51 protein-coding genes and 1 pseudogene (2 of these 52 cut by a window edge) are annotated in these 56,678 nt (G+C 72.8%); 15 read left to right on the forward strand and 37 right to left on the reverse strand.

The features are described from left to right. The 4 genes from ACZ68P_RS16550 to ACZ68P_RS16565 all read right to left on the reverse strand — a co-directional run. Positions 1-314 carry the 5' portion of a protein kinase domain-containing protein gene (locus tag ACZ68P_RS16550; protein ID WP_471006638.1) on the reverse strand. Its footprint begins 1,984 nt before the window's first position, so the window shows 314 of its 2,298 coding nt (coding positions 1-314); its start codon is at positions 312-314; its stop codon lies off the left edge, out of view. Positions 315-317: 3 nt separating this feature from the next. Next, positions 318-2,477 (reverse strand): bifunctional serine/threonine-protein kinase/ABC transporter substrate-binding protein, encoded by a 2,160-nt coding sequence (locus ACZ68P_RS16555; protein WP_471007146.1) that lies wholly within the window; start codon positions 2,475-2,477, stop codon positions 318-320. Between the two features lie 368 nt (positions 2,478-2,845). Beyond that, the gene (locus tag ACZ68P_RS16560; RefSeq protein ID WP_471006640.1) at positions 2,846-3,676 is read right to left on the reverse strand and encodes a hypothetical protein; all 831 of its coding nucleotides are present in this window, start codon (positions 3,674-3,676) and stop codon (positions 2,846-2,848) included. A gap of 84 nt (positions 3,677-3,760) precedes the next feature. Further along, positions 3,761-4,120 (reverse strand): winged helix-turn-helix transcriptional regulator, encoded by a 360-nt coding sequence (locus ACZ68P_RS16565; protein WP_471007147.1) that lies wholly within the window; start codon positions 4,118-4,120, stop codon positions 3,761-3,763. A gap of 208 nt (positions 4,121-4,328) precedes the next feature. Here ACZ68P_RS16565 and ACZ68P_RS16570 point away from each other — a divergent pair, with 208 nt between their 5' ends. From ACZ68P_RS16570 to ACZ68P_RS16580, 3 genes are all read left to right on the forward strand, one after another. Then, positions 4,329-5,189: an SDR family oxidoreductase gene (locus ACZ68P_RS16570; RefSeq protein ID WP_471006641.1), complete on the forward strand. Its 861-nt coding sequence runs from the start codon at positions 4,329-4,331 to the stop codon at positions 5,187-5,189. Positions 5,190-5,345: 156 nt separating this feature from the next. Then, a complete protein-coding gene (gene rarD, locus ACZ68P_RS16575; RefSeq protein ID WP_471007149.1) occupies positions 5,346-6,356 on the forward strand; it encodes an EamA family transporter RarD in 1,011 nt (336 codons plus the stop codon). Between the two features lie 219 nt (positions 6,357-6,575). Then, on the forward strand, positions 6,576-7,553 hold the full coding sequence (locus ACZ68P_RS16580) for a helix-turn-helix transcriptional regulator (RefSeq protein ID WP_471006644.1): 978 nt from the start codon (positions 6,576-6,578) through the stop codon (positions 7,551-7,553). A 94-nt stretch (positions 7,554-7,647) separates the two neighbouring features. On the opposite strand, the gene ACZ68P_RS16585 is transcribed toward ACZ68P_RS16580, so the two are convergent. The 16 genes and pseudogenes from ACZ68P_RS16585 to ACZ68P_RS16660 form a co-directional block, all read right to left on the reverse strand. Beyond that, positions 7,648-8,283, reverse strand: a complete 636-nt coding sequence (locus ACZ68P_RS16585; RefSeq protein WP_471006647.1) for a GOLPH3/VPS74 family protein — start codon at positions 8,281-8,283, stop codon at positions 7,648-7,650. Between the two features lie 14 nt (positions 8,284-8,297). Continuing rightward, a complete protein-coding gene (locus ACZ68P_RS16590) occupies positions 8,298-9,173 on the reverse strand; it encodes a lantibiotic dehydratase C-terminal domain-containing protein (protein WP_471006649.1) in 876 nt (291 codons plus the stop codon). After that, positions 9,170-11,632 (reverse strand): hypothetical protein, encoded by a 2,463-nt coding sequence (locus ACZ68P_RS16595; protein WP_471006651.1) that lies wholly within the window; start codon positions 11,630-11,632, stop codon positions 9,170-9,172. The genes ACZ68P_RS16590 and ACZ68P_RS16595 overlap by 4 nt, the downstream gene beginning before the upstream one ends. Then, positions 11,629-12,681 carry a PqqD family peptide modification chaperone gene (locus ACZ68P_RS16600; RefSeq protein WP_471006653.1) on the reverse strand — a complete coding sequence of 351 codons (1,053 nt, stop codon included), beginning with the start codon at positions 12,679-12,681 and terminating at the stop codon, positions 11,629-11,631. Before ACZ68P_RS16600 ends, ACZ68P_RS16595 begins: the two co-directional genes overlap by 4 nt. A 228-nt stretch (positions 12,682-12,909) precedes the next feature. Then, positions 12,910-13,089 (reverse strand): thiocillin family RiPP, encoded by a 180-nt coding sequence (locus tag ACZ68P_RS16605; protein WP_055642953.1) that lies wholly within the window; start codon positions 13,087-13,089, stop codon positions 12,910-12,912. A gap of 66 nt (positions 13,090-13,155) precedes the next feature. Then, on the reverse strand, positions 13,156-13,341 hold the full coding sequence (locus ACZ68P_RS16610; RefSeq protein ID WP_260615470.1) for a thiocillin family RiPP: 186 nt from the start codon (positions 13,339-13,341) through the stop codon (positions 13,156-13,158). Between the two features lie 48 nt (positions 13,342-13,389). After that, positions 13,390-13,557, reverse strand: a complete 168-nt coding sequence (locus tag ACZ68P_RS16615) for a thiocillin family RiPP (protein WP_141302866.1) — start codon at positions 13,555-13,557, stop codon at positions 13,390-13,392. 62 nt (positions 13,558-13,619) lie between these two features. Then, positions 13,620-13,784: a thiocillin family RiPP gene (locus ACZ68P_RS16620; RefSeq protein WP_107105427.1), complete on the reverse strand. Its 165-nt coding sequence runs from the start codon at positions 13,782-13,784 to the stop codon at positions 13,620-13,622. 67 nt (positions 13,785-13,851) lie between these two features. Continuing rightward, positions 13,852-14,649 (reverse strand): nitroreductase family protein, encoded by a 798-nt coding sequence (locus tag ACZ68P_RS16625; protein ID WP_471006658.1) that lies wholly within the window; start codon positions 14,647-14,649, stop codon positions 13,852-13,854. Continuing rightward, entirely contained in the window at positions 14,646-16,286 is a 1,641-nt protein-coding gene (locus ACZ68P_RS16630) for a nitroreductase family protein (protein ID WP_471006660.1), read from the reverse strand. Before ACZ68P_RS16630 ends, ACZ68P_RS16625 begins: the two co-directional genes overlap by 4 nt. A gap of 250 nt (positions 16,287-16,536) precedes the next feature. Beyond that, a complete protein-coding gene (locus ACZ68P_RS16635; RefSeq protein WP_471006663.1) occupies positions 16,537-17,187 on the reverse strand; it encodes a TOMM precursor leader peptide-binding protein in 651 nt (216 codons plus the stop codon). Between the two features lie 47 nt (positions 17,188-17,234). Beyond that, a complete protein-coding gene (locus ACZ68P_RS16640; RefSeq protein ID WP_471006666.1) occupies positions 17,235-18,776 on the reverse strand; it encodes a YcaO-like family protein in 1,542 nt (513 codons plus the stop codon). Next, on the reverse strand, positions 18,773-19,828 hold the full coding sequence (locus ACZ68P_RS16645; protein ID WP_471006668.1) for an ABC transporter permease: 1,056 nt from the start codon (positions 19,826-19,828) through the stop codon (positions 18,773-18,775). The genes ACZ68P_RS16640 and ACZ68P_RS16645 overlap by 4 nt, the downstream gene beginning before the upstream one ends. Next, complete coding sequence (locus ACZ68P_RS16650; RefSeq protein WP_471006671.1) at positions 19,825-20,751, reverse strand: ABC transporter ATP-binding protein; 927 nt, start codon at positions 20,749-20,751, stop codon at positions 19,825-19,827. The genes ACZ68P_RS16645 and ACZ68P_RS16650 overlap by 4 nt, the downstream gene beginning before the upstream one ends. 112 nt (positions 20,752-20,863) lie before the next feature. Then, the gene (locus ACZ68P_RS16655) at positions 20,864-21,178 is read right to left on the reverse strand and encodes a hypothetical protein (protein ID WP_471006672.1); all 315 of its coding nucleotides are present in this window, start codon (positions 21,176-21,178) and stop codon (positions 20,864-20,866) included. A gap of 409 nt (positions 21,179-21,587) precedes the next feature. After that, positions 21,588-22,129: pseudogene (locus tag ACZ68P_RS16660) on the reverse strand (MFS transporter); the annotation flags it as partial. A gap of 106 nt (positions 22,130-22,235) precedes the next feature. Between ACZ68P_RS16660 and ACZ68P_RS16665 the strand changes: the two are divergent. Then, complete coding sequence (locus ACZ68P_RS16665; RefSeq protein ID WP_471006674.1) at positions 22,236-22,688, forward strand: VOC family protein; 453 nt, start codon at positions 22,236-22,238, stop codon at positions 22,686-22,688. Between the two features lie 12 nt (positions 22,689-22,700). Here ACZ68P_RS16665 and ACZ68P_RS16670 read toward each other — a convergent pair whose 3' ends face one another. Next, on the reverse strand, positions 22,701-23,279 hold the full coding sequence (locus ACZ68P_RS16670; protein WP_471006676.1) for a DUF1203 domain-containing protein: 579 nt from the start codon (positions 23,277-23,279) through the stop codon (positions 22,701-22,703). A 339-nt stretch (positions 23,280-23,618) separates the two neighbouring features. On the opposite strand from ACZ68P_RS16670, the gene ACZ68P_RS16675 reads away from it, so the two are divergent. After that, positions 23,619-24,923 carry a M28 family metallopeptidase gene (locus tag ACZ68P_RS16675; RefSeq protein ID WP_471006678.1) on the forward strand — a complete coding sequence of 435 codons (1,305 nt, stop codon included), beginning with the start codon at positions 23,619-23,621 and terminating at the stop codon, positions 24,921-24,923. Between the two features lie 72 nt (positions 24,924-24,995). Here the strand turns inward: ACZ68P_RS16675 and ACZ68P_RS16680 are convergent, their stop codons facing one another. Continuing rightward, a complete protein-coding gene (locus ACZ68P_RS16680) occupies positions 24,996-26,174 on the reverse strand; it encodes a LolA family protein (RefSeq protein WP_471006679.1) in 1,179 nt (392 codons plus the stop codon). Between the two features lie 168 nt (positions 26,175-26,342). After that, positions 26,343-27,353 (reverse strand): polyprenyl synthetase family protein, encoded by a 1,011-nt coding sequence (locus tag ACZ68P_RS16685; RefSeq protein WP_365715494.1) that lies wholly within the window; start codon positions 27,351-27,353, stop codon positions 26,343-26,345. Positions 27,354-27,528: 175 nt separating this feature from the next. Here ACZ68P_RS16685 and ACZ68P_RS16690 point away from each other — a divergent pair, with 175 nt between their 5' ends. Both ACZ68P_RS16690 and ACZ68P_RS16695 read left to right on the forward strand, forming a co-directional pair. After that, positions 27,529-27,897 carry a hypothetical protein gene (locus ACZ68P_RS16690; protein WP_471006680.1) on the forward strand — a complete coding sequence of 123 codons (369 nt, stop codon included), beginning with the start codon at positions 27,529-27,531 and terminating at the stop codon, positions 27,895-27,897. Between the two features lie 9 nt (positions 27,898-27,906). Further along, on the forward strand, positions 27,907-29,904 hold the full coding sequence (locus tag ACZ68P_RS16695; protein WP_471006683.1) for a CocE/NonD family hydrolase: 1,998 nt from the start codon (positions 27,907-27,909) through the stop codon (positions 29,902-29,904). Positions 29,905-29,973: 69 nt separating this feature from the next. Here ACZ68P_RS16695 and ACZ68P_RS16700 read toward each other — a convergent pair whose 3' ends face one another. After that, complete coding sequence (locus ACZ68P_RS16700) at positions 29,974-31,326, reverse strand: LPXTG cell wall anchor domain-containing protein (protein ID WP_471006685.1); 1,353 nt, start codon at positions 31,324-31,326, stop codon at positions 29,974-29,976. 212 nt (positions 31,327-31,538) lie between these two features. On the opposite strand from ACZ68P_RS16700, the gene fahA reads away from it, so the two are divergent. Further along, positions 31,539-32,765 (forward strand): fumarylacetoacetase, encoded by a 1,227-nt coding sequence (fahA, locus tag ACZ68P_RS16705; RefSeq protein WP_471006688.1) that lies wholly within the window; start codon positions 31,539-31,541, stop codon positions 32,763-32,765. 182 nt (positions 32,766-32,947) lie between these two features. On the opposite strand, the gene ACZ68P_RS16710 is transcribed toward fahA, so the two are convergent. Both ACZ68P_RS16710 and ACZ68P_RS16715 read right to left on the reverse strand, forming a co-directional pair. Further along, positions 32,948-33,832 (reverse strand): dioxygenase family protein, encoded by an 885-nt coding sequence (locus ACZ68P_RS16710; protein WP_471006691.1) that lies wholly within the window; start codon positions 33,830-33,832, stop codon positions 32,948-32,950. A 39-nt stretch (positions 33,833-33,871) separates the two neighbouring features. Further along, positions 33,872-34,843: a helix-turn-helix transcriptional regulator gene (locus ACZ68P_RS16715; RefSeq protein ID WP_471006693.1), complete on the reverse strand. Its 972-nt coding sequence runs from the start codon at positions 34,841-34,843 to the stop codon at positions 33,872-33,874. 292 nt (positions 34,844-35,135) lie between these two features. Between ACZ68P_RS16715 and ACZ68P_RS16720 the strand changes: the two genes are divergently transcribed. The 7 genes from ACZ68P_RS16720 to ACZ68P_RS16750 all read left to right on the forward strand — a co-directional run bounded on the left by ACZ68P_RS16720 (position 35,136) and on the right by ACZ68P_RS16750 (position 42,749). Further along, positions 35,136-35,906, forward strand: coding sequence for a GntR family transcriptional regulator (locus ACZ68P_RS16720; RefSeq protein WP_471006696.1), 771 nt, complete (start codon positions 35,136-35,138; stop codon positions 35,904-35,906). 60 nt (positions 35,907-35,966) lie between these two features. Further along, entirely contained in the window at positions 35,967-36,194 is a 228-nt protein-coding gene (locus ACZ68P_RS16725; RefSeq protein WP_365715503.1) for a 4Fe-4S dicluster domain-containing protein, read from the forward strand. A gap of 15 nt (positions 36,195-36,209) precedes the next feature. Beyond that, a complete protein-coding gene (locus tag ACZ68P_RS16730; RefSeq protein WP_471006698.1) occupies positions 36,210-37,556 on the forward strand; it encodes an ABC transporter substrate-binding protein in 1,347 nt (448 codons plus the stop codon). Continuing rightward, positions 37,553-38,524, forward strand: coding sequence for an ABC transporter permease (locus ACZ68P_RS16735; protein ID WP_471006701.1), 972 nt, complete (start codon positions 37,553-37,555; stop codon positions 38,522-38,524). The genes ACZ68P_RS16730 and ACZ68P_RS16735 overlap by 4 nt, the downstream gene beginning before the upstream one ends. Further along, positions 38,521-39,207, forward strand: coding sequence for an ABC transporter ATP-binding protein (locus ACZ68P_RS16740; RefSeq protein ID WP_471006703.1), 687 nt, complete (start codon positions 38,521-38,523; stop codon positions 39,205-39,207). Before ACZ68P_RS16735 ends, ACZ68P_RS16740 begins: the two co-directional genes overlap by 4 nt. Positions 39,208-39,218: 11 nt before the next feature. After that, entirely contained in the window at positions 39,219-41,930 is a 2,712-nt protein-coding gene (locus ACZ68P_RS16745; protein WP_471006706.1) for a fumarate reductase/succinate dehydrogenase flavoprotein subunit, read from the forward strand. A 135-nt stretch (positions 41,931-42,065) separates the two neighbouring features. Beyond that, positions 42,066-42,749, forward strand: coding sequence for a hypothetical protein (locus ACZ68P_RS16750; RefSeq protein ID WP_471006708.1), 684 nt, complete (start codon positions 42,066-42,068; stop codon positions 42,747-42,749). A 74-nt stretch (positions 42,750-42,823) separates the two neighbouring features. Here the strand turns inward: ACZ68P_RS16750 and nuoN are convergent, their stop codons facing one another. From nuoN to ACZ68P_RS16805, 11 genes are all read right to left on the reverse strand, one after another. Further along, positions 42,824-44,485: an NADH-quinone oxidoreductase subunit NuoN gene (nuoN, locus tag ACZ68P_RS16755; RefSeq protein WP_471006711.1), complete on the reverse strand. Its 1,662-nt coding sequence runs from the start codon at positions 44,483-44,485 to the stop codon at positions 42,824-42,826. Further along, the gene (locus tag ACZ68P_RS16760; protein ID WP_471006713.1) at positions 44,482-46,071 is read right to left on the reverse strand and encodes an NADH-quinone oxidoreductase subunit M; all 1,590 of its coding nucleotides are present in this window, start codon (positions 46,069-46,071) and stop codon (positions 44,482-44,484) included. The genes nuoN and ACZ68P_RS16760 overlap by 4 nt, the downstream gene beginning before the upstream one ends. Positions 46,072-46,074: 3 nt before the next feature. Continuing rightward, the gene (gene nuoL / locus ACZ68P_RS16765; RefSeq protein WP_471006716.1) at positions 46,075-48,015 is read right to left on the reverse strand and encodes an NADH-quinone oxidoreductase subunit L; all 1,941 of its coding nucleotides are present in this window, start codon (positions 48,013-48,015) and stop codon (positions 46,075-46,077) included. Between the two features lie 11 nt (positions 48,016-48,026). Next, complete coding sequence (gene nuoK / locus ACZ68P_RS16770) at positions 48,027-48,326, reverse strand: NADH-quinone oxidoreductase subunit NuoK (RefSeq protein WP_069927518.1); 300 nt, start codon at positions 48,324-48,326, stop codon at positions 48,027-48,029. Beyond that, positions 48,323-49,165 (reverse strand): NADH-quinone oxidoreductase subunit J, encoded by an 843-nt coding sequence (locus tag ACZ68P_RS16775; protein WP_471006719.1) that lies wholly within the window; start codon positions 49,163-49,165, stop codon positions 48,323-48,325. Before ACZ68P_RS16775 ends, nuoK begins: the two co-directional genes overlap by 4 nt. Then, positions 49,162-49,758 carry an NADH-quinone oxidoreductase subunit NuoI gene (gene nuoI, locus ACZ68P_RS16780; RefSeq protein ID WP_471006721.1) on the reverse strand — a complete coding sequence of 199 codons (597 nt, stop codon included), beginning with the start codon at positions 49,756-49,758 and terminating at the stop codon, positions 49,162-49,164. The genes ACZ68P_RS16775 and nuoI overlap by 4 nt, the downstream gene beginning before the upstream one ends. Next, complete coding sequence (gene nuoH, locus ACZ68P_RS16785) at positions 49,733-51,124, reverse strand: NADH-quinone oxidoreductase subunit NuoH (protein ID WP_471006723.1); 1,392 nt, start codon at positions 51,122-51,124, stop codon at positions 49,733-49,735. The genes nuoI and nuoH overlap by 26 nt, the downstream gene beginning before the upstream one ends. Before the next feature lie 130 nt (positions 51,125-51,254). Beyond that, complete coding sequence (locus ACZ68P_RS16790; protein ID WP_471006726.1) at positions 51,255-53,753, reverse strand: NADH-quinone oxidoreductase subunit G; 2,499 nt, start codon at positions 53,751-53,753, stop codon at positions 51,255-51,257. Beyond that, positions 53,750-55,099: an NADH-quinone oxidoreductase subunit NuoF gene (gene nuoF / locus ACZ68P_RS16795; protein WP_365715516.1), complete on the reverse strand. Its 1,350-nt coding sequence runs from the start codon at positions 55,097-55,099 to the stop codon at positions 53,750-53,752. Before nuoF ends, ACZ68P_RS16790 begins: the two co-directional genes overlap by 4 nt. Beyond that, on the reverse strand, positions 55,099-55,842 hold the full coding sequence (gene nuoE, locus ACZ68P_RS16800; protein ID WP_471006728.1) for an NADH-quinone oxidoreductase subunit NuoE: 744 nt from the start codon (positions 55,840-55,842) through the stop codon (positions 55,099-55,101). Before nuoE ends, nuoF begins: the two co-directional genes overlap by 1 nt. Continuing rightward, positions 55,839-56,678, reverse strand: partial view of an NADH-quinone oxidoreductase subunit D gene (locus ACZ68P_RS16805; RefSeq protein WP_471006731.1) — the 3' portion only. 543 nt of this gene lie beyond the right edge of the window; only the last 840 of its 1,383 coding nucleotides appear in the window; its start codon lies beyond the right edge, outside the window; its stop codon occupies positions 55,839-55,841. Before ACZ68P_RS16805 ends, nuoE begins: the two co-directional genes overlap by 4 nt.

Below are 56,678 nucleotides of genomic sequence, written 5' to 3' on the forward strand. Positions count from 1 at the left end.
ACGGCGACGGCCTCCGCGAGCGAGGGGCCGGGCACGAACTCGGTGGCCAGCCACGGCTCCCGGGCCTCCGGGTCGGAGCCGAGGACCTTGACCACCCAGCGGCCGGCGAGCGACTCGGCGACCCTCGCCTCACGGCGGAACCGCTCACGGAAACCGGGGTCGGCGGCGTGTTCGGCCCGGATGAGCTTGAGCGCGGCGAGCGCGCCGCCGGCCGAGCGGGCGAGGTAGACCACTCCCATCCCGCCCGCGCCGAGGCGGCCCAGGAGCCGGAATCCGGCGATCGTCGACGGATCGGCCGGGCGCAAGGGCTGCACGGGTCACGTCCGGCGGGTCTTGGGCGGCCCGGAGGGGGCGAAGTCCAGCGGTTTGTAACGGCCGTTCTCGACGGCGTACAGGAACGTCCCCACCACGCCCGGCAGCAGGTCGCCGGTCTTCGTGTCGAAGACGTAACCCCCCATGATCCCTTCGTACTTGACCCTGCGCAGGCGCGGCGCGAGTGTGGTGCGGTCCGGCGGTCCGCCCGCCTTCACGACCTTCTCCACCTCCGCGACGAGCAGGGAGGCGAGGTCGTACGCCTCCCCCGAGTAGAAGGCCGGGACGGTGCCGTACCGCTTGCGGTGCGCGGCGACGAAGGCCGCGGCCTGCTTCCTGGTGGTGGGGTCGACGACGGGGGCGCCGACGATCCAGCCCTCCGCGGCGGATCCGGCCTCCTTCGGGAACCGGGGGCCGAAGACGTGCTGGCCGGTGATCCTCATCCCGGTGAAGCCGAGTTCGTCGAGCGCCTTCGCGGCGAGGACGGCGCTCTCGGTGACGCCGCAGTGGACGTAGGCGTCCATGCCCTCCGCGATCATCTCGGCGAGGACCCGCTTGTAGTCCGTGGTGGCCGCGGGGACGACGCGGGGGTGCGGGATGACGTCGGCGTAGCGGAAGCCGAAGTCGACACCCCGGACGTACTGCCAGGAGTAGGAGTCGTCGGTGCGCTCCTGGAGGATGCCCGGCCGGGTGCTGGGCGTGGCGTTCAGGACGTGGTAGGCCAGGGACGTTCCGGCCACGGGGTGCTGCGGGCAGGCCCGCAGCAGGGTTGCGCCCTTGCCCTCGGCCTGGCCGACGGTCAGCAGGTTGAGCCCCGGGGAGACCATGATCAGGGGCATGCGCGCCTCGTCGTAGGCGGGCAGCGCGTTCTGGGCGGTGTAGTCGGAGGTGGGGCCGATGACACCGAGGACCCGGGGGTCGGTGGTGAGCCGCCGGGCCGCCTCCAGGGCCCGGTACTTGTCCCCGCCGTCGTCGGAGACCTTCACTTCGAGGGTGAAGGGCTTGTCCGCGCGGGCGTTGAACCGCTCGACGGCGAGGCGGGCGCCGCGCTCCTGGGCGATGCCGATGTCCTTGGCCGGGCCGGTGAGGTCGGCGTGGACGCCGATGATCCAGGGCCGTGCGCCCCCGCCGCCGCTTCCGCCCCTGTCCCGCAGTCCGGCCCAGGCGGCGGCTCCGCCGCCTCCGGCGACGACGGCCGCACCGGCGGCGAGGAGCAGGAACTTCCGCCTGCTGCCGCTGGGTCGCGGACTTCCGCCGTCCTCGCCGAGCCGGGTGGCGTCGATGTCGGGGAGGGCCAGCATCCGTGCCGAGCGTTCGGCGATGGTACGGACGACGGGAGCGGGGAGCCAGTCGCCGCCGGGGCCCGGGGCGTCCTCGGCGAGGAGGACGACGAGCTCCCGTGCCGTCGGCCGCTCGGCCGGGTCCTTGGCCAGGCAGGCCCGCAGGGTCCCCAGGAGCCCGTCCGGTACGCCGGCGAGGTCCGGCTCGTCGTGGACCGTGCGGTACAGCAGCGCGTCGACGGATCCCGTGCCGAAGGGCGGGCGGCCGGTGGAGGCGTACGCCAGGAGGCAGCCGAGCGCGAAGACGTCGCTGGCCGGGCCGATGTCGGCGCCGCGCGCCTCGGCCTGTTCCGGGGCGAGGAAGCCGGGCGTACCGACGACCATGTCGGTGGAGGTGAGCGCGGTCTCCTCGGCCGCCCGGGCGATGCCGAAGTCGATCAGGCGGGGGCCGTCGACGGCGAGGAGGACGTTCCCCGGCTTCACGTCCCGGTGCACGAGCCCGGCGGCGTGGACGGCGTCGAGCGCGCGGGCCAGCGCACCGCCGAGGATCCTTACGCTCCGCTCGGGCAGGGGCCCGTGAGCGCGGACGGCTTCGCCGAGGGAGGGGCCGGGGACGAAGGCCGTGGCCATCCACGGCTCCGGGGCCTCCGGGTCGGCGCCGGTGACGGGGACGGCCCAGGGGCTGGAGACACGGCGGGCGGCCTCGACCTCGCGGCGGAAGCGGGCCCGGAAGTCGGGCTGGTCGGCGTGGTCGGCGTGGGTGACCTTGACGGCGGCGAGTTCGCCGTTGCCGGTACGGCCGAGGTAGACGACGCCCATGCCTCCGGCGCCGAGCCGGCCGAGGAGGCGGTATCCGGCGAGCGAGGACGGGTCGGAGGGTGCCAGCCGCTGGACGGCGCCGGGCTCGCGGGCGGGCGGAGCGCCGGCGCTCGCGCCACTGCTTGCGCTTGCGCCACTGCTTGCACCGACGGCGGCGGCGTCGGCACCGACGGCGGCACCGGTGGGGCTCACGGGGCCTTCGGGTCTTCCGGAGCCGTCGGGGTGCAGGGGGTTCTCGGGTCCCTCCGGTCTCGCGGAGCTCTCGGATCCGGCGGGGGCGACGGGGTGTCCGGGGCCTTCGAGGGCGTGGCGGCTCTCGGATCCGCCGACCGTCCCGCGGCTCTCGGGGGCCTCGTGGTTCTCGGGTCCGCGCGGGGTCTCGGAGGACTCCCGGTTCTCGGGAGTCTCTCGGTCCTGGGGGTTCTCGGAGGGGTTCACGACTGGGCCTCCAGCAGCTTCTCGGCGCGGCCGATCATGGCGACGAGGGCCTGGACCTGGGCACTGTCGATCTCCTTGTCGGTGTAGCCGGGCGCGCCCTTGACGACGGCCGCGACGGTGACCTGGCCGACCCGTGACTGGTACCAGGCGTACTTCTGGCCGTTCGGCCCGTCCTTGACGGCGTCGTTGTGGTAGCGGCCCATCTCGCCGAGCGAGTCGGAGGCGGTGAAGTTGCCGCCGACACCGAAGGGGTTGCCGATGGAGATGAGTTTGGTGATGCGCTCGCCGTCACGCAGCCCCTGCTCGGGGCAGCGCAGCGCCTCCTCCAGGGTCTCGGCCATCTCCCAGTCGGCGGCCGTCTCGGTGCGGTGGACGGTGACGGTGGAGGAGACCCGCAGCTGTCCCCTGCCGGACCCGGCGGGGATCTCGCTGGAGGCGGTGACGCTGTAGAGCACGGTCGACGGGCGGACGCCCGCCTCCCAGACGCACCCCCGGCCGAGGACCGGCCAGTGGTCGTCGGCGCTGAGGTACGGGGTGCGTTCGACGAAGTCGGGGCCCCAGGAGTCGGGGCCCGCGACGACGGCGAGGGCGAGTTTCCTGGCGTCGGCCGTGGTCTTGGGTGCCCGTGCCGGGTCGGCGGTGAAGCCGAGCCGGGTGGGTGTGGGGCTGGGCGCCGGTTCACCGGCCGGCGTCGCCGCCGTGCTCGGACCCGGTGTGCCGTCGGACCGGTCGCCTCCGCCGCCGTCGGTCGAGCAGCCGGTCAGGATCAGTCCGCCCGCCAGTAAGGCGCAGCAGGAGCGCAGCACTCTTCGGTACCTGAACGTCACGAATCCCCCACGCACGCTCACACATTCCCCAGATGGTGATCGGATCGTACGCCGAGGGACTGTCAACGCGCCCAGGATGCAACGTCATTGGGACGGTTTGGTGGCACCCTCGCGACGTTCCTCGTCGTAGCGCGCGCGGGCCTGGAGCACCGCCGCGACCCGGCGTTCCGTCCACCGGCCCAGCTCCGCGACCTGACGTGCGGCCTCGACGCCCAGGTCGGTGAGGCTGTAGTCGACACGGGGCGGGATCACGGGTTTGGCGTCGCGGTGCACGAAGCCGTCCCGCTCCAGGGTCTGGAGCGTTTGCGTCAGCATCTTCTCGCTGACCCCGCCGACCTCACGGCGCAGCTCGCCGAAGCGGTACGAGCGTTCGAGCAGGGCGATGAGGATCAGCACGCCCCAGCGGCTGGTCACGTGCTCCAGGACGAGCCGCGACGGGCACATCGGGTCCTTGACGTCCGGCCGCCGGGAACCGTCCGGCCCGCTCGCGCGCACCCCCGGGCCGACGCCCTGGCCCTCGCCTCCGGCTCCGTCCACACTTACTCGCATACCAGTACCTTACTTCAAAGTGGGTACTTTCGAATAGTTGGCGCCCGTCCTACGGTGAGTGCATCGCCCAGAGCCCGCACGAACCCCTCCAGGAGTGAACGCCATGAGCATCGTCGTCACCGGAGCCACCGGACAGCTCGGCCGTCTCGTCATCGACGAGCTGCTGACCCGGGTCCCCGCCGAGTCCGTCGTCGCCGTCGTCCGCGACAAGGCGAAGGCGGCCGATCTGGCGGAGCGCGGCGTGGAGCTGCGCATCGCCGACTACGGCAGTCCGGAGACGCTGGCGGGCGCCTTCGAGGCCGGTGACCGCGTGCTGCTGATCTCCAGCAGCGAGGTGGGCCGGCGCGTGCCGCAGCACACCGCGGTGATCGACGCCGCCAAGGCGGCGGGGGTGGCCCAGCTGGCCTACACGGGCGTCCTCGGCGGCCCCGAGGCCGACTTCACCCTCGCGGACGACCACAAGGCGACCGAGGCGCTGATTCTCGACTCGGGCCTGCCGTACACCTTCCTCCGCAACGGCTGGTACTCCGAGAACTACACGGCGAACCTCGGCCCGGTCCTGGCGCACGGCGCCGTCGTGGCCAACGCCGGCGAGGGGCGGATCGCGTCCGCCGCCCGCGCGGACTTCGCCGCCGCCGCGGCGGTCGTCCTGACCGGCGAGGGTCACCTCGGCCGGGCGTACGAGCTGAGCGGCGACACCGCCTGGTCGCTGGCCGAGTACGCCGCCGAGGTCGGGCGCCAGACCGGCCGGGAGATCGCGTACAGCGACGTGCCGGCCGAGACGCACCTGTCGGTCCTCACCGGCGGGGGGGTGCCGCTGCCCTTCGCCGAGATCCTGGTGGACGTCGACCGGGCCATCGGGCGCGGGAGCCTCGCCCGGCGCAACGGCGACCTGTCCCGGCTGATCGGACGGCCGACCACCCCCGTCGCGGAGACGATCAGGCAGGCCCTCGCGGCCCGCTGACGCGAAAGTCATGACCGTATCGCGGTACGGACATGACAGCCCGCCCTGTGCGGCGCTACCGTCGACAGGACGGCGCGGGCGCAGGGCGGGAGCTTTTTCGTGGACAAGCACAGCGAGGGACGAGCAGGGCTCTTCTACGGGATCGTCGCCTACGGGATGTGGGGGCTCGTCCCGCTCTTCTGGCCGCTCCTGAAGCCGGCCGGGGCGATCGAGATCCTCGCCCACCGGATGGTGTGGTCGCTGCTCGTGGTCGGCGTGGCGCTGCTCGCGCTGCGGCGCTGGGGCTGGTTGCGCGAGCTGCTGCGCGACCGTCGCAAGCTGGGTCTGATCACCGTCGCCGCGGCCGTGATCAGCGTCAACTGGGGCGGTTACATCTGGGCCGTGAACTCCGGCCAGGTCGTCGAGGCCTCCCTCGGGTACTTCATCAATCCGCTCGTCACCATCGCCATGGGCGTGCTGCTCCTCAAGGAGCGGCTGCGGCCCGTGCAGTGGGCGGCGGTCGGCATCGGCGGCGCGGCGGTGCTCGTCCTGGCGATCGGCTACGGGCAGCCGCCCTGGCTCTCGCTGATGCTGGCGTTCTCCTTCGCCGTCTACGGCCTGGTGAAGAAGAAGGTGAACATCGGCGGCCTGGAGTCGCTGGCGGCCGAGACCGCGGTCCAGTTCCTGCCCGCCCTCGGCTATCTGCTCTGGCTCGGCGCGAACGGCGACATCTCCTTCGGCACCCGGGGCGCGGGCCACGCGGCCCTACTCGCCGCGACCGGCCTCGTGACGGCCGTGCCACTGGTCTGCTTCGGGGCGGCGGCGATCCGGGTCCCGCTGTCGACCCTGGGGCTCCTGCAGTACCTGGCGCCCGTCTTCCAGTTCGGTCTGGGCGTCGTCTACTTCCACGAGGCGATGCCTCCGGAGCGCTGGGCCGGCTTCTCGCTGGTGTGGCTGGCGCTGACGCTGCTGACGTGGGACGCGCTGCGCACGGCCCGCAGGAGCCGCGCCGAGATCGCGGCGGCGGCCCGGGCGGCGATGGCCCAGGCCACACCGCTCGAGAAGCCTGAGGAAGAGGCGCCGCCGACCGGCGAGAAGGTGACCGGCGAGAAGGTGACCGGGGCGACGGCGACCGAGGCGCCCCGGGCCGGCTCGGCGTCGCCGACGCGGGCGCGGACCCCTCGCTGAGACGCGCCCGCCGACGGTGACCCAGCGGCGTCCGGGCGGTCACTATGGGCGGCGTGATCCGCGTCACATCACGATCCGGCCACCGTGCGGCCTATTTGCCAGGGCATTACGATCCATCCCACCATCCGGGCGTGTGGCGACGACCGCCTGACCAGCGGAACGCGACGCGGCGCCGGTGTGTACACAGAGCGCGGGGGGCTCGAGATGGTGGCAACAGGCATGCGCGTATTGGGGCTCTCCGAACTGGAGGAGAGCATCTACCGCCACTTCCTGCGGAATCCCGACACCACGGACGGGGACATCCACCTCCTGCTACGGGCCGACCGCGAGGCCGTGGCCGTCGCCCAGGCCCGGCTGCGCGAGCTCGGGCTGCTGTATCCGACCGACCGGCAGACCGTCTGCCCGACCGACCCGGCGATCGTGGTGGACCGGCTCACCGACCTGCGACTGCGCGAGCTGCACCTGGAACTGCAGGAGGTCACCCGCTCCCGGCACCTGGTCGCCGAGCTGCGCGACGAGCAGTGCCCGGCGCTGGCCTCGCCGCAGTCCGTCGAGCGCATGGAGAACGTGGCGCAGATCCGGAGCCGGATCGACGACCTCGCCTTCTTCGCCCGCGAGGAGATCCTCTCCGTCGAGCCGTACACCGCACTCACGCCCGAGAACATCGAGCACTCCCGCCCGCTGGACATGCGCTGTCTCAGCCGGGGCGTCCAGATCCGCAACGTGGTCCTCCGGGAAGCCCTCGACGATCCGCTGACCGTGGGCTACCTGCGGGAACTCACCGCCAAGGGAGCGCAGATACGGGCGGCGGACGACCTCTCCGAGCGCATCCTCGTCTACGACCGGCGCACCGCCCTCGTCCCGATCGACCCCGAGGACACCTCGCGCGGCGCCCTGGTGGCCCGCGAGACCGGCCTCGTCTCCGGCATCCTCGCCCTCTTCGAGAAGATCTGGTGCCAGGCCGCGGACCTGTCGGCGATCATCGCGGACACCGAGGAGTGCCCGGGCGGGCTGGCCGAGACCGAGCGGGAGGTCCTGAAGTCCATGTGCCACGTCGGCAAGGACGAGATCGGCGCACGGGACCTGGGCATGTCGGTGCGGACCTACCGGCGCCACGTGGCCGACCTCCTGCGCGTCCTGGGCGCGTCCAGCCGCCCGCACGCCGCCCTGCTGGCACGCGAACGCGGCTGGATCTGAAGGCACGTCGGCCAGAGGGGCGGCCGTCGGCCCCCGGGCAGTGCGCGCAGGACGTCACGACCCAGGCGAGCCAGACGGGACTTCGACACACGCCCTAGGAGACGGCCGCGCCCTGGAGGTCCTGGACCGCCCGGCGTACCGCCGCCGACACCGGGGCGGCGCCCTCGGACAGGGCCGTCAGCCGGTCCTTGAGCAGGCGGCGCCGGTCGGCGGGCAGGGCGGTGGACAGCTGCCCGCCCGCGTGGGCGAGCCCGGCAAGCAGGGCGGCCCGGCCACCGGCCGCGGCGCCGTCCGCGCCGGCGGCCCGGTCCTCGGCCGCGGCGGCCACCGCGGCCCGCACCTCACCGGCGGCGGTGAGACCGTCCGGGGTGAGAGAGGCCCGGTTCAGCGGGAAGACCCCGAAGACCCGGCTGGTGCTCTGCTCCAGCAGGCCGTCCTTCTCCAGGCCCCGCAGCACCTCGTGGATCGACTCACGGCCGTCCTTGCGGACCCAGTGCAGCCACTTCCGGCCGGGTTCCGCGGAGATCCGCTGCCACACCTGCCGGAGCGCGGCGTCCCGCGGAGCCTCGCCGACGGCCGTGGCCGTGCCCGACTCGTCCACCAGGGCACCGCCGTCGAGGAGTTCGGCGAGCAGCGCACCGCGCACCGCCGGGGCGAGGGACTGCCGGACGGGAAGCCCGCCCCCGTCCGTGTCGAAGGCGAGCAGGATCATGTCGCCTGCCAGAGTCATCTCAGGTGTTCCTCTCATACGGGCACCGGGCCGGCAACGGACGCCGGTTTCCTGGCAGTCTGCCCTGCCAGCATCCCGAGTGCCGCTTCCTCACCCGGCGGGAAACCCAGCCGGTTCATCACCATGTGCAGGTGGTGGAGCAGCTGGTGGTCCCGGGAGCCGGGTGCCCGCAGGACGAGGTCGGCCAGCGCGTCGGCGTGCGCGTCGACCCGCTCGCGCACGCCGGGCGCGGGCACGCCCTGGGCCCGTACGCCGGCCGCGACGCCGCCGAGCAGGGGCCGGAGCTGCTCGCCACCGGCGGCCATGCGCAGCTGCCAGCCCCACCGGGTGCGGTGGCGGACCCAGAAGACGTCCCGCTCCTCCTCGGTCAGCACCCGGGCGACGAGCGCGCGGGCGAAGTAGACCGCGTGGGCGGCCCGTTCGTACCGCCGGGGCAGCGCGGCGAGGTCGAGTCCGGCGCAGAACGCGCTGTCCAGGTGGAAGACGCGCTCGGCCAGGGCCACGCCGTCCTGTCCGCCGTACTTGCCGAGCTCGGGTGCGTAGAGCGCGGGGGTGACACCGCGGGCCGGCGAGCCGGGCGGCAGCGCGCCGGGCAGCAGGCCGACCGCGTCCCCGGGTCGCTCCTCCAGCGTGTCGAGGAGGCCGGTGAGCTCCTCGCGGGCGGCGCCGTCCAGCGCGTCCACCGCGTCGGCCCCGGCCCGGAGCCGCAGCCGGAGGTGGTGGCCGGTGGCGTCCCAGTACCTGAGGAAGAACCATTCCTCGCTGTCCAGCCGCCCGGCCCGCTCGGCGAGCCACGGCACGAGGGTGCGGACCGCCGCGTCCATGAGCCTGGGGCCGCCCGGATACACCCGTACGTACCACCAGTCCCGCTCGGGAACCGTCACGCTCATACCTCCTCCTCCGGCCGCCGCCAGCGCAGCAGCGAGATGTGCTCGGCGGCCCGCGTGCCGCCCGCCGCGTCCCGCAGCGGATGCGCGGACCTGCCCGGCAGCGCTTCGACCAGCCGCAGATGGCCGGTGGCCGGGCCCGCCCACTGGGCCAGCACGGCCAGCGAGAGCGGGGAGGCCAGCGAGACCCACAGGGGCTTGCGGTCCGTGTCGTGCTCGCCCGGCCCGAAGCCGGTCAGCCGGTGGCAGAAGACCTCCTCCGGTATCCCGTGCGCCCGTCGGAACTCCTCGGCGCGCAGCGCGGTCTCCGCGTCGCTCTCACCGGGCCTGGGCACCGGCAGCTCGGCGGCCGGGACGACCCACGAGGCGCGGGACGCGGTGACCCGGCCGAAGGTGGTGCGCGCCGTCGGCACGACCTCGTCGCGGCGCTGCTCCTGGAGCCCGAACGGCAGGACGTAGTCCGAGTGCGGTGATCCGTTGACCCACGGGTCCGCGAGCACGGCGAGCAGCCGGGCGAACGGCGGGAAGAGGTGCGGGGGGACCAGCCCGAGGTAGGCGAGGCCGACCGGGGCGCCCGTGCGGTCCCGCAGGGCGAGGGTGCCCTGGCCGGGGTCGTGCGTGAGGACGGTGTCGGCCAGGGCCAGTCCGTCGGCCGCCGGGGTCTCACCGGGCAGCAGCAGGGGCGGCAGCAGGCCGGCGGACCGCGACTGGGCGGTGTTGATCTCCGTCCACAGGACGAGTTCCCGGCAGGTCCGGTCGGGCCAGCAGGCGCGGACGTGGTCGCGCAGCCGGTCGCGGAAGCCTTCGCCGAGGAGCGGCCCGAAGCGGGTCACGAGCCCACCCGTGCCCGGATTGAACTGGTTGACGACCAGCCGGTAGTCGCCGTCGCGCACGGCCCGCTCCCCGGTGGCGGCGAGCTGGAACAACACGGCCGCGGCGGGCGGCGCGCTGCTCGGTCCGACCGGCAGCCAGGCCCGCTCCCCCGCGGTCTCCCGCTCGGCGCGGTCGGCGACGGACGCCTGGTCGAGGTCGGGCTGGGAGTCGCCGTCGACGGCGACGCGCATCAGGAACCCCAGCACGTCGGAGCAGGTCCCGCCCGGACCGTACTCGGCGGTGAAGCGGTCCACGAGCACGTCGTAGAGGTGCGAGCGGAAGAGGAACGGGCGCATGCGGCGGCCCAGTTCGGCCAGATCGGCACGGACCTCCGGCACGTCGAGGACATCGGGCAGGACGAGGTCGCTGGCGACGTCCTCGTACAGCACCTCCCCGGAGTCGAAGCGGTCGAGGCCGGCCCGCCGGGCCCAGCGCCGGGCGGTGTGGCGGGCCCGGGTGAGCGTCTCGGTGCGCGCGCCCTCGTCGGCGGTGGCGAGGGCGGCGGCGGAGTCCCGCAGCTCCCGCACCTCGGCGGCGATCCCGTCGCCTGGATGGTCCGCGAGCAGCTCCGCCACGGCGGCCACCGGATCGCCGTCACGCCGCCAGGGCGGTACGGGCGTGATCAGCCCGGTGTCGAGGAGGCGCCGGAAGCGGCGGAAGGGGTCGGGGCCGCCGAGCCCGGACAGCAGGGCGTCCAGAGCGTGTTCGGCGTCGGGTGCGAAGCCGGTGAGCCAGGGCGCCGCGTGATCGGCCTCCACCACCCGGTCGAGCCGCCAGGCCAGGCCGCCGTCGGCGACGGGTTCGGGGAGCAGGACGAGGCCGCCCGGGGCGTCGGGGCCGCCGGGCCGGACGGGCGCGAGCCGGTAGCGCAGCAGACCGGCGGTGCCGGCCTCACGGGCCAGGCAGCGCAGGGCGAGCTGGGCGAGGGCGGTGGCGGCGTAGCTGTGGGCGGCGGGGGCGGCGGCCGTCCCGATGGCACCGTGCGAGCCGGCCGTGCCGACGGTGGTCAGCGTGGAGAACGGGCTGGTCTTCACGGCGGCCCGGGTCACGTAGGAGTAGAGGGTGCGCAGGTTGCGGGTCTCGGCGGGGCGGCGGCGCGGGCGGCCGTGGCGCAGCCAGTCCGGGGCGGCCAGCGCCGCGGCCCGGGCGAACCCCGGGTCGTCGAGGTGGCCGGCGAGCGCGGCCGGGGCCGCCGCGCGGTCCTCGGCCAGCAGGGCGTCGAGCCGTCGGACGGTCTCGTCGCGCAGCCGGACGGCCGCCTGCCAGCCGGTGAAGGCCGCGGCCCCCGCGGGGCCCGCCAGTTCGGCGACGCGGGGCGGCAGTTCGTCGCCCCAGGGCAGGGCCCGCAGCCGGTGCACGGCCCTTTTGGCGGCCAGCACCTGGCGGCGCAGCGGCACCTCGTCGTCCAGGAGGGGCACCAGCGGGAAGCAGACGTCCTCCAGGGCGGCCCGTCGGCGCTCCAGTGCGGCGTGGGCGTCCGCGGCCTCGGTGATCGCCCGCCGGGTGGCGGGACCGGTGAGGTCCAGGGCCTCGGTGGGCAGGCCTCCCACCCGGGTGAGCAGCGGTCCGGAGATCTCGGGGGCGGTCACGGCATCGACCGTCCGACCAGGGCGAACGACCAGATCAGCGACTGGACGACGAAGTAGCCGAGCGCCACGGTGTAGACGCTGCACACGATGCCGTACGTGACGTGCAGCCGGCGGCTGCGCGCCGGCATCCGCTCCAGGAAGCTCGGCAGCGGGCGGCCCAGCAGACGGTGCTTCAGCAGGGCGAAGGCGCGGCCCCGCGCGTCGACGAGCCCGAAGCCGGCTTCCAGAGCCGCGTAACCGTCGCTCGGCAGCATCGGGTTGATGTTGGTGACCAGGTTGAGCATCTGGAAGAGGAGCAGCGCCCCGGCCACCTGGGCGACCGGCCCGTCCGTGGTGAGCACGAGCAGGGCGGCGGCGCCGGTGAACCAGCCGTCGCTGAGCGGTCCGGCGACGGCGAGCAGGACGCGGCCGCCGCGGGAGCGGACGCGATAGGCGTCGGTGCGGTCGACGTAGGCGAGGGGCATGAAGTAGAAGAGCAGCGCCACTCCGAGGCCGCGTACGGGCACCTTGAGCACCTGGCACACCATGGCGTGGGCGCTCTCGTGCACGAGGATCTGGAAGAGCATCAGGCCGATCGCGACGAGGGTTCCGGCGCCGAGCAGTTCCTCGGCCGGCGGGGCGGAGGTCAGGACCGTGTAGAGGCCGAGCAGGATGCCGAGGAGGCCGCCGCCGGCGAAGACGCCGACCGACAGCCAGGCGGGCACCAGGCGCAGCAGCCGGGCCGCGGGCTCCAGGACCGTGGGCAGCGAGCGGGTGACGACGAAGCGGGGCATGAGCATGGTGGTGCCGAAACGGCCGCCGGCGCGCTTCTTGGGCGCCTGCTCCGGTTCGGTGCCGACGAGCAGGCCGCTGCGGGTCAGTTCCCCGACGAAGGTGTCCAGTTCGCCGCGCACGCCGGCGGCGGGGACCCCCCGGCGCTCGGCCATCAGGGCCGACAGCTCGTCCAGCGAGTGCGTTCCGTCGAACTGGCGGAGCAGGGCCGCCGCCGACTTGGTCAGCCGGTGATAGGTCCCGCCCTGCGGGTCGAACACCAGGGGGTGATCGTCCATCCCCCTAATGATCTCCAGATCCTCCCGGAGTTTGGGTGCAGTGCACACATCCACGGCGCGGTTCCTCCCTCCGCTGCGGCGGCCGGGCCCGCTACCGTGCCGGGCCGCCTGGCTCTAATCTGGTGTGGTGCGGTCCGGTTCGGGCAAAGCGAACCGGACTGGTGACCGAGGGGCCCTGGGCCCCGGGGTACTAGGACCACCCCGGAGCCCAGGATCCGACTCGGTTGATCAGCCGCCCTGGCTGGAGACGCTGCTCATGGAGCCGACGCAGCCGACGGGGCAGCTGGCGGAGCCGGCGCAGGCGCCGCAGAAGGCGGTGGTGAAGCCGGGGCTCACCGCGTCCTGGAGGACCTCCAGGTCGAGGGACTCCGACCACAGCTCGAGCTCGTTGTCGAGGTTCTCGTTCATGCGGTTCACTTCCTTTCGAGTGCCTGGCGTGCAGGCGGTTGGGGTGAAGGTGGTGGAGCGGGCGCTCTAGCCGAAGCTGGAGGCGCTCGCGGACGAGGAGGCGGTGCTCGTCGGGCACGAGGCCGTCGAGGCGGTGCCGGCGGTCGCCCAGGTGCCGAGGGCGACGCCCTCCTTCAGGGGCTCCAGACCGAGCGCGTCCGAGGCCAGCTCGTCGGCGGACAGGTCCAGTTCGAGGTCGTCGAAGTCCTGCATGCGAGGGATTCCTTCCTGTGGGGTGGGGTTCTCCGCGGTGACCGGGGGTCAGCCGATGGTCGACGCGGACGACGCGGTGGCCGCGGACGTGCCGGGGCAGGACGCGGTCGAAGCGGATCCGGCGCAGAAGAAGCAGCCGAGGGCGTTGCCCTCCGGAAGCTCCTCGATCGCCAGCTCGTCACCGTCGATGACGTAGAGCTCGAGGTTGTTCTCCATGGTGTTCACCTCCTTCCGGGGTGTGGTGCGGGCGGCCGGGCGGGCCGGCCGGGGCGGGCGGATCACCCGTAGGTGGAAGCGCTGCTGACGGACGACGCGGACGTCGCCGGGCAGGACGCGGTCGAGGCGGATCCGGCGGACGCCCAGCTCGCGAGGGCGTTGCCCTCGGGCAGCTCCTCGATCGCCAGTTCCTCGGCGTCGACGGCGTACAGCTCGATGTCCTCCATGCGAGGCACCTCCTCAGGTGTCGTGGGGTGGTTCACGGGCTCCCGCTCCCGGTGGGGGCGGGAAGTCTCAGGGGGCCGGCGGCAGGCCCAGGGCCAGCGCGAAGATCTGCTGGCGGGTCGTTCCGTCGCTGAGCAGCGGTCCGCGGACGGCGGCCGGGATGAAGCCGGCGAAGACGCTGCCGACGAGGCCGTGGGCGACGCCGTCCAGCCACATCGCGTACGCGGCGGCTCCGGCACGGGTGAGCAGCAGCCGGTAGCCGTGGCCGCCGTGGCGCCGGACCGCGGCGTCCAGGGGCACCCCGACGGAGATGATCGCGGCGGCGTCGGAGAACTCCGGTTGCAGCGTCAGGCCGTAGCGGGCCGCTCCGGTGGGCAGCTCCATGACCGGGGTGAAGGAACGCGCCGCCGGGTCGAAGCGGTGGACGGCGGGGGCGACCCCGGTCAGCCGGTGGGCGACGACGGTGAGTTCGAGCGGACAGTCCGCGTCGGCCCCGTCCTCCTCGCCGGCCGCGTCCAGGCCCGGGCCCGGTGCCGGGTCCGCGTCCAGGTCCAGGGCGCGGGTCATGATGCCGGCCAGCAGTCCGGCGGGCAGCGGCTCCGGGGAGAAGCCGCGCAGCGAGCGCCGGTGTTCGAGGGTGGTCAGCAGGTCGAGGGGAGCCGTCCGGGGCGTGTACGGGTCGACCGTGACGGTCGGTCCGAGGGCGGCGGGGGCCGGTACGGGCGGGGCCGGGTTCGGTACGGCCGGGGCCGGGTTCGGTACGGCCGGGGCCGGCGAGGGGCGTTCGGCGAGGGCCGTGGCGCCGGCGCCGCGCTGCTCGCGGAAGGACACCAGCATGTCCATGGCCAGTTCGTGCGGGGCGCTCACGGGGCTCCTCCCAGGTCGACGAGGGTGGTGATCGGTTCCAGGTCGGGGTCGATCCCCAGGGCCGCGGCCACCGCGAGGTCGTCCCAGCGGGTGCGGACCGCGAACGGCAGGCCCAGCGCGGTCGCGGCGGCGCGCAGCGTGGCGGTGGCGCAGCCGGCGTCCAGCAGGACGATCCGCAGGGCAAACGCGGAGTACTTCTTGGCGACCTTGGTGAAGTCGCCGGTGAGGACGACCGTCGCGGGCGCCTCGCCGGGGACCGCCCCGGGGTCGGCCGCGAGCCTGGCCAGCCGGTGTTCGGAGGCCGCGTAGCCGTAGACGCCGGGCTCCAGGCCGGGGACGTCACGGACCACGAGGTGGGCGACGACGGAGCCGATGTTGCCGCCGCTCGCCGTCCAGCGCTGCACCCGGCCGGGCATGACGCCCCGGCGGCCGGCGGTGACGGCGAGGAGCAGGGCGGCGGTCCGGGCGTCGGGCGCGCCGGGCCGGTCCTCGGGGGCGGCGGGGCGTGGGGACCGCAGGGATGCGAGCGGTGGCTCCGGCAGGGGTACGGAGGCCGCGACGGGCCAGGTCTTCTCGTCGTTCTGGAGGGCGATGTTCGAGGGTTTGTAGTGCGCCTGGTGCGCCTTGCCGTCGGCGTACTCCTTGGGCGGGAAGGCGATCGCCGCTTCGTAGCGCGCGGCGAGCGGTGGGGCGACCGGCTCGCCGGGCGCGGCCGAGCAGTGCGGGCAGCCGGGCCGGGTGGCGGCCGAGCGGCGCTGCTGCGAGAGGTCCGCCAGGTCGACGGTGCGCCACTGGGACGGCAGGGGGCTGGGCGTGCTCCGGGAGAGCAGCGCGAACAGGTCCCGGGCGAAGAGCGCGGCGGCCAGGTCGGCGTCGCCGGGCAGCGGCGCCCGGTCGTCCGCCGGGTCCTCCGCCGTGCGGCAGGCCAGACAGGGGGTGAACGCGAGGTCGACGTACGGCCCGAGGTGGGCGGTGCGGCCGGTGAGCGCGAGCCGGATCAGCGGGACGCCGGTCCGGGCGCAGGAGGCGGCGAGCGCCGCCGAGGAGGCCGGGTCGGGTCCGGCGACGACCACGAGGGTGGTGCCGGGTGCCGGTTCGGTGCCGGTGCCGGCGGTGGTCTCCACGAGCGAGCCGGCGAGGTGGCGGCGGGCGGCGTCGGCCAGGGGGCCGGTGCCGAAGACTTCGACGCGGGCCCGGGCCAGCCGGTCCAGGGCCTCCTCCCAGGCGTGGTTGGCGCCGGTGGAGTCGCCGATGCGGGAGAGGAAGTCGGCGAGCGGGGCGGGCACCCCCGCCGCCCTGGAGGCCCGCTCCGGGGAGGCGGCCTCCTCGACCAGGCCGCAGGTCCACAGCAGTGAGAGGGCCTTGAAGACGGTGCCGGCGGGGATGCCGAGGGCGTCGGCCACGTCCTCGTGGCCTCGGCTGCCGTCGAGCAGCGGGAGCATGCGGGGCAGCAGTTCCCGGGCGGCGGCGCCGCGCAGCAGCTGCTTCTTCGGGGTTCCTTCGACGACGAGGGCTTCGGGCGTGTGGTGCAGGGAGAGTCCGCGCCGGAGCCTGGGTCGTGCCGGGACGTGGAACTGCGGGTCGTTCAGGGCGGCCGAGGCCATGGCTTCGGCGGTGATCACAGAGTGGTCCGGCATCGAGGCCTCCTTTCCGGTTCGGGACGTGTGCGCGGGGTGCGCGGGGCGCGGGGTGCGTGCGTGGCGCGGGTGACCGGCTCGGCACGCGGGGCGCCGGCGGGGTGTCGTACGGGCTCGTGGGCGCGGTAGGACGGGCGTACGGGTTCGTCAGCGCCGGCGGGGTGTCGTACGGCTTCCGGAGCGCGGGTGAGGCGTCGTACGGGCTCGGGCGTGCGGGGCGGGGTCGGCCGGCCGGTGGCGGCGGCCGGGGTCACCGGGCCGGGAGGGCCGCGAGTTCCGCCGCGATCGTCGCGAACCGCTCCAGGCGGCTCTCGGGGGTGCGGGCCGGCCGGCAGCGGGCGCACCGGTCGACGGCGACGACCGCCGAGCCCGAGGTGGCGCCCTCCACCAGGCCGAAGATCCGGACGGTGGCGCCGATGCCCTCCGCCGCGCCCGGGTCGCCGGGTGCGGCCAGGGCCTCGTGGACCGCCTGGTCCGCCAGGCCCACGGCGATGGCGACGTGGTGCGGGGCGTGGCCGGAGACCGGCGGGGCGGTGGTCCCGCCGCCCGGGGTGGGGTCCGTCGTCGGAGCGGTGTGCTGGGCGCGGCGACGGGTGTAGCAGCGGTGGCACGCGGTGCGGCCGGGCACGACCACCGGTCCGCACCGCAGATCGAGGGGTCCCGCCTGGACGGGGAACCAGGGCCGGTTCCAGGCATGGGCGCTCGCGTCCACCATGTCGGCCAGCACCTCCCGGCCCTGTCCGGTGGCCAGCACGATCAGGTCGCTGTCGGGCCACAGGCTGGGGTGGGTGCCCTGGTTCACGTCGAGCACGGTCGACCCGGGGTAGCGGGCGGCCAGCCCTTCGGCGACGGCCGCGCCGAACGCTCCCGCGGTGAGGATCAGCAGGCGCGGATCGGTCATCTTCGGACTCCTCGTCGGACGTTCACGGCGGGTGGGACGGTCGGGTGTCAGGCGAAAGGCTGGGGGTGCGGGTTGATGTCGGCCTCACCGCGTACCAGGTGGCCCATGGCGGCGGGCGCCGCGTAGAGCCGGGGGTGCGCCAGATAGCGGGCGCGGTGGACGAAGGAGAGCGGCATGAGCTGGGGGACGAGCATCCGGACGACGGTGGCTCCGACCTGCTCGGCCTCGTCGGTGGTGAGGTCGACGGCGACGACCTCGCAGCCCGCGGCGTGCAGCCGCTCCAGCAGCCAGGCCAGGGCCGGCAGCGGTTCCTCGGACGGTGCCCGGGGAAGGTCGCGCAGTCCGTGCACGGGGCGTTCGCCCTCCAGCAGGAAGTCGAAGCGGTGCCGCTGGGACAGCGGGCCGGACAGCAGGGCGCCGTCGACGACGCTGACGATGTCCTCCTCCGCCGCCGGGGCGGTGGTGGCCGCGTCCTTCTCGGCGGCCCGCGCCATGTGGCGCAGCGCGATCCGCAGGGAGGACGCCTCGCGGTAGAGCTTGGCGATCCCCTTGCCGGGGTCGAGTTCCGCCGTCGCCGCGACGAGCTGGGCGATGACGCGGTCGTCGTCGGCGAGCTGCACCCCGTAGATCACCGGGATGCCGAGGTCGGTGGTCGCGTCGTAGAGCCGGGTCCGCAGCCGTTCGCTGCTGCCCCGCTCCACGAAGGCCCGGTACTCCGGTGCCAGTTCGGCCGGGTCGAACTCCAGCCGGGGCAGTCGCAGCCGCTGGAGCCAGGTCAGTGCGATGGCGTCGCGTTCGACGATCTCCAGGATGCCGTTGACGACGGCGGCGGCCGGGTCGGAGTGCGCGGCGCAGCCGGTCGAGACCGGGTGGACGTAGCGCTCGGCGATCGATTCCACCGGGTTCTTCAGCCAGACCTGCATCGCCGGGACGTAGACCGGGCGGTTGCGGGTGAAGGACCAGCCGCGTACCCAGCGCATCGGCCCGTCCGGGTCGGTGGGGACGAGGCCGCTGCGGGGGTCGGCCAGTTCGGCCGGGGAGCACCGGGGCCAGCGGTCGCTGGGGATGGCGTCCTCGCCGAGTTCGGCGGCGGTCGCCCAGACGATCTGCTCGGGGTCCCGGGCGCAGGAGGAGTACCGTTCCAGCGATTCGGCGACCGCGAGGTGCGCGGCGCGCTCCGGGTCGAGGTCGCCGCCGGCGCCGTCGAAATTGCCCGAGCTGGGGTTGTGCTCCCAGCCGGTCTGTTCGCTGAGCACTTCGCCGGGGTTGCCGAGCGAGGCCGTGAAGATCGGGAAGTCGGGTTCGCCCTCGGCGACGGGGAGCCGCGTGACGCGGTTCACCAGCCCGTACGAGGAGGCCAGTCGGCCGATCCGGAGGAGCGAGTCGGGTATCGGGGGGTGTTCCGGGCCGGTGGCGGCGCCTCGGTCAGGGCGGGCGGTGAGCGTGGTGCCGGCCGTGCCGGCGTCCGTGGTTCCGTCCGGGGTGCCGGCCGCCGCGTCGAGGCCGCCGCCGGTCGTGGCCGTGGGTCTGACGTCCGCCGTGGTGACGGTCTCGGCAGGGGTCTTGGTCGGTGTGTACGGCGTCATCATCCACGCTCCGTGTCCCAGCGGAACGTCCGTGCCGCGAGGGCCGTGAGCCCCGCGGCCGTCGCCGCCATCACTGTCCAGTCGAGCCACAGGGCGTGGCGGGTGATCCCGCCGACCACGTCGTGGCGGAGGGCGTCTCCGAACATCGCCAGCGGGGTCCAGGAGAGGGGACCGGCCACCGAGTCGGGGAGGAGTTCGAGGGGGAAGAGCAGTCCGGTGCTCATCAGCAGGACCGGTGTCAGCAGCCCCGAGATCGCGTTGGTCACCTCGGGTGAGGAGAGCAGTCCGCCGAGTAGGTAGCCCAGGGCGAGCAGCATCACCAGTCCGATGGCCGTGGTCAGCAGCAGCCTCAGCATCGAGGCGGGTTCCAGCAGTCCGCCGGCGACGGCGCCCGTTCCCATCAGGGCGAGTACCGCGAGGGCCAGCAGACCGCGGCCCGGGAGCAGCGAGAGCAGGACGGCGGGCCGCCGGGCCGGTGTCGTGGACAGCAGCCGCAGGGTGCCGCTGGCCCGCATCGCCACGAGGGCGGAGGCGGTGCCGGTCAGGGCGAGCGAGAGCAGCGCGAAGGCGAGGACACCGGGGATCACGAAGGCCATGGGGTCGAAGAGCGCGGACCCGTCGCTGCCGACGGCCGTCACCTCCCAGCCCTGCCAGCCGGTGCCGTCCAGTGCGGCGCGGACCGCCGCGACCACCGACGGCTGCTCCGGGTCGACGGCCATCCGCAGGGTGCGGGACGCCGCGTCGGGGACGATCACCGCCGCCTTGCCGGGCTGCGGGCCGGCCTCGGGGACGGCGACGGCGGTACTGCCCCCGCCTAGGGCGTCCTGGAGGGCGGTCGCCTGGGTGGCGGGGCCGACGACGGCGAGGTCGAAGGGACCCCGTACCCAGGTGAGTTGCATGAGGACGACGAAGAACACCGCCATCAGGAGCGGGAAGACCACGCTGAAGAAGAGTGCCGCGGGATCGCGCAGGAGCTGTCGGGTCATGGCCCGGGAGAGCGCCTTCCATTGGCGCGTCGTCGACACGGGTGGTGCGCTGAGGCCGATGGGGGTCATCGCTTCTCCTCCTGTTCCGGTCCCGGTTCCGGCGAGGTTCCGGTGAGACGGAGGAACACGTCCTCCAAGGTCGCGGGGCGTGGCCGGACGTCGGCCGTGGGGTCGAGCCCGGTGATCCACGCGGCGGCGGCGTGCGGGTCGTCCGCCGTCGCCTCGAACCGCATCCGGCCCGAGCGGCCGGTCGCCTCGACGGCCGTCATGGCGTCGCCGAAGCGTGCGCGCACCCGGTCGGCGAGGTCGGCCCGTCCGGTCCGTACGGACACGACACCCCCGGGGGCGTGCCGGGCGATCAGCTCCGTCGGGGAGCCGGCCGCCACCATCCGTCCTTCGTGCATGACGGCGAGGCGGTCGCACATCTCCTCGGCCTCGGCCATGGCGTGGGTGGTGAGCAGGAAGGTGGTGCCGCCGGCCTGGGCCCTGCGGATGAGGTCCCAGACGGCGTGCCGGGCGTGCGGGTCGAGTCCGGTGGTGGGCTCGTCGAGGACCACCACGGGGGTGTCACCGACCAGCGCCGTGGCGAGCAGCAGCCTCTGCTGCTGACCGCCGGAGAGCCGGGCGGCGCGCGCCCCGGCCTTCTCGGCCAGGCCGATCTCGTCGAGCAGCGCGTCCACGTCGCGGGGCGCCGGATACAGCGCGGCCCAGGTCTCCAGGGTCTCCCGCACCTTCAGCCTCGGGAAGAGGCTGGCCTGCTGGGGCTGGAGGGCGAGGGAGGCGCGCAGCACGTCGGTCCGGGCGAGCGCGTCCTCGCCGAGGACGCGGATCGATCCCGCGTCGGGCCGGCGCAGTCCCGCGATGGCCGAGATGGTGCTGGTCTTGCCGGCTCCGTTGCGGCCGAGGAGTCCGAAGATCTCGCCCGGGGCGACGGAGAAGGAAATCCCCGCCACCGCCTCGATGTCGGCGTATCTGACCCGTAGGTCGGCCACTTCGAGGATGTTTTCCGTACTACCCCGGTATTCCGTGGCACGTGGGAGCTGACTTGTCATGACCATCTCTGCTCTCGCCCTTCGAATCAGCGGTCGGAGAAAGGGGCGGGAACTACTGCCAGCCGTTGACGGGCTTGCAGTGCGGGATCCCGATCGGGTGCGGCCCGTTCGGCAGGTGCGCCAGGTACGGCAGGTTCTGCAGGTCCGCCTGGATCTCGCAGATCAGCTCGCCGACCTCGGGCGGTACGGTCGCCGGCCACTGCCGGCCGCCGTCCTGGTCGCCGTCCTGACCGGCGTACGGGGCCGAGGCCCGGTCGGCGCTCCGCGGGTCACCCTGCTCGGCGGCGGCCGCGTTGCCCGCCGCCGCCGTGAAACCGGCGATCGTCAGAGCCAGACAAACCGCTGTCGAAGTGAATCGGTTCCGCACTGTTTCCCCCTGGGTTCCGTTTCCGTGTTCCCTCTGCGTTTCCGCTGAGAAAGACAATGCCAGCGGGGTGGGGGCCTCTCCATGGAAAACCGTGTCAGCTTGCTGCAGGAGGCGCTGCAACAAGCTGACGGAGAACGGAAATCGCTGGTCGGCGCCTCGGGAAAGCCGACGGCGGGCCTCCGTGGGAGCGAGTGCGGGCCGGTGCGGGCCGACGAAGGGCCGCGTCCCGGTCCGCTGCGCCGTGTGCGGTTTCCCGACACGGCGCAGCGGTCGAACGCGGCCGGCTCGAGAGGAGCACGCCCTTCCTTGTCGTCCCCAGGACACCGTCACCTCGGGCACCCGGTCCGGGACAGGTGAGCCGGGCGTCGGGCGGGTCCGCGGGCGCAGTCCGGCAGCGGTGATCAGGGGCGCCGAGCGCCACCATCGCGACCGGCACCAGCAGCGCCGCCCGGAAGCCGTCGAGGCCGCCGCCCGTGATCCCGTACACCGCGGTCACCGCCGAGATGCCGGCGGCCGATCCGAACCGCGTCGCCGTCGTGAGCAGTCCGCCGGCGAGCCCTTGCTCCTCCTCCGCGACACCGTCGGTCGCGGCGATGGTCAGCGGCCCGTACGCGAGGGCGAGCCCGGTCAGCAACACGCCCGCCGTTCCACCGCGACGAACACCCCGGCGAGGACGAGCCCCGCGACGACCGCCGTGAGCGCCCAGCCGTCGAGCCCGTGCTCCAGCCGGACGATCCCGTACGCCGCCAGCAGCATCGCTCCGGCGGCCGCGAGCGCGCCCCCGACGTCGAAGCCTCCGGGCCGGCGCGCCGGGCGCTCCTCGGCCGGCACCAGACGCCACGCGGCGAGCAGGATCGCCCCGGCGAGCAGCACCGGTGCGAAGAAGACCCAGCGCCATAGCTGGGTGAGCAGGCCGCCGATGACGAGTCCGAGCGAGAAGCCGCCGGCGGCGCCGCGGGGGTGCGCCCGCGCGGTTCCGGCGACGCCCTGCCTCGTCAGGGTGTCCCGTCGTCATGCCTGTCGCGCCCCGCGCCGCGGAGCCAGTACGACTGGTCACATGACTCCGATCCACTGGAAGCTCGTGCTCGACTGCACCGACCCGCACGCACAGGCGGCGTTCTGGGCCGCCGCCCTCGGCTACGAGGAGGAGGACCACAGCGCGTTCATCGCCCAGCTCCTGGAGATCGGCGCCGCGCCGGCCGAGGCGACCCAAACGGTCTCCGGCCGTCTCGCGTGGCGCGATCTGGCCGGTGTCCGGCATCCGGACGACCCCCGCGACGAGAGGTCGGACGCCGGTCTCGGCCGCCGCATCCTCTTCCAGCGGGTCCCGGAGGAGAAGACGGTCAAGAACCGGCTCCACCTCGACCTCCACCCGGGCCCGGACGCCCGCGACGCCGAGGTCACCCGCCTGGAGGCGCTGGGGGCCTCGGTCCAGCGCCGGGTGGCGGAACAGGGCGGTACGTGGGTGGTGATGACGGACCCCGAGGGGAACGAGTTCTGCGTCCAGTAGCCCTGCCGCCGCTTACTCCCCTCTGCGCACCTCGAAGTGGAAGCAGCCGTACTCGACAGCCCTGACGTGCACCAGGGCCACGTCCGGATCGGCGAACGCCTCCGTGAGCGCCTGGTCGAAGGCCTCGGTCGCCGCCTCCGGTATCTCCAGGAGGCGGCCGCCGAGGATCCGGCCGTCGGCTCCGTAACGGCGCAGCACCCGCGAGGCCCCGGGCCGGGCGAAGGGATACGACCCGGCGAGGGCCGGGGACCCCGCGAGGACGGACGATCCGTCGACGGGTGACCCCGCGTCCGCCAGGCCCTCGCCACCCGCGCCGCCCTCACCACCCGCGCACTCCCCGGCGTGGACGAAGACCGGCCCCTGCTCGTCGTACGCCCCCGGGTCCACACCGTTCGCTGCGGCCCAGCGGCGCAGCGGCGCGTAGGAGACGAGGGCCACCCGCTCGCCGGGGCGGATCGCCCGCAGACAGCAGCGCAGGGGGTCGCCGCCCTCCTCGTCGACGTACGGGGCACAGGGGCGGCCCGCGTCGTCGGTGACGCGAAGCTCGGCGAGGGCGGCGGGTTCGATGGCGCGTGCGCGGTGGGCGGTCATGATCCCAGCCTCACGTCCCGCCCCGCCCCGCGCTGGCGTCTTTCGGACGTCGCCCTGGAAGCCGGCGCCTTACCGCGCCGGTCCGTCACGGCGGCCCTGCCCGCCGTCGCCCCGGCGCGACGAGCCGTCCGCGGGAAGCCCCGACGGGCCGTCCGATGAGCGAACAGGGGTGACCGGTTTCCGCTCTTGACGAGAAGTCAAACTCTCACTGAACATTCAGCACGCACATCCGTACGACGCACAAACGCACCATGCACAGCTCCAGCGCCTCGTGGCACCCATGCCGCGGGGCGTCTCGCACGTTCCGTCCCATCCCCGTTCGGAATCCGGAGCCCCCACATGAAGTTCTCCGTTCCCAGACGTACCGCCACGCTCGCCGTCGTCGCCGCGATGGCCCTCGGCGGGCTCGCCGGGACCACGGCGTCCGCGGCGCCCGGTGCCGCGCTCGCCGCTCCCGACATCCCGTTGGCGAACGTCAAGCAGCACCTCACCGACCTCCAGTCGATCGCCAACGCCAACGGCGGCAACCGCGCCCACGGACGGACCGGCTACAAGGCGTCCATCGACTTCGTGAAGGCCAAGCTCGACGCGGCCGGATACACCACGACCGTCCAGCAGTTCACGACCAGCGGCGCCACCGGCTACAACCTGATAGCCGACTGGCCCGGCGGCGACCCGAACCAGGTCCTCATGGCCGGCGCCCACCTCGACTCGGTCAGCTCCGGCGCCGGCATCAACGACAACGGCTCCGGCTCCGCCGCGGTCCTGGAGACCGCGCTCGCCGTCTCCCGGGCCGGCCTCCAGCCCACGAAGCACCTGCGCTTCGGCTGGTGGGGCGCCGAGGAGCTCGGGCTCGTCGGGTCGAAGTACTACGTCGCCAACCTTCCCACCACCGAGCGGGCGAAGGTCAGCGGCTACCTGAACTTCGACATGATCGGCTCGCCGAACCCCGGCTACTTCGTCTACGACGACGACCCGACCATCGAGCAGACGTTCAAGAGCTACTTCGCCGGTATAGGCGTCCCCACCGAGATCGAGACCGAAGGCGACGGCCGCTCCGACCACGCCTCGTTCAAGAACGTCGGCATACCCGTCGGCGGCCTGTTCACCGGTGCGAGCCGGGTGAAGACCAGTGCCCAGGTCCAGAAGTGGGGCGGCACGGCCACGGCCTTCGACCGCTGCTACCACTCCTCCTGCGACACGACCGCGAACATCAACGACACGGCCCTGGACCGCAACAGCGACGCCGTCGCCCACGCGATCTGGACCCTGTCGGCCGGTACGACCACCCCGCCCGGCAAGGTCTTCGAGAACACCGCCGACGTCTCGATCCCGGACAACGGCGCCGCGGTGACCTCCACGGTCGACGTCACCGGCGTCACCGGCAACGCCCCGGCCACCCTCAAGGTGGACGTGAACATCGTCCACACCTACCGCGGTGACCTCGTCGTGGACCTCGTCGCGCCCGACGGCTCGGTCTACAACCTGCACAACCGCTCCGGCGGCAGCGCCGACAACCTCGTCCAGGCCTACACCGTGAACGCCTCCACCGAGGTCGCCAACGGCGCCTGGAAGCTCCGCGTCCAGGACAAGGCGGCCCAGGACACCGGATACATCAGCGGCTTCAAGCTCACGTTCCCGTAGGCCGCGGAGCGGCAGAACTCCCGGGTGGGCCGGTGACCACCGCCCCCGACCCGCCCGGGGTCCCACCGCGTGTCACTTCGCGGCGTTCGCCGCGTCCACCAGCGCGTCCTTGGTGACCGCACCGACGTACACCTTGCCGTCGTCCGTCATCAGGGCGTTGACGAGCTTCGTCTTGAAGACCGTGCCCGAGCCGAACTTCCCGGTGACCTTGTCCCCGAGCGCGTCCAGGAAGCCCTGGACCTCCTTCGGGGCCTCGTCCGTCTTCGGGGCGGCGGCGCCGGTGTCGAAGGCCGCGATCGACGTCCAGCCTTCGCCGATGACGTTCGGCCCCTCGCCGCCACCGAGGTCCCCGAGACCGCCGAACCGCTCCCCGAACTCCTTGCCGAAGTCCTCCGGGGCCTTCTCGTGCTCCGCGCCGCCCTCCGTCACCTTGGCGCCCTTCGGCACCGTGAAGTCGAACGTGGACGCCGCCGGCCTGCCGAAGTCGACCTTCGTGAAGCCCGCGTCGACGACCGGCTTGCCGCCGTCGACCGAGGTGAGGGTGAACTTCAGCGGGGTGCCGTTCTGCGCGTCCACCGCGACCTTCACCGACTCGACCGTCGAGCCGCTCTGCTTCGGCTTGACGACCAGCTGGTACGCGTCCCGGCCGGCCACCTTCGCCGTGCCGCCCACCGTGATCGACGTGGTGCCGTCCGCGGCCTTCAGGATCTCGTCGGCGAGCTCCTTCGGCGTGGCCGGAAGCTCCTTCTCCGGCGCCTTCCCGGCCCCGTCCGCCTTCTCGTGGAACACCTCGTTCGACTTGCTGTCGTAGCCCCACACGTCGGAGCCGTTGTGGATCAGGCTGTACTCGTCCGAGCCGTCCAGGATCGTCAGCTTCTGCCGGTCCGGGCCGTCGGCGGCCACGCGCAGCGTGTGCGTGCCCGAGACGAGCTGCGTCAGCTTCTCCTGCGGGTCCGCCGAGGCGGAGCCCGAGCCGCCGCCGAGGGAGCCGGCCAGGCCGGCCACCGACGGCAGGCCCAGGTCGGTGCTCACCTTGAACGTGCCGGACAGCGTCTGCGTCTCCGACGCCGCGATCTTCTCGATCAGCTGCTGGGCCGTGATCTCCGGCAGCTCGGGGTCGCCCGAGGCGGCCAGGGCCGGGACCAGTCCTATGGTCGCGGCGGCCACCCCGGCCACCGCGACCGGGACGACGTAACGGCTCAGCTTGCGGCTCGTGCGTCCGGTGGTCTCAGTGCTGTCGTTCGGTGCCATGGTCTGCCTACCTCCGTGGTCGATGACATCCATCTGACCAAATCGGCGGTACGGAATCGTCAGACTCCGGGCTCAACCTCGCCTACTGCTACGGGATGACGGAACCCTGAGTCGAGCTAGCCCGCGCGGTGGATCACCAGGCCCGGCCCGCGCGGTGCAGCACCGGACTCAGCCCGCGCGGTGGACCACCGCGTCGCACAGCTCCCGCAGAGCCGCCTTGGCGTACCCGTCGGGCAGCGGCGCCAGCATGTCCCGGGCTTCCTGGGCGTAGCGCACGGTGTCCCGGCGGGCCTGCTCCAGGGCGGGATGGGCGCGCAGCCGGCGCAGGGCCTCCGCGTGGCGCGCGTCGTCGGTGAGGTCGCTGTCGATGAGCTCGACCAGCTCCACGTCCTCGGGGCGCCCGTGCGCCGCCGCGGCGGCCCGCAGCCGCAGGACGGGGAGCGTGGGGATGCCCTCGCGCAGGTCGGTCCCCGGGGTCTTGCCGGACTCGTGCGAGTCGGAGGCGATGTCGAGGACGTCGTCGGCGAGCTGGAAGGCGACGCCGAGCCGCTCGCCGTACTGGGTGAGGATGCGCACGACGCTCTCGTCGGCGCCGGCCATCATCGCGCCGAAGCGGCACGAAACGGCGACCAGCGAGCCGGTCTTGCCGCCGAGGACGTCGAGGTAGTGCTCGATCGGGTCGCGGTCGCCCTGCGGGCCGGCGGTCTCCAGGATCTGGCCGGTGACCAGGCGTTCGAAGGCCTCCGACTGGATGCGCACGGCCTCGGGCCCGAGGTCCGCCAGGGTGTGCGAGGCGCGGGCGAAGAGAAAGTCACCCGTGAGGACGGCGATGGAGTTGCCCCAGCGCGCGTTCGCGCTCGGGACGCCGCGCCGGACGTCCGCCTCGTCCATGACGTCGTCGTGGTAGAGCGTGGCCAGATGGGTGAGCTCGACGACGACGGCCGAGGGCACCACACCGGGCGCGTAGGGGTCGCCGAACTGGGCGGCGAGCATCACGAGCAGCGGCCGGAAGCGCTTGCCGCCGGCCAGGACGAGATGCTGCGCGGCCTCCGTGATGAACGGGATCTCGCTCTTGGTGGCGTCGAGGAGACCTGCCTCCACGGCCGCCAAGCCGGTCTGGACATCGGCCTCAAGAGCCTGGTCCCGCACGCTAAGACCGAACGGCCCGACGACGGTCACGAGGGAGTCTCCTGTCTGATGACGCCTGCTGATACTGCCGACGATCACACGGATTGTCGATGTGTCGCTCGATTCGCTCAAGTCAGCGTATCCGGTCGCCTTTCGATCACCATGGGCGCCCGACCGCCTCCCCCGGTATGTTCGTGATCACCTCATACGATCAGGAGTAGGCGTTTTGTCCGGAACGGTGATCGACAGCGACACGGACGGCGAGCGGCCGCCCGAAGACGATCATGCCTTCTTCGGCCGACCTAAGGGTCTCGTCACCCTCTCGGGCCTGGAGGGCTCCGACGACGGCCGCCGGGACGCCGGCCTCGCCCCGCACTCCATGACGACCGGCATCGGCGCCTTCGCCGGGCCGCTCGTCACCGGCCGGCTCGGCGAGCACCGGGGCCGGCACCGGGGGTTCTCCGCCGCCGCCATCGGGATGACCTTGGGCCCGATCCCGTACGTCATGGGCCGCCGTCACCTGGCCGGGCGAAGACACTCGGCCGCATTAGCGCCGGCTCCCCGGCCGCGCCGCACCATGCCCCCCGTCCACTGAGGACCAGACATGCGCATCCGCACCGCGTTCCCGTACGAGACCACCCGCGACGACGTCCGCATCCCCCTTCCGGACGGCACCAGGCTCTACGCCCGTGTCTGGCGCCCGGTGACGGACGAGCCCGTGCCGGCCCTGCTGGAGTACCTGCCGTACCGCCTCACCGACTGGACGGCGCCCCGGGACTGGCAGCGCCACCCCTGGTACGCCGGGCACGGCTACGCCTCCGTACGGGTCGACGTGCGCGGGCACGGCAACAGCGAGGGGCTGCCCGGCGACGAGTACGACGCGACGGAGCTGGCCGACGGCGTGGCGGTGGTGAACTGGCTCGCCGAGCAGGAGTGGTGCACGGGCCGGGTCGGCATGTTCGGCATCTCCTGGGGCGGCTGCAACTCCCTCCAGATCGCCGCCCTCGCCCCGGAGCCCCTCAAGGCGATCGTCACCGTCTGCTCCACCGACGACCGCTACGACAACGACGTCCACTACATGGGCGGCTCGGTCCTCGCCGTGGACATGCACGCCTGGGCGGCCACCATGCTCGCCTTCGTCTCCCGCCCGCCCGACCCGCTGTACGTGGGGGACGAGTGGCGCGAGATGTGGCTGCGCCGCCTGGAGGCCGTGGATCCGTTGATCCACACGTGGCTGGCCCACCAGACCCGCGACGACTACTGGCGGCACGGCAGCGTCTGCGAGGACTACGAGAGCATCCGCTCCGCCGTCCTGGCCGTGGGCGGCTGGCACGACCCGTACCGGGACACCGTCCTCCGGCTCGTCGAGCACCTCCCCGCGGACCGGGTCCGCGGGATCATCGGGCCGTGGTCGCACCAGTACCCGGACCGCGGCCTGCCGCCGGGCCCGGCGATCGGCTTCCTCCAGGAGACCCTCCGCTGGTGGGACCACCATCTGAAGGACGCGGACAACGGCGTGATGGCCGAGCCGCTGCTGCGCTCCTGGATCAGCGCGTCGCACCCGCCGGCCACCGTGTACGCCGAGCTGCCGGGTCGCTGGGTCGCCGACCCCGCCTGGCCCTCTCCGCACGTCTCCCCCGTGACGTACGCCTTCCAGGGCGAACCGGTCCTGGTCGACTCGCCCCAGCAGACCGGACTGGACGCCGGGCGCTTCTTCCCCTTCGGCAACGACGCCGACCTGCCGCCCGACCAGCGCGACGAGGACGCCCACTCGGCCTGCTTCGACTTCGCCGTCCCGGAGGACGGCGGGCCCCTGGAGATCCTGGGCCGTCCGCGGGTGAGCCTCTCCCTGCGCGCCGGGGCTCCCACCGGGCAGGTGATCGCCCGCCTCTGCGACATCGCGCCGGACGGCTCCTCGACCCTCGTCACCCGGGGGGTGCTGAACTTCTCGGCCCGCCACGGCCGCGACCGGGCCGTGCCGGCGCGGCCGGGTGAGAGCGAGGACCTCGTCTTCGAGCTGAACGGCATCGGCCACGCCTTCCCGCCCGGCCACCGGGTCCGGCTCGCGGTCTCCTCGACGTACTGGCCGTGGATCTGGCCCCAGCCGGACGCGGCGGGCTTCACCCTCGACCCGGTCTCCTCGCACCTGACCCTCCCGGTCCGCCGCCCCACGCGGGACCGGGTGGAGTGGGAGGAGCCGGAGCAGTCCGAGCCGCTGGGCGTCAGCTTCCCGGTGACGCTGGAGGAGCCCCGCCCGGAACGGCTCGTGGTGCGCGACGTCGCCGCGGGCGAATGGCGGCTGGAGGTCGATCCCCGGTACGGCGGCACACGGGTCTATCCGGACGGCCTCGAATTCGGTGAGGACGCGCGGGAGACGTACACGATCGACGAGAGCGGTCCGCTCTCGGCCCGTGCCCAATCGGAATGGGCGATCCGGCTGCACCGGCCGGAATTGGCGTGGGACGTCACCGTCGACACCCGTTCCGAGATCAGTTGCGAGGCGGACGTATTCGTCACCTCGAACGAGGTGGTGTGCAAGGAGGGCGACGACGTTCTCTTCCACCGGACGTGGGAGAAGCGCATTCCGCGAACCGCCGGATGACGCCCGGGTGGAGACAAGGGAAAGGGCCCGCATTCCTCACGGAAATGCGGGCCCTTACCTCGGTGCGTATCAGGCGTTCGAACCGGCCTTGCGGCGACGGACGACGAACATGGCGCCGGCGCCCAGGGCGACGGCCGCGGCGCCCGCGAGGGCGATCTGCGGCATGGCGTCGTCGGAACCGGTCGTGGCGAGCGAGCCGTTGGTGGCGGTGTTGCCGTTGCCGCCGCCGGTCACCGGGGTGGTGGAGGTGCCACCCTGCTCGGTGGTGTTGCCGTTGCCGCCACCGGTGCCGGTGCCGGTGCCGGGCTTCGACGCGGCGGTGATGTCGAACTCCAGATCGGCGGCCTCCTTGGACCAGCCGCAGGAGCCGTTCTTGTTCTCGTAGCCGCCCGCGGCGAAGAGCATGCCGTCGCCGGCCGGGGACTTCGCGTCGACCGTGAGGCGCAGCTTGATGTCGGCGTGGCCGCCGGGCTTCACCGCGCCGGCGACGGCGCCGGTCTCGTCGTCGAAGGACTGCCAGGTCGGGTTGGCGGCGGTGGACCAGCTCAGGTCCAGGTACTTGTCGAGGTCCTTCTCCTCGGTCGAGTCCATGTTGAAGGCCTCGGCGTAGGCGCCGACCTCGTCCAGCGACTTCGTGGTGCCGTTGCTGATCTTCAGCGTGAAGACGGCGCTCGTCCCGGCGACGACCTTCTTCGGGCCGGTCAGGGCGACCGTCAGCTTGGACTCCTCGACGCAGTCCTCGCCGGGCTCCTCGCCCTCCTCCGCCTCGGCGGCGGCGAGCGCCTTCTCGGCGGCCTTGAGCTCCTTGAGGGCCTTGTCCTTGGCCTTACGGGCGGCCTCGCTCTTGCGGGCGGCCTCGATGAGCGCGTCGTCGCGGGTCTTGTAGGCCGCGGCCAGCTTCTCGTCGGCGGCGGTCTTCGCGGCGGCGGCGGCCGTCACGGCGGCCTGGGCGTCGGTGACGGCCTGCTCGGCGGCGGTCTTGTCCGCGTCGGCGGGCAGGGCGGCGAGGTCGGCCTGGGCCTTGGCCAGCTTCTCGTCGGCGGCCTTCTTCGCGGCGGCGGCGGCGTCGGCGGCCGTCTTCGCCTCGACGGCGGCGGTCTGGTTCGGGTGGCCGGCGTCGGCCAGGGCGGCGAACGCCTTCTCGGCGTCCGCGTGGGCGACGACCGCGGCGTCGTACGTGCTCTGGGCCGCCGCGACCGCGAGCTTCAGCTGCTCGATCGTCGGCTTCTGTTCCTGCGTCTGGGCCCCGGCCGGCTTCGTGTCCGCGAAAGCGGGAGCGGCCGAGAGGAAAACGACGGGCGTGGTCACGGCGGCGGCCACGGCGGTCGCGAGAATGCGGCGGATCTTCAAGGCGGACCTTTTCTGGTCGGAGAAGATGACAAGAGTGAGGGAGGTCGCGCCTGCGGATACCTCACGCGGCACGACACGAAACGATCGTATGACCCGGATAAGACCGTGGAATAGAGGGTTTCGGGGACCCTCACGCACGCAGGAGCCGCACAGGGCGTATAAAGCCCTCGAACATGGACAGTTGTGCACATGGGGCGCACTTTTTGTGTGACCCATGTCATCTCGGCCGCGCGGTACGACCCGTAACGTGTCCCCCACACCCGTGGAAAGCGAGGCAAGCACCGATGCCCGAGCAGTCCCCGCTCGACCTGGCCGAAGGCGATCCCTTCGGCCCGCACAACCTTCCGTACGGCGTCTTCTCCACCGCCGACGAGCCCGACCGGCGGAGGGTCGGCGTCCGCATCGGCGGGCATGTCCTGGACGCGGGGGCGGCGGCGCACGCGCTCGGCTCGCCCTACGCCGCCCTGCTGGCGCGCCCCAGCCTCAACCCGCTGCTCGCCGCCGGCCGCACCGCCTGGCGCGACGTGCGCCGCGCGCTGACCGCCTGGGTCACCGTGCCCGCGCACCGCCCGGACATAGAGCCGCTGCTGCACCCGCTGGACACCGTCACGATGCACCTGCCGTACGAGGTCGCGGACTACGTCGACTTCTACGCCAGCGAGCACCACGCCACCAACGTGGGCCGGATCTTCCGCCCCGACGGCGACGCGCTCACCCCCAACTGGAAGCACCTTCCGATCGGCTACCACGGCAGGGCGGGCACGGTCGTCGTCTCCGGCACCGATGTCGTGCGCCCCTCCGGCCAGCGCAAGGCGCCCACCGACGCGGCGCCGGTCTTCGGCCCCTCCGTGAAGCTGGACATCGAGGCGGAGGTCGGCTTCGTCGTCGGCACGCCCTCCACGCTCGGCTCCCCGGTCGCGCTCGGCGACTTCCCGGAGCACGTCTTCGGTCTGACGCTGCTCAACGACTGGTCGGCGCGTGACATCCAGGCCTGGGAGTACGTCCCGCTCGGCCCGTTCCTCGGCAAGTCGTTCACGACGTCCGTCTCGGCCTGGGTGACCCCCCTGGAGGCCCTGGACGCCGCCCGTGTGAGCCCTCCGGCGCGGGACTTCGACCTGCTGCCGTACCTGGACGACGCCGACGAGGAGGTGCCCGGCGGCTTCGACCTGAGGATCACGGTCCGGATCAACGGCGAGGTCGTGTCCGAGCCGCCCTTCTCCACGATGTACTGGACGGCCGCCCAGCAGCTCGCCCACATGACGGTCAACGGCGCCTCCCTGCGGACCGGTGACCTGTACGGCTCCGGCACGGTCTCGGGCCCCGAGGTCCACCAGCGCGGCTCGCTGCTGGAACTGACCTGGAACGGCCGTGATCCGCTCGAACTGTCCGCGGGCAAGCGCACGTTCCTGGAGGACGGCGACGAGGTCACCCTGACCGCCTGGGCGCCGGGTCCGGACGGCACCCGGGTCGGCCTCGGCGAGGTGACCGGGCGGATCGTCCCCTCCGCCTGAGCGCTCCCCTCCGTCCGACCGGCCCACGCTCCGGCGGGGCCGGGCACACGCGAAGAGGCCCCGGCACCCCTGGTGGGGTGCCGGGGCCTCCCGGCGCCGCGCTCCGGCGGGCTCAGCCGTACGCGGGCGCCTCGGCGGTCCTGGAGTGGCGCGGGCCCCCCGCACCGCGTCGGGCGGGCCGGTCAGGCGGCCCGCCACAGGGCCGGGACCGACGGCGGCTCCCACCCCGGCTGGGCGAGGTGGGACTGGAGGCAGACGTAGGCGACGGCTCCGTAGGTGACCCGGTCGCCCGCCGCGTAGGCGGCGCCCGCGCGCCAGGTGCCGCCGGGCGGCGGTGTGGTCGGCCCGCCGGTCGGCGAGGGGCCGGGCCCCGGGTCCTGGGCCAGGTCGAGCACGAAGTCGAAGGCGGCCTCCTTCGCGCCGCCCGCGTCGCGCACGGTCATCAGCAGCCGCGGGTCGAACAGCGAGTCGGTGTTGTTGCGCGGCTCGCCGGGGAAGTACAGCTGCGTGGTGAGGACGGGGCGGCCGGGGGCCTGCGCCTTCACGTGGATGTGCCGGGTGCGTCCCGGGTAGAGGCCCGGGACGATCGTGGTGAGCCGGAAGGCACCCTGCGCGTCGGTGAACTGGTGCCCCCGGAAGCGGAATCCGGTGTTGTCGTACGCGCCGTTGACATCGGCCTGCCAGAAGTCGAGCAGCACGCCCGGGACCGGCAGACAGGCCCGTCCGAAGACGTATCCGGAGACGGTGAGCCGGGTGCCGGGCGTCCCCGCCTCCAGGAGCGAGGTCCGCCGGGGCGAGTTCGGCTTGAAGTAGGGGCCCTCCATCTGCGGCGGGGTCGGGTCGTCGCCGTCGTCGCAGGCCGGGGTGGGCGCGAGCCCGGCGCCGCCCCCTGTGGCGGTGGCGGTACGGGCCAGGGCCGGAACGCCCATGAGGGTGGCCGGCACCGCCACGGAGGCGGCGATCGCCGCCTTCAGGACGGTCTTGCGGCTGGGCCGCCGGGAGGAGGGGGCGGCCGCGTCGTGGGTCACGCCGGGGGTCTCGCCTGGGGTGGGGGTCTCGCCGTCCATGTCTGCTCCTTGTGGGGGCTTCGGGGATCGGCAACGAACCTAGGCGGACGCCCTGGGCCGATCGAGGGACGGAACACGGGGGTCGTGGTGTATTTCGGCGCCCCGCCGGAAGTCGCCCGGACTCAGCCCGGTCTCCCTGCGGAAGAACCGGCAGAAGTAGGCCGGGTCCCCGAACCCGGTCCGGTCGGCGACCTGGCGGACCGACAACTCCGTGCGGGCGAGCAGCCGTTTGGCCTCGTGGACGCGGGCGGCGCGGACCAGCTGGCCCGCGGTGCGGCCGGTGGCCGCCTTCACCGCCTCGGTGAGATAGCCGGGGGTGACACCGAGACGTGCGGCGCAGTCGCGCACCGACCGGAGCGCGGGGTCGGCGTCCGCGAGGAGCCGGACGAACTCCTCCGCGACGGCTCCGGCCCGGCCCGGCCCGGCGGACCCGGCGCCCGCGCCGCCGTCCACGGGGCCGGCCGGCGCCGGGTCCGTGGCGCGGGCGGCCCGGACGACGAGGACGTGGAGGAGGGCCCGCAGCACGGAGTCGAAGCCCTCGGCGCGGCGGCGGTGCTCGGCGGCCAGTTCGCCGAGGGTCCGCGCGGTCTCCTCGTGGGCGGCCTCCCCCAGCGTCACCCAGGGCCGTTCGGCGAGGCGCCGTAAGAGGTCCCGGTCGCCGGGGTGGTCGATCAGGAAGTCGTCCGTGAAGAGCGCGACGGTGCCGTCGAGACCGCGGACGCCCTCCCAGTGGTGGACCTGGCCCGGGGCGATGACGCCGAGGTGCGGCGGCGCCAGCTCCGCGCGCGTGAGGTCGACGACGTGGGCGCCCGAGCCGGCGGTGACGTGGACGATCTCGTAGAAGGTGTGCCGGTGCGGGAAGTCGGCACGGGACATCGGCCCGATGGTGTCGAAGGTGCCGATGGCGAACGGCATCCTGTTCGGCATCGGCACCTCCAGGCGGTGCATGGGCGGTGATCCCTCCCGGGGCGCCTCGCAGAGGGTGCCCGGTAGGACGGTGGTGCCGCGCATCGTCGCTCTCCTCTCCCGCCGGACCCGCCCCCCGGCCCCGCCGGACTCCGACATCAGGTCCAGACCAATCACTGGGGCGTCACCCTGCCACGCCCCGGTCGGCCACGGAACCACGCCGCTCGGCGTCATCCTGTCCGCCAGGTGGGACGGGCCGTGCCCAAGCGGCGGACGAGGTGGCAGATCTTGCCACCGCCCGAAGGAAAGAGCAGGTCAGCGGCGTGCTGTCACGGCATCAGATGGCGCAATGCTGTGGCAACACCACCGCCGTGGACGCCTCGGTATGGTCCGTCGCATGCCAGCCGAACGCCTTCGTGAGCACACCGTCCCGGTCGCCGCAGCGCGCCGCCGGCGGCTGCGCGCGGACCAGGCGCGACAGCTCGCCGACCTCCTGCGCCACCAGATCCTGGCCGCCCGCTTCCCCGGCGGGATCCTGCCCCTGGAGGACCGGATCGGCGCCGACTACCGGGTCTCCCGCAACACTGTCCGCCAGGCCCTGGACCTGCTCCGCGCCGAGGGCCTGGTCGAGCGGCAGCCCGGCGTGGGCACGGTCGTGGTGTGCGAGAAGTACCCGCACGGCCTCGACCGCCTCCAGGGCCTCGCCGAGACCCTGCACGAACACGGCACGGTCACCAACGAGGTCCGCACGGTCGGACCGGTCGCGGCCCCCGCGCCGGTGGCCGGGCGGCTGGGGATCCCCGAGCACAGCGACGTCCTCTACATCGAGCGCCTGCGCCGGCTCGGCGGCCTGCCGCTCTCCCTCGACCTCACCTACATCCCGATGGACATCGGCGCCGAACTCCTCGGCTGCGACCTGGAGAACACCGACGTGTTCCGGCTCATCGAGTCGCTGACCGGCACGCCGCTGGGCCATGCCGACATCACCCTGGAGGCCGTCAACGCCGACGCGCACTCCGCCGCCGTCCTGCAGGCACCGCGCGGCGCCGCGCTGCTGATGCTGGACCGGCTCACCCACCTCTGTGACGGGCGCCCCGTGGACCTGGAGTTCATCCGGTTCCGGGGCGACCGGATCACGATGAGCGGCCTGCTGCACCGGTCCGTCTAGCCCTCCCCGCCGCCACACCCGCCGCCGTACACACCCCTTTCCGGAGACCTGGAGACAGCCATGCCCTTGGCGCCCCAGCGGGCCGACGTGCCCGTGACCATCGACGAGTCGAAGTGCATCGACGGCTGCACGCTCTGCGTGGAGATGTGCCCGCTGGACTCCCTCGCCATCAACCCCGACAGCGGCAAGGCCTTCATGCACGTCGACGAGTGCTGGTACTGCGGCCCGTGCGCGGCCCGGTGTCCGACCGGCGCGGTCACGGTCAACATGCCCTATCTGCTCCGCTGAGAGGCCCGAACGCCCATGTCCCGCAAGCATGTCGTCCCCCTCGCCGCCCTGGCCCTCCTGCTGCCCCTGGCCGCCTGCGGCGGTCCGGCGGAGGCCGGAAACGGCTCGACGGTCACCGTGACCGTCGGCTACCAGTCCAAGACCATCAACACCGTCACGGCCGGCACCCTGCTGCGCACGCTCGGCGCCTTCGAGCGCGAGCTGCGCGCGCAGGGACAAAAGGACGGCACGACGTACAAGGTCGTCTGGCAGGACTACGCCACCGGCGCGCCGATCACCGCCCAGATGACCGCGGGGAAGATCGACATCGGCTCGATGGGCGACTTCCCGCTCCTGCTGAACGCGGCCCGCGGCACGAAGCTGAAGCGCCCGACGAAACTCGTGTCGGTGACCGGCTACAACCTGCGCGGCGGCCTCAACACCGTGGTCACCGAGCCCGGTTCCGGCCTCCGGTCGCTGACCGAGCTGCGGGGGAAGAAGGTGTCGACGTCCATCGGCTCGGCCGCGGACGGAACCCTCGTACGCGCCCTGCAACGCGCCGGCCTCGACCCGGAGCGGGACATCCGCAAGCTCAACCAGCAGCCCGCCGTCGGTGCCTCGGCCCTGGCGGCCGGGAGCGCCGACGCGCTGTCGCAGTTCGTCGCCTGGCCGGGACTCCTGGCCTTCCAGGGCAAGGCGAAGGCGCTGTACGACGGCGCCGAGCTGAACCTGCCCACCTTCCACGGCGTCACCGCCCGCGCCGACTTCGCCGACCGGCACCCGGCGGTCGTGGAGGCGTTCCTGCGGGCCCAGCGCACGGCGACGGCCTACCTGCGCGAGCACCCGGTCGCCGCGAGCGAGAAGGTCGCCGCCGAGACGGGCCTCCCGGCCGAGGTCGTCCACCTCTACAACGGCCCCAACGGCATCGCCACCTTCGACCCGACCCTCAAGCCCCGGCTGGTCGCGGCGCTGAAGGAGGACGTGCCGGTGCTGCGGTCGGCCAAGCTGGTGGAGGACGTGGACGTGGACGGCTTCGTCGACGACAGCTACGTACGGAAGGTCTACGGCCCCGCGTACGACGGGCAGCTCGCGACGCTCGCCCCGCCGTCCCGCAGCGAGGTCTGGCTCAAGGGCGCGGACCGCACAGTCTCCTTCGCCACCCCCGCCGAGGCGCTGCGGCACGTCGCGGCGAACCGCGCGAAGGTGCGGGTGGCGTACGTCCCCGACACGGTGACCGGGACGCTCTGGTTCGCGGACCGGGCGGTCTGGGTGGTGGACGGCGGGACGGCGAAGCCGTTCGTGACGGAGGCCGGGGCCGCGGCGTACCGGGTCGCCCACCCCTCGGCGCGCGTCGTCACCTACGCGCAGGCGCTGACGTCATGAGGTACCTGCTGCGGGTGCTGTCGCTGGTGGCGGCGCTGGGGACGTGGCAGGCGCTGACGACCTACGACGTGGCCCTCTGGCTGCGCTTCGACCAGTTCCCGACGGTCACGGAGGTGGCGGAGGCGTTCGCCGCGCGGCTGACGACGGACGCGTACTGGCAGGACCTGGTCGACAGCCTGACCCGTATCGTCACCGGCTTCACGCTCGCGGCGGTCGCGGGTATCGCGCTGGGCACGGCGATCGCCCGCTCCCGTCTCGCCGCCGACCTGCTCGGCCCCGTCCTGGAGGTCCTGCGGCCCATCCCGGCGATCGCGCTCGTGCCGGTCGCGATCCTGCTGTTCCCCAGCAACGAGCAGGGCATCGTCTTCATCACCGGCGCGGCCGCGTTCTTCCCCGTCCTGGTCTCCACCCGCCACGCCGTGGCCGCGCTGCCCCCGCTCTGGGAGGAGGCCGTCGTGACGATGGGCGCGGGGCGGATACGGGTGCTGTTCTCGGTGATCCTGCCGGGGGCGCTGCCGGGAATATTCAGCGGCCTGTCCGTGGGCATCGGCGTCTCGTGGATCTGCGTGATCTCGGCGGAGATGATCTCCGGCGAGTACGGGGTGGGGTACCGCACCTGGCAGGACTACACGGTCGTGGACTACCCGGCGGTCTTCGTCGGCATGACGACCATCGGCGTACTGGGCTGGCTGACCTCCACGGCGGTCGAGGCGGCCGGCCGCCGCGTGGTGGGCACGCGGTCGGCGCCCCGGGCCGGCGGCGGATCCCCGAAGCCCCTCCGGGCCAAGCGGGGGACGGCCCCCGCCTCTGCCGCCCCCGCCACATCCGCCACGGCCGTCCCGGGCGTCCCGGGCGCGGCGGGAGCCCCTCCGGCGCGGGAACCCCGCCCCACCCCGCGTACCGGCGCGCCGGCCCTGGGCAGGGCGCCGGCCGCCGCGACCCGTACCCACGAAGGGACCCGCCCGTGACCGCCCTCGTCCTCGACGACGTCGTCCTCGGGCGGCCCCACGCCCCGCTCCCCCACCCCGTCCACCTCACCGTCCCCGCCGGCGAGCTGCTCACCGTCGTCGGTCCCTCCGGCTGCGGCAAGTCCACGCTCCTGCGCACCCTCGCCGGGCTCCTGCCGCCCCTCGCCGGCACCGTCACCGCCCCGGCGGAACACCGCGCCCTCGTCTTCCAGGAGGACGCGCTGCTCCCGTGGCGCACCGCCCGTGCCAATGTCGAACTGCCCCTCGCCATCCAGGGCGTCCCGCGCCCCGAGCGCCGGGCGACCGCCGAGAAGTGGCTCGGCCGGGTCGGACTCGGCGAGCACGCCCGGCGCCTGCCCCACCAGCTCTCCGGCGGCCAGCGCCAACGCGTCCAGCTCGCCCGCGCCCTCGCGCCCGAGCCCCGCGCCGTCCTCATGGACGAGCCGTTCGGCGCGCTGGACGTGCAGACCAGGGCCGGCATGCAGGACCTGCTGGTCGAGGTCCTGCACGGCACCGGCGCGACCGTCGTGTTCGTCACGCACGACGTCGACGAAGCCCTCTTCCTCGGGGACCGCGTGGCGGTCCTCGGCACCGGCACGGTCCTCGACAACCCACGGCCGCGCGACCGGGACGCCGACCTCTCCGGTCTGCGCCGCGACCTCCTCACCGCACTCTCCGCCTGAAAGGCCTCCCGATGCAGATCCCCGCCCTCGCGGACGCCGAGGAACTCTCGTGCGACGTCCTCGTCATCGGCGGAGGAACCGCCGGCACGATGGCCGCGCTCACCGCCGCCGAGCACGGTGCCGACGTCCTCCTCCTGGAGAAGGCGCACGTCCGCCACTCCGGGGCCCTCGCGATGGGCATGGACGGCGTCAACAACGCGGTCATCCCCGGCCGGGCCGAGCCCGACGACTACGTCGCCGAGATCACCCGGGCCAACGACGGCATCGTCGACCAGTCCACCGTCCGCCAGACGGCGACCCGCGGCTTCGCGATGGTCCGACGCCTGGAGTCGTACGGCGTGAAGTTCGAGAAGGACGAGCACGGCGAGTACGCGGTCCGCCAGGTCCACCGCTCGGGCTCGTACGTCCTGCCCATGCCGGAGGGCAAGGACGTCAAGAAGGTCCTCTACCGGCAGCTGCGCCGCCGCGAGATGCGCGAACGCATCCGGATCGAGAACCGGGTGATGCCGGTCCGCGTCCTGACCGACGCCGACGGGCGGGCGATCGGCGCCGCCGGACTCCACACCCGCACGGGCGGGTTCGTCACCGTGCGGGCGGGCGCGGTGATCCTCGCGACCGGCGCCGCCGGCCGTCTCGGCCTGCCCGCCTCCGGCTACCTCTACGGGACGTACGAGAACCCCACCAACGCGGGCGACGGCTACGCGATGGCGTACCACGCGGGCGCGGAGCTGACCGGCATCGAGTGCTTCCAGATCAATCCGCTGATCAAGGACTACAACGGCCCCGCCTGCGCCTACGTCGCCAATCCCTTCGGCGGCTACCAGGTCAACCGGCACGGCGAGCGGTTCGTCGACTCGGACTACTGGTCGGGGCAGATGATGGCCGAGTTCGCCGAGGAGCTCGCCTCCGACCGCGGCCCGGTCTACCTCAAGCTGAGCCATCTCCCCGAGGAGTCGGTCTCCGCCCTCGAATCGATCCTGCACACCACCGAACGCCCCACCCGCGCCACCTTCCACGCTGGGCGCGGCCACGACTACCGCACCCACGACATCGAGATGCACATCTCGGAGATCGGCCTGTGCGGCGGGCACTCGGCCTCCGGTGTGCGGGTCGACGACCACGCCCGCACCACCGTGCCCCGCCTCTACGCCGCGGGCGACCTGGCCTGCGTGCCGCACAACTACATGATCGGCGCCTTCGTCTTCGGCGATCTGGCCGGGGCCGACGCCGCCCGGTACCGCGCCTACGAGGGCGACCTGCCGCAGGACCAGCTCCGGGCGGCGCACGAGCTGATCTACCGCCCGCTGCGCCACCCCGACGGGCCGCCCCAGCCCCAGGTCGAGTACAAGCTCCGCCGGTTCGTGAACGACTACGTCGCCCCGCCGAAGTCGGGGGCCCGGCTCTCCCTGGCCGTCGAGCACTTCGAGCGGATGCGCGCGGAGATCGACGCGATGGGCGCGACGACCCCGCACGAGCTGATGCGCTGCGCGGAGGTCTCCTTCATCCGGGACTGCGCCGAGATGGCGGCCCGCTCGTCCCTCGCCCGTACGGAGTCCCGCTGGGGCCTCTACCACGCGCGGTCGGACCATCCCGAGCGGGACGACCAGGACTGGCTGCACCACCTGGACCTGCGCAAGTCGCCCTCCGGGGCGATGGAGTTCACGGCCCGGCCGGTGGCGCCCTACCTCGTACCGGTCGACGACTACGCCCCGGTCGGCGGAGCCTCCCGCCATCTCGGCGAGGTCCACCCGGAGCACGTCGCCACGGCGGGCCACCGCGACCTCGCCCCGGTCGGGTCCGGAGCCCGTGCGGCGGAGGTGCGGGTGGAGGACGGCGCCGTCGGCCACGCGCCGCGCATCCTGGAGCTGCACGCCCTGGCCGAGGCGGAGCCGGACCTGGACGCGCTGCGGCCCTATCTGACCGATCCCGACCCCGCCGTGCGGCGGGCGGCCGTCGCGGCCCTCACCGAGACGGTCCCCGCGGGCAGCGGCCCGGCGCTGGCCGGGGCGCTGCTCGACGAGGACGCGGCGGTACGGGCGGTGGCGGCGGCCTCGCTGCGCGAGCTGGTCGAGACGCTGCCGCCGGAACCGGCGCTGCGGGCTCCGCTCGTCGCCGCGCTGGACGGGCCGGACCCGGGGGCCCGGGCCGCCTCGCTGACGGTGCTGCGGGTGCTGCGGCTCGGCTCCGCGTCCCTCTTCGCCGGTCTGCTGGCCGACGCCCGTCTGGAGGTCCGGGCGGAGGCGGTCCGCGCGCTGGTCTCGGTGGACGCGATCGGCTCGCTCGCCGAGGCCGCGGGCGACCCCTCCCGCGAGGTGCGGGTGGCGGTGGCGAAGGGCCTCGCGGCGGCCCGGGGCACGGCCCCCGCCCACCTCGCCCCGCTCCTGGCCGACGGGGACGCGCTCGTGCGGGCCGCGGCGTTCCAGGCGCTCGGGACGGTCGGCTGCCCGGAACCGTACGACGGGGACGCCGTCCGGGCCCTCGGTGACCCCGCCTGGCAGGTGCGGGCGGGCGCGGCCGCCGGTCTCGCGGCCGCGTCCCCGGCGACGGCGGTGCCCGCCCTGGCCGAGGCCCTCGGGGACACGAACGCGGACGTCCGGAAGGCGGCGGTCCTGGCGCTGCTGCGCCATCCGGGAACGGGCTCGGTGCTGGCCCGGGCCCTGGCCGACCCGGACGCCGACGTGCGGGCGTACGCCTCCCGGGGCGAGGTCGCCACGGCCCGGTGAGGTCGCCCCCCAATGGGCGCGTCCCGAGTGCGGTGCCGGAAGGGAGCGGCCCATGCTGCTGACGGTGGGACCAGGGGAGAGCCCGCTCGAATCAGGCGCCCCGCGGGGCGCACGTCCCGTTCTAGGAGCAGCACGATGCCCGTACGTTCCCGCAAGCGTTCCGCCCTGGCCGCCGCCGGCCTGGTCGCCCTCACCTCGATAGCCCTGGGCGCCGTCCCGGTCTCGGCGGCCGGCCCGGACCCGTCCTCGACCGCCGACGGGGGGCACGGTCACCACCAGGGCGACCTGCGCCGGGCGTACGACGCCACGGTGCGGTACAGGTCGGAGCAGGCCGCCCTGGACGACGGCTATCTCCGGACGGACGAGTGCGTGTTCTCGGACGAGGGCGGCATGGGCTACCACTACGTCAAGCCCGCGCACATCGGCTCGACCGACCCGACCCGGCCCGCCGCCCTGCTGTACGTGGACACCCACCACGCCGCCGGCAACGGCAAGGAGCACGGCCAGGGCCAGGCCCAGGGCAAGGACCACACGCAGCCGCAGGCTCAGGGCAAGGACCAGCCCCAGGAGAAGGGTCAGAGCAAGGGCAAGGACGGGCGGCGGCTGGTCGCCCTCGAATGGGTGGTGCCGAACACCGGCCAGGCCCGGCCGCAGATCTTCGGCCGCGGCTTCGACGGACCGGAGGTCATCCCGGGCGTCGGCGACGTCTACAGCCTGCACGCCTGGATCTTCAAGAAGAACCCGAAGGGCGTGTTCTCCCCGTACAACCCGCGGGTGAAGTGCCCAGCCGCGCAGCCGACCCCGCAGCCCACGACCTAGACCCGTCTGCGGACATACGTCAGGGCCCGGCCCCCGCCTGCGCGGGAGCCGGGCCCTGACACGTCGTCCGTCCGCTAGCGGACGAAGACGCTCGCCTGGTTCGCCAGGTCCAGGAAGTACTGCGGCGCGACGCCGAGGACCAGCGTCACCACCACACCGGCCGTGATCGCGACCGTCGTGAAGCCCGAGGGCACGGCGACCGTGGGGCCGTCGGCCTTGGGCTCGCTGAAGAACATCAGCACGATCACCCGGATGTAGAAGAACGCCGCGACGGCCGACGAGACGACGCCGATGACGACCAGCGCACCCGCGCCGCCCTCCGCCGCCGCCTTGAAGACCGCGAACTTGCCGGAGAACCCGGACGTCAGCGGGATGCCAGCGAAGGCGAGCAGGAAGACCGCGAAGACCGCCGCGACGAGCGGCGAACGGCGGCCGAGACCCGCCCACTTGGACAGGTGGGTGGCTTCGCCGCCCGCGTCCCGGACCAGAGTGACGACGGCGAACGCGCCGATGGTCACGAAGGAGTACGCGCCGAGGTAGAAGAGGACGGACGAGACGCCGGTGGGCGTGGCCGCGATGACACCCGCCAGGATGAACCCGGCGTGCGCGATCGAGGAGTACGCGAGCAGTCGCTTGATGTCGGTCTGGGTGATCGCGACGACCGCGCCGCCCAGCATGGTGACGATGGCGACGCCCCACATGACCGGCCGCCAGTCCCAGGTGAGGCCGGGCAGCACCACGTACAGCAGCCGCAGCATCGCGCCGAAGGCGGCGACCTTCGTCGCGGCGGCCATGAAGCCGGTGACGGGGGTCGGAGCGCCCTGGTAGACGTCCGGGGTCCACATGTGGAACGGCACCGCGCCCACCTTGAACAGCAGACCCGTCAGCACCATGGCGAAGCCGATGAGCAGCAGGACGTCGTTGCCCATGGTGGCGGCGAGCGCCGGATCGACCGAGGCGACGGAGCCGTCGACGACGTTGGCGATGGTGGCGTACGAGACGGAGCCGGCGTAGCCGTAGAGCAGCGCGATGCCGAACAGCAGGAACGCCGAGGAGAAGGCGCCGAGCAGGAAGTACTTCACCGCGGCCTCCTGCGACATCAGCCGCTTGCGGCGGGCGACGGCGCAGAGGAGGTAGAGCGGGAGGGAGAAGACCTCCAGGGCGATGAACAGCGTCAGCAGGTCGTTGGCGGCCGGGAAGACCAGCATGCCGGCCACCGCGAACAGCGCCAGCGGGAACACCTCGGTGGTGGTGAACCCGGCCTTGACCGCGGCCTTCTCCTGGTCGCCGCCGGGTACGGCCGCGGCCTCGGCGGCGAAGGAGTCGACCCGGTGGCCGTGATCGGCCGGGTCGAGCCTGCGCTCGGCGAAGGTGAAGACGGCGACGATCGAGGCGAGGAGGATCGTGCCCTGGAGGAAGAGCGCCGGGCCGTCGACGGCGATGGCACCCATGGCGGCGATGTGCGCCTTGGTGGAGCCGTAGCCGCCGGCCGCGAGGCCGACGATGGCGGCGAACGCGGCGACCAGGGCGAGGACGCTGAGGAAGACCTGGCTGTGATAGCGCCCCTTGCGGGGCACGAAGGCCTCGACGAGGACGCTGAGGATCGCGGCGCCGACCACGATGAGTACGGGGGAGAGCTGGACGTACTCGATGTGGGGCGACGGGATCTTGTTCAACGGCTCGGCGGCCGTCGTCCACAGGCTGTGGACGGCGGGCACGACGGCGGATGTGCTCACTTGGCCGCCTCCACTTCGGGCTTGGGGTCCTTCTGCTGCACGTCGGACATGGTGTGGCTGACGGCCGGGTTGACGATGTCCGTCAGCGGCTTCGGGAACACCCCGAGGAAGATCAACAGGGCGATCAGCGGGGCGACGACGGCCAGTTCCCTCGCCCGCAGGTCCGGCATGGTCCGGACCTCCTCCTTCACCGGACCCGTCATCGTCCGCTGGTAGAGGACGAGGGTGTAGAGCGCGGCGAGGACGATGCCGGTGGTGGCGATGATCCCGGCCACCGGATAGCGGGCGAACGTGCCGACCAGGACCAGGAACTCACTGACGAACGGCGCGAGGCCGGGCAGCGAGAGGGTGGCCAGACCGCCGATCAGGAAGGTGCCGGCGAGCACCGGGGCGACCTTCTGGACACCGCCGTAGTCGGCGATGAGCCGCGAGCCGCGCCGGGAGATCAGGAAGCCGGCCACCAGCATCAGAGCGGCCGTCGAGATCCCGTGGTTGACCATGTAGAGCGTGGCACCGCTCTGGCCCTGGCTGGTCATCGCGAAGATGCCCATGATGATGAAGCCGAAGTGGGAGATCGAGGCGTACGCCACCAGGCGCTTGATGTCCCGCTGCCCGACGGCGAGCAGCGCTCCGTACACGATGCTGACCAGGGCGAGGGCGATGATCACCGGGGTCGCCCACTTCGAGGCCTCCGGGAAGAGCTGGAGGCAGAAGCGGAGCATGGCGAACGTGCCGACCTTGTCGACCACCGCCGTGATGAGCACGGCCACCGGAGCGGTCGCCTCCCCCATCGCGTTCGGCAGCCAGGTGTGCAGCGGCCACAGCGGCGCCTTCACCGCGAAGGCGAAGAAGAAGCCGAGGAACAGCAGCCGCTCGGTGTTGGTCGCCATCTCCAGCTGACCGCTCGCCCGCGCCTCGGCGATCTCGGTGAGGGAGAAGTTCCCCGCGACCACGTAGAGCCCGATGACGGCGGCGAGCATGATCAGTCCGCCGACCAGGTTGTACAGCAGGAACTTCACCGCCGCGTACGACCGCTGGGCGGCCGCGTTCTCGTCGGTGCCCGCGTGCGCCCGGTCGCCGAAGCCGCCGATGAGGAAGTACATCGGGATGAGCATGGCTTCGAACAGGATGTAGAAGAGGAAGACGTCGGTGGCCTCGAAGGAGAGGATCACCATCGCCTCGACCATGAGGATCAGGGCGAAGAAGCCCTGGGTCGGCCGCCAGCGGCTGCTCTTCGTCTCCAGGGGGTCGGCGTCGTGCCAGCCGGCCAGGATGACGAAGGGGATCAGCAGCGCGGTGAGCGCGATGAGCGCCACCCCGATGCCGTCCACGCCGAGTTCGTAGCGGACGCCGAAGTCCTTGATCCAGGAGTAGGACTCGACGAACTGGTAGCGGTCCCCGCCCGGTTCGAAGTCGACGAGGACGACGACGGCGAGGGCGAGGGTGACGAGCGAGACGGTCAGCGCCAGCCATTTGGCGGCGGTGCGGCGGGCGGCGGGGACGGCGGCGGTGAGGATCGCGCCGAGCGCCGGTACCGCCGCTGTCGCGGTCAGGAGGGGAAAGCCCGCGTTGACGGCTTGCGACATCGGTTACACCGCCCTCATCAGCAGGGTCGCGGCGATCAGCACCGCAGTACCTCCGAACATGGAGACCGCATAGGAGCGGGCGTAGCCGTTCTGCAGCTTGCGCAGCCGGCCGGACAGACCGCCGACGGATGCCGCGGTGCCGTTGACCACCCCGTCGACCAGGGTGTGGTCGACGTAGACGAGCGAGCGGGTGAGGTGCGTGCCGCCCGTCACGAAGACGGCGTGGTTGAAGTCGTCCTGGAGCAGGTCGCGGCGGGCGGCCCGGGTGAGCAGCGAGCCGCGCGGGGCGACGACCGGGACGGGCCTGCGCCCGTACTGGAGGTAGGCGATGCCCACACCGATCACCATCACCGCGACCGTGGCCGAGGTGATGGCTCCGGCGCTGAGCGGCGGGTGACCGTGCTCGAACGAGGTGACCGGCTCGAGCCAGGTGACGAAGCGGTCGCCGACGGCGAAGAAGCCACCGGCGAAGACGGAGCCGACCGCCAGCAGGATCATCGGGATCGTCATCGACTTCGGGGACTCGTGCGGGTGCGGCATCTCGCCCGCCTTGGCCTCGGCCGCCGGTTCGACGTCGGGCACCTGGCCGGCGTCCGGAGTGGGCTGCCAGCGCTTCTCGCCGAAGAACGTCATGATCATCACGCGGGTCATGTAGTACGCGGTGATGGCCGCGCCCAGGAGCGTGATCCCGCCGAGGATCCAGCCCTCGGTGCCGCCCTTGGCGAAGGCCGCCTCGATGATCTTGTCCTTGGAGAAGAAGCCGGACAGGCCGGGGAAGCCGATGATCGCGAGATAGCCGAGACCGAAGGTGACGAAGGTGACCGGCATGTACTTCCGCAGGCCGCCGTACTTCCTCATGTCCACCTCGTCGTTCATGCCGTGCATGACCGAACCGGCGCCGAGGAAGAGCCCGGCCTTGAAGAAGCCGTGCGTCACCAGGTGCATGATCGCGAAGGCGTACCCGATCGGACCGAGGCCGGCCGCGAGGATCATGTAGCCGATCTGCGACATGGTCGATCCGGCCAGCGCCTTCTTGATGTCGTCCTTCGCGCAACCGACGATCGCACCGAAGAGGAGCGTGACCGCGCCGACCACCGTGACCGCGAGCTGCGCGTCCGGGGCGGCGTTGAAGATGTCGGCGGAGCGGACGATCAGATAGACGCCGGCGGTGACCATGGTGGCCGCGTGGATCAGGGCGGAGACCGGGGTCGGACCCTCCATCGCGTCACCGAGCCAGGACTGCAGCGGCACCTGGGCCGACTTGCCGCAGGCGGCGAGGAGGAGCATCAAGCCGACGGCGGTCAACGTGCCCTCGGAGGTCTCCCCCACCGACGAGAGCACCGGCCCGAAGGCGAAGGTCCCGAAGGTGGTGAACATCAGCATGATGGCGATCGACAGGCCGATGTCGCCGACCCGGTTGACCAGGAAGGCCTTCTTCGCGGCGGTGGCCGCGGAGGGCTTGTGCTGCCAGAAGCCGATCAGGAGGTACGAGGCGAGGCCGACGCCCTCCCAGCCGAAGTACAGCAGCAGGTAGTTGTCGGCGAGGACGAGCAGCAGCATCGCCGCGAGGAAGAGGTTCAGATAGCCGAAGAAGCGGCGGCGGCGCTCGTCGTGCTCCATGTACCCGATCGAGTACACGTGGATGAGCGAGCCGACACCGGTGATCAGCAGGACGAACGTCATCGACAGCTGGTCGAGCTGGAAGGCCATGTCCGCCTGGAACCCCTCGACGGGGATCCAGGTGTAAAGACGCTGGTGCAGCGCCCGGTCGTCGGCGCTCCTGCCCAGCATGTCGGTGAACAGCACGACGCCGATGACGAACGAGGCGGTCGCGAGCAGCGTGCCGAGCCAGTGCCCGGACTTGTCCAGGCGCCGTCCCCCGCACAGCAGGACGACAGCTCCCAGCAGGGGCGCCGCGACAAGCAGCGCGATCAGGTTCTCCACGATTCAGCCCCTCACAGCTTCATCAGGCTGGCGTCGTCGACCGAGGCCGAGTGGCGGGAACGGAACAGCGACACGATGATCGCGAGCCCGACCACGACCTCCGCGGCGGCCACGACCATCGTGAAGAAGGCGATGATCTGGCCGTCGAGGTTGCCGTGCATGCGGGAGAAGGCGACGAACGCGAGGTTGCAGGCGTTGAGCATCAGCTCGACGCACATGAAGACCACGATCGCGTTGCGCCGGATCAGCACCCCGGCCGCGCCGATGGTGAACAACAGGGCGGCGAGATACAGATAGTTGACGGGGTTCACCGCGAGGCCTCCTCTTCGTCCCGGTCCCGGCCGAGCCGCTCCTCGGAGCGCCGCTCCAGCGCCTTGAGGTCGGCCAGCGCCTCGGTGGACACATCGCGGATCTGGCCGCGCTTGCGCAGGGTCTGCATCACGGTCAGCTCGGCGGGCGTGCCGTCGGGCAGCAGACCGGCGACGTCCACGGCGTTGTGCCGGGCGTAGACACCGGGGGCCGGCAGCGGCGGCAGGTGCTTGCCCTCCCGCACCCGCTGCTCGGCGAGCTCGCGCTGGGTGCGGGCCTTCTCGGTGCGCTCCCGGTGGGTGAGGACCATCGCGCCGACGGCCGCCGTGATGAGCAGCGCGCCGGTGATCTCGAAGGCGAAGACGTACTTCGTGAAGACGAGCGCGGCGATGCCCTCGACGTTGCCCCCGTACGCGGCGTTGGCCGCGCCCAGGCCGTTGAACTCCTCCAGGGAGGCCCGGCCGATCCCGGCGACGAGCAGGGCGCCGAAGCCCAGCCCGCAGGCCGCGGCCCACCAGCGCTGCCCCTTGATGGTCTCCTTCAGCGAGTCCGCGGCCGTGACACCGACCAGCATGACGACGAAGAGGAAGAGCATCATGATCGCGCCGGTGTAGACGACGATCTGGACGATACCGAGGAAGTACGCGCCGTTGGCGAGGTAGAACACCGCGAGGATGATCATCGTCCCGGCGAGGCAGAGCGCGCTATGCACGGCCTTGCGCATCAGGACCGTGCACAGGGCGCCGATCACGGCGATCGTGCCGAGGACCCAGAACTGCACGGCCTCGCCCGTGGACGTGGAGTACGCCGCCAGCGTCGCGGCCGTGAGGTCGGCGCTCATGCGTCCACCTCTTCCGGGTCGCCCTTCTCCCCCTTGGACACGGCGACCTGACGGACCGTGCCGGGCGCGGCCTCGGTGACGAGGCCCCGGTAGTAGTCCTGCTCGTCCGTGCCGGGGAAGATCGAGTGCGGCGAGTCGACCATGCCCTCCTCCAGTCCCGCGAGGAGCTGCTCCTTGGTGTAGATCAGGTTCTCGCGGGAGGAGTCGGCCAGTTCGAACTCGTTGGTCATCGTCAGCGCCCGCGTCGGGCACGCCTCGATGCACAGGCCGCACAGGATGCAGCGGGCGTAGTTGATCTGGTAGACCGCGCCGTACCGCTCGCCCGGGGAGTAGCGCTCCTCGTCGGTGTTGTCCGCGCCCTCCACGTAGATGGCGTCGGCGGGACAGGCCCAGGCGCACAGCTCGCAGCCCACGCACTTCTCAAGTCCGTCCGGATGACGGTTGAGCTGGTGCCGGCCGTGGAAGCGCGGCGCCGTCGTCTTCTGCTGCTCCGGGTACTGCTCGGTCAGCCGCTTCTTGAACATGGCCTTGAAGGTCACGCCGAAGCCGGCCACCGGATTCTGGAAATCAGACACCGTCCGTCTCCTTTCCATCACTCGCAGTAGCAGTATCGGGGGCGCCACTGACAACCAGCTCCGCCTCCTGGCGGGACCGGCGCCGCGGCACCGGCGGCAGGGACTGTCCCGGCTTGGGCGGTACGGGGAACCCGCCCGCCATCGGGTCGAACGGGGCCTCGGGGCCTTCCTTCTCCGCCCCGCCCCGCGCCTTCCTGTCGCGGAACATGTCGACGATGAAGGAGAGCAGCAGCACGGCGAGGACGGCGCCCGCGACGTAGAGCACGATCGTCTGGAAGTCGTAGTTCTCGTTCCGCAGCGCGCGCACGGTGGCGACCAGCATCAGCCAGACCACCGAGACGGGGATGAGGACCTTCCAGCCGAGCTTCATCAGCTGGTCGTAGCGGACGCGGGGCAGGGTGCCGCGCAGCCAGATGAAGAAGAACAGCAGCAGCTGCACCTTGAGGACGAACCAGAGCATCGGCCACCAGCCGTGGTTCGCGCCCTCCCAGAAGGTGGAGATCGGGTACGGGGCCCGCCAGCCGCCCAGGAAGAGGGTCACCGACACGGCCGAGACCGTCACCATGTTCACGTACTCGGCGAGCATGAACATCGCGAACTTGATCGAGCTGTACTCGGTGTTGAAGCCGCCGACCAGGTCGCCCTCGGACTCGGGCATGTCGAACGGGGCGCGGTTGGTCTCGCCGACCATCGTGACCACGTAGATGATGAAGGAGACCGGCAGCAGGATGATGAACCAGCGGTCGGCCTGCGCCTCGACGATCGCCGAGGTCGACATCGACCCGGAGTAGAGGAAGACCGAGGCGAAGGCGGCGCCCATCGCGATCTCGTAGGAGATCATCTGCGCGCAGGAGCGCAGCCCGCCGAGGAGCGGGTACGTGGAGCCGGAGGACCAGCCGGCGAGCACGATGCCGTAGATGCCGACGGAGGCGATCGCCAGGACGTACAGCATGGCGATCGGCAGGTCGGTGAGCTGCATCGAGGTGCGGTGGCCGAAGATCGAGACCTCGTTGCCGGCCGGGCCGAAGGGGATCACGGCGATCGCCATGAACGCCGGGGCCGCGGCGATGATCGGCGCAAGGACGTAGACGACCTTGTCGGCCCGCCGGACGATCACGTCCTCCTTCAGCATCAGCTTGATGCCGTCCGCGAGGGACTGGAGGAGACCCCAGGGGCCGTGCCGGTTGGGGCCGATGCGCAGCTGCATCCAGGCGACGACCTTGCGCTCCCACACGATGGAGAAGAGCACGGTGACCATCAGGAAGGCGAAGCAGAAGACGGCCTTGATCGCGACGAGCCACCAGGGGTCCGTACCGAACATGGACAGGTCCTCGGCGGCCAGGACGCTTGGCTGCGTGTGCGCGAGTTGGGCGAGGGCAGTCACGCTCGCACCTCCGGTACGGGGAGGGCCGGACCTGCGGCCGGCCGGACGACGTGTGCGCGCGGGCGCGCCGCACCGGGCGCGGGGCGCGCGCCCGGGTGCGCGGGGCGGCGGAGGGGGGAGCCGGTGCCGGTCACGAGCCCGCCTCCCGGTCCTCGTCGCCCGCCGGGGAGCCCGCGGGGCCGATGCGGACCAGGTCGCCCGGGTGGGCGCCGGTGTCGGAGAGGACACCGCCGCCGGTCGAGTTCAGCGGGAGCCAGACGACACGGTCGGGCATCTCGGTGACCTGGAGCGGGAGGTGGAGCGAGCCGGCCGGGCCGGTCACGGCGAGGAGGTCGCCGTCCTTGACCCCGGTCTCGGCGGCGGTGGCCGCCGACAGCAGGGCGGGGGCGGCGTGGCGGGTGCCCGCCAGCGCGGTGTCGCCCTCCTGGAGCCTGCCGAGGTCGAGCAGCATCCGGTGTCCGGCGAGGACGGCCTCGCCCTCGCCCGGCCGCGGCGCGGGCTGTGCCGGCTCGACGGGCTCGGAGGCCCGCTCGCCGGTCCAGCCGCCGAGCCGGTCCATCTCGCGTCGGGCGGCCCGCAGATCGGGCAGCGCCAGGTGCGTGTCGAGGGCGTCCGCGAGCATGTGGAGGACGCGGGCGTCGGCCGGAGGCAGCGCACGGGTCATCTGCTCGGGCTTGAGCGCGGCCTCGAAGAGGCGGGCCCGGCCCTCCCAGTTGAGGAAGGTGCCCGACTTCTCGGCGACGGCGGCGACGGGCAGGACCACGTCGGCCCGCTCGGTGACCTCGCTCGGCCGCAGCTCAAGGGAGACCACGAACGCCGCGTCGAGCGCCTCACGCGCGCGTGCCGGGTCGGGCAGGTCGCGGACCTCGACGCCGCCGACGAGCAGCGCGCCCAGTTCGCCGGTGGCGGCGGCCTCCACGATCTGGCCGGTGTCCCGGCCGTATCCGTGCGGCAGGTCGCGCACGCCCCAGGCGGCCGCGACCTCCTCACGCGCGCGGGGGTCGGTCGCGGGGCGCCCGCCGGGCAGCAGCGTCGGGATGGCGCCGGCTTCGAGCGCGCCGCGCTCCCCCGCACGGCGCGGGATCCACACCAGCGTCGCGCCGGTCGCCGCCGCCGTCCGCACGGCCGAGGTCAGCCCGCCCGGCACCGCGGCCAGCCGTTCGCCGACCACGATGACCGCGCCGTCCCGCCGCAGCGCCTCCGCCGCGTCCGTGCCGGGCCCGTCGAGCCCGACGCGGGAGGTGAGGGCGTCCAGCCACTCGGTCTCGGTGCCGGGCGCGGCGGCCAGCAGCGTGCCGCCCGCCTTCGCCAGGCCCCGGGTCGCGTGCGAGGCGAGCGCGTAGGTCTTCTGGCCCTTGGTGCGCCACGCCTTGCGGAGCCGCAGGAAGACGCCGGGGGCCTCCTCCTCGGACTCGAAGCCGACGAGCAGCACGGCCGGGGCGGCTTCCAGGGAGGTGTACGTGACCCCGCTGCCGTCCAGGTCCCGGCCGCGCCCGGCCACGTGGGAGGCGAGGAAGTCGGCCTCCTCGCCGGAGTGGACGCGGGCCCGGAAGTCGACGTCGTTGGTGTCGAGGGCGACCCGGGCGAACTTGGCGTAGGCGTACGCGTCCTCGACGGTCAGCCTGCCGCCCGCCAGGACGCCGGTGCGGCCGCGCACGAGCCCGCGGGCCGCGGCCTCCAGCGCCTCGGGCCAGGAGGCGGGCTCCAGCTCACCGGTCTCGGCGCTGCGGACCAGCGGGGTGGTGAGCCGGTCGCGCTGCTGCGCGTACCGGAAGGCGAACCGCCCCTTGTCGCACACCCACTCCTCGTTGACCTCCGGGTCCTCGGCCGCGAGCCGCCGCATGACCTTGCCGCGGCGGTGGTCGGTGCGCGTGGCGCAGCCGCCCGCGCAGTGCTCGCAGACGCTCGGCGAGGACACCAGGTCGAAGGGGCGGGAGCGGAACCGGTACGCCGCCGAGGTGAGCGCGCCGACCGGGCAGATCTGGATGGTGTTGCCGGAGAAGTACGACTCGAAGTCGTCGCCCTCGCCGGTGCCGACCTGCTGGAGCGCGCCGCGCTCGATCAGCTCGATCATCGGGTCGCCGGCGATCTGGTTCGAGAACCGGGTGCAGCGGGCGCACAGGACGCACCGCTCGCGGTCGAGCAGCACCTGGGTGGAGATCGGCACCGGCTTCTCGTAGGTCCGCTTCAGGCCGTCGAAGCGGGACTCGGACCGGCCGTGGGACATGGCCTGGTTCTGGAGCGGGCACTCGCCGCCCTTGTCGCAGACCGGGCAGTCCAGCGGATGGTTGATGAGCAGCAGCTCCATCACGCCGTGCTGGGCCTTCTCCGCCACCGGGCTGGTCAGCTGCGACTTCACCACCATGCCGTCGGTGCAGGTGATGGTGCAGGACGCCATCGGCTTGCGCTGGCCCTCGACCTCGACGATGCACTGCCGGCAGGCGCCGGCCGGGTCGAGGAGCGGGTGGTCGCAGAAGCGGGGGATCTCGATGCCGAGCTGTTCCGCGGCGCGGATGACCAGGGTCCCCTTGGGGACGGAGATCTCGGCGCCGTCGATGGTCAGCGTGACGAGGTCCTCCGGCGGGAGGGCGGCTTCGCCGCCGGCCGGGTTGGACGTGGTCACCGTCATGCCGTCACCTCCTTGTGGTTGTCCGCCCAGGCGGTCGACTTGGCGGGGTCGAAGGGGCAGCCCCGGCCGGTGATGTGCTGCTCGTACTCCTCGCGGAAGTACTTCAGGGAGGAGAAGATCGGGGAGGCGGCGCCGTCGCCGAGCGCGCAGAACGACTTGCCGTTGATGTTGTCGGCGATGTCGTTCAGCTTGTCGAGGTCGGCCATGGCGCCCTTGCCCGCCTCGATGTCGCGGAGCAGCTGTACGAGCCAGTAGGTGCCCTCGCGGCACGGCGTGCACTTGCCGCAGGACTCGTGGGCGTAGAACTCCGTCCACCGGGTCACGGCCCGCACGACGCAGGTGGTCTCGTCGAAGCACTGGAGCGCTTTGGTGCCGAGCATGGAGCCGGCCGCGCCCACGCCCTCGTAGTCCAGGGGGACGTCGAGGTGCTCGTCGGTGAACATCGGGGTGGAGGAGCCGCCGGGGGTCCAGAACTTCAGCCGGTGGCCGGGGCGCATGCCGCCGCTCATGTCGAGGAGCTGGCGCAGCGTGATCCCGAGCGGGGCCTCGTACTGGCCGGGCGAGGCGACGTGGCCGCTGAGCGAGTAGAGGGTGAAGCCGGGGGACTTCTCGCTGCCCATCGACTTGAACCAGTCCTTGCCCCGGTTCAGGATCGCGGGAACGGACGCGATGGACTCGACGTTGTTCACCACGGTGGGACAGGCGTACAGGCCGGCGACGGCGGGGAAGGGTGGACGCAGCCGGGGCTGGCCGCGACGCCCTTCGAGCGAGTCGAGCAGCGCGGTCTCCTCGCCGCAGATGTACGCCCCGGCGCCCGCGTGCACGGTGAGTTCCAGGTCGAGCCCGCTGCCGAGGATGTCCGTGCCGAGGAAGCCCGCCTCGTACGCCTCGCGGACGGCCTCGTGGAGCCGGCGCAGGACCGGGACGACCTCGCCGCGCAGGTAGATGAAGGCATGGCTGGACCGGATCGCGTAGCAGGCGATCACGATGCCCTCGATGAGCGAGTGCGGGTTGGCGAAGAGGAGCGGGATGTCCTTGCAGGTGCCCGGCTCGGACTCGTCGGCGTTGACGACGAGGTAGTGCGGCTTGCCGTCGCCCTGCGGGATGAACTGCCACTTCATCCCGGTGGGGAAGCCCGCGCCGCCGCGGCCGCGCAGTCCCGAGTCCTTGACGTACGCGATGAGGTCGTCGGGCGACATCGCGAGGGCCTTCTTCAGCCCTTCGTACCCCTCGTGCCGCTTGTACGTCTCCAGGGTCCAGGAGTCGGGCTGGTCCCAGAACGCCGACAGGACGGGCGCGAGAAGCTTCTCGGGGCTGCTGTGGTCGATCTCGGCTGCCAAGGTCATCACTCCCCCTCCCCACCGGCTGACTCGCCGCGCGGGTGGACGATCTTGTGGTGCGGGGATTCGCCCTTCGCCAGGCGGAGTCCGACGAGGGAGGCCGGGCCTGCCCCGCCGGTGGCCTCGACGGCGCCTTCACGCTCGTCGGGGAAGCCGGCCAGGATGCGGGCGGTCTCCTTGAAGGTGCACAGGGGCGCGCCGCGCGTGGGCTCGACGGGTCGGCCGGCCCGCAGGTCGTCGACCATCGCCTTGGCGGACTCGGGCGTCTGGTTGTCGAAGAACTCCCAGTTGACCATCACCACGGGCGCGAAGTCGCAGGCCGCGTTGCACTCGATGTGTTCGAGGGTGATCTTGCCGTCGTCCGTGGTGCCCTGGTTGCCGACGCCGAGGTGGGCCTGGAGCTCCTCGAAGATGGCGTCGCCGCCCATGACCGCGCAGAGGGTGTTGGTGCAGACGCCGACCTGGTAGTCGCCGGAGGGCTTGCGGCGGTACATCGAGTAGAAGGTGGCGACCGCGGTGACCTCGGCGGTGGTGAGGCCGAGGACGTCGGCGCAGAACCGCATGCCGGTGCGGGTCACGTGCCCCTCCTCCGCCTGCACGAGGTGCAGCAGCGGCAGGAGCGCGGAGCGGGACCCCGGATAGCGGGCGATGATCTCCTTGGCGTCCGCCTCCAGCCGGGTGCGTACCTCGGCGGGGTAGTCGGGGGCGGGGAGCTGGGGCATCCCGAGACTGGTCTGTCCGTCCGTCATCGGTCGACGCCTCCCATCACGGGGTCGATGGAGGCGACGGCGACGATGACGTCGGCGACCTGGCCGCCCTCGCACATCGCCGCCATGGCCTGCAGGTTGGTGAAGGACGGGTCCCGGAAGTGGACCCGGAAGGGGCGGGTGCCGCCGTCGCTGACGACGTGCACACCCAGTTCGCCCTTGGGCGACTCGACGGCGGCGTAGGTCTGCCCGGCGGGGACCCGGAAGCCCTCGGTGACCAGCTTGAAGTGGTGGATCAGGGCCTCCATGGAGGTGCCCATGATCTTCTTGATGTGGTCGAGGGAGTTGCCGAGGCCGTCGGGGCCGAGCGCGAGCTGCGCGGGCCAGGCGATCTTCTTGTCGCCGACCATGACCGGTCCGGGCTCGAGGCGGTCCAGGCACTGTTCGACGATCCGGAGGGACTGCCGCATCTCCTCGAGGCGGACGAGGAAGCGCCCGTAGGAGTCGCAGGTGTCGGCGGTCGGGATGTCGAACTCGTAGTTCTCGTAGCCGCAGTACGGGTCGGTCCTGCGCAGGTCGTGCGGGAGGCCCGCGGAGCGCAGGATCGGCCCGGTGGCGCCGAGCGCCATGCAGCCGGTGAGGTCGAGGTAGCCGACGTCCTGCATGCGGGCCTTGAAGATGGGGTTGCCGGTGGCGAGCTTGTCGTACTCCGGCAGGTTCTTCTTCATGGTCTTCACGAACTCGCGCACGGCGTCGACGGCGCCGGGCGGGAGGTCCTGGGCGAGGCCCCCGGGACGGATGAACGCGTGGTTCATGCGCAGGCCGGTGATCAGCTCGTACAGGTCCAGGATCAGTTCGCGGTCCCGGAAGCCGTAGAT

Source organism: Streptomyces sp. NPDC036822, from assembly GCF_055609145.1.

Bases quoted from the DNA above. Each gene is read 5' to 3' on its own strand.
- ACZ68P_RS16565 (WP_471007147.1), bottom strand. From the start codon at position 4,120: ATGTGCCCGTCGCGGCTCGTCCTGGAGCACGTGACCAGCCGCTGGGGC.
- ACZ68P_RS16570 (WP_471006641.1), top strand. From the start codon at position 4,329: ATGAGCATCGTCGTCACCGGAGCCACCGGACAGCTCGGCCGTCTCGTC.
- rarD (WP_471007149.1), top strand. From the start codon at position 5,346: ATGTGGGGGCTCGTCCCGCTCTTCTGGCCGCTCCTGAAGCCGGCCGGG.
- ACZ68P_RS16580 (WP_471006644.1), top strand. From the start codon at position 6,576: ATGCGCGTATTGGGGCTCTCCGAACTGGAGGAGAGCATCTACCGCCAC.
- ACZ68P_RS16585 (WP_471006647.1), bottom strand. From the start codon at position 8,283: ATGACTCTGGCAGGCGACATGATCCTGCTCGCCTTCGACACGGACGGG.
- ACZ68P_RS16590 (WP_471006649.1), bottom strand. From the start codon at position 9,173: ATGAGCGTGACGGTTCCCGAGCGGGACTGGTGGTACGTACGGGTGTAT.
- ACZ68P_RS16600 (WP_471006653.1), bottom strand. From the start codon at position 12,681: ATGGACGATCACCCCCTGGTGTTCGACCCGCAGGGCGGGACCTATCAC.
- ACZ68P_RS16605 (WP_055642953.1), bottom strand. From the start codon at position 13,089: ATGAACGAGAACCTCGACAACGAGCTCGAGCTGTGGTCGGAGTCCCTC.
- ACZ68P_RS16610 (WP_260615470.1), bottom strand. From the start codon at position 13,341: ATGCAGGACTTCGACGACCTCGAACTGGACCTGTCCGCCGACGAGCTG.
- ACZ68P_RS16615 (WP_141302866.1), bottom strand. From the start codon at position 13,557: ATGGAGAACAACCTCGAGCTCTACGTCATCGACGGTGACGAGCTGGCG.
- ACZ68P_RS16620 (WP_107105427.1), bottom strand. From the start codon at position 13,784: ATGGAGGACATCGAGCTGTACGCCGTCGACGCCGAGGAACTGGCGATC.
- ACZ68P_RS16630 (WP_471006660.1), bottom strand. From the start codon at position 16,286: ATGCCGGACCACTCTGTGATCACCGCCGAAGCCATGGCCTCGGCCGCC.
- ACZ68P_RS16635 (WP_471006663.1), bottom strand. From the start codon at position 17,187: ATGACCGATCCGCGCCTGCTGATCCTCACCGCGGGAGCGTTCGGCGCG.
- ACZ68P_RS16640 (WP_471006666.1), bottom strand. From the start codon at position 18,776: ATGATGACGCCGTACACACCGACCAAGACCCCTGCCGAGACCGTCACC.
- ACZ68P_RS16645 (WP_471006668.1), bottom strand. From the start codon at position 19,828: ATGACCCCCATCGGCCTCAGCGCACCACCCGTGTCGACGACGCGCCAA.
- ACZ68P_RS16665 (WP_471006674.1), top strand. From the start codon at position 22,236: ATGACTCCGATCCACTGGAAGCTCGTGCTCGACTGCACCGACCCGCAC.
- ACZ68P_RS16670 (WP_471006676.1), bottom strand. From the start codon at position 23,279: ATGACCGCCCACCGCGCACGCGCCATCGAACCCGCCGCCCTCGCCGAG.
- ACZ68P_RS16675 (WP_471006678.1), top strand. From the start codon at position 23,619: ATGAAGTTCTCCGTTCCCAGACGTACCGCCACGCTCGCCGTCGTCGCC.
- ACZ68P_RS16680 (WP_471006679.1), bottom strand. From the start codon at position 26,174: ATGGCACCGAACGACAGCACTGAGACCACCGGACGCACGAGCCGCAAG.
- ACZ68P_RS16695 (WP_471006683.1), top strand. From the start codon at position 27,907: ATGCGCATCCGCACCGCGTTCCCGTACGAGACCACCCGCGACGACGTC.
- fahA (WP_471006688.1), top strand. From the start codon at position 31,539: ATGCCCGAGCAGTCCCCGCTCGACCTGGCCGAAGGCGATCCCTTCGGC.
- ACZ68P_RS16710 (WP_471006691.1), bottom strand. From the start codon at position 33,832: ATGGACGGCGAGACCCCCACCCCAGGCGAGACCCCCGGCGTGACCCAC.
- ACZ68P_RS16715 (WP_471006693.1), bottom strand. From the start codon at position 34,843: ATGCGCGGCACCACCGTCCTACCGGGCACCCTCTGCGAGGCGCCCCGG.
- ACZ68P_RS16720 (WP_471006696.1), top strand. From the start codon at position 35,136: ATGCCAGCCGAACGCCTTCGTGAGCACACCGTCCCGGTCGCCGCAGCG.
- ACZ68P_RS16725 (WP_365715503.1), top strand. From the start codon at position 35,967: ATGCCCTTGGCGCCCCAGCGGGCCGACGTGCCCGTGACCATCGACGAG.
- ACZ68P_RS16730 (WP_471006698.1), top strand. From the start codon at position 36,210: ATGTCCCGCAAGCATGTCGTCCCCCTCGCCGCCCTGGCCCTCCTGCTG.
- ACZ68P_RS16735 (WP_471006701.1), top strand. From the start codon at position 37,553: ATGAGGTACCTGCTGCGGGTGCTGTCGCTGGTGGCGGCGCTGGGGACG.
- ACZ68P_RS16745 (WP_471006706.1), top strand. From the start codon at position 39,219: ATGCAGATCCCCGCCCTCGCGGACGCCGAGGAACTCTCGTGCGACGTC.
- ACZ68P_RS16750 (WP_471006708.1), top strand. From the start codon at position 42,066: ATGCCCGTACGTTCCCGCAAGCGTTCCGCCCTGGCCGCCGCCGGCCTG.
- ACZ68P_RS16760 (WP_471006713.1), bottom strand. From the start codon at position 46,071: ATGTCGCAAGCCGTCAACGCGGGCTTTCCCCTCCTGACCGCGACAGCG.
- ACZ68P_RS16775 (WP_471006719.1), bottom strand. From the start codon at position 49,165: ATGAGCGCCGACCTCACGGCCGCGACGCTGGCGGCGTACTCCACGTCC.
- nuoI (WP_471006721.1), bottom strand. From the start codon at position 49,758: ATGGAAAGGAGACGGACGGTGTCTGATTTCCAGAATCCGGTGGCCGGC.
- ACZ68P_RS16790 (WP_471006726.1), bottom strand. From the start codon at position 53,753: ATGACGGTGACCACGTCCAACCCGGCCGGCGGCGAAGCCGCCCTCCCG.
- nuoF (WP_365715516.1), bottom strand. From the start codon at position 55,099: ATGACCTTGGCAGCCGAGATCGACCACAGCAGCCCCGAGAAGCTTCTC.
- nuoE (WP_471006728.1), bottom strand. From the start codon at position 55,842: ATGACGGACGGACAGACCAGTCTCGGGATGCCCCAGCTCCCCGCCCCC.